This is a genomic window from Lacihabitans sp. CS3-21, from assembly GCF_024343675.1.
GTDB lineage: Bacteria > Bacteroidota > Bacteroidia > Cytophagales > Spirosomataceae > Leadbetterella.
Map to the genome: position 1 here is coordinate 115,344 of NZ_RJUD01000098.1, position 52,479 is coordinate 167,822.

The following is a 52,479-nucleotide window of genomic DNA, read 5'->3' on the forward strand; positions in this document are numbered from 1 at the left end:
TCTAAACTTTGTCCGGCACGCAGATATTTTGACAAGTAAAGCTTCTTTTTGGGGTTTGTAAGACACCCAACATTCAATGGAGGTGTTTACACCTTTACTACCTTTTTTGAGAAAACAAGTGTAAACACCCTCAGATGGCATTGGAATGGCGTAAACACTAGTGTATACAGTGGTGTAAACATACTGTATACAGGTGCTTAATTTTAGGTGTTTACAGTGTAAACAAGTAGTATTTTGAAACTGTAAACATTTTTGTAAACAACGAAAAGTGGCAGTATCACAAATTGTCGGACATTTTTTTTACGTAGACCTGAAAAAAAAAGAAAAAGGAGTTTTGATGGTTTCAATACTCCTTTTTCTTTGAGAATTTAACTAATAAAATTGTAAAAAAAGAGATGATACCCAACGAAAGTACCCAAGCCCAAGGGTTAGGTTTTGAAGAATCTTCTTGTGGAGTTGACACTTCATCTTTGACAACTATCTCTTTTTCCTTTTCGATAACTAGTGGAGCAAAATAGCCCTCTAAAACTTGTTCTAGAAACTTAGAAATAGAAATCTCTTTCTCCATGGAGTGGTTTAGGATTTTCTCTTTTAGGTCACTAGAAAGCCTAATACTGAGTTTCTCGTTTTTGTTAAGCATTTGTTTTGTGATCAATTATTATAAATTGAAAGTCATTGTTCTTAAGCCACTTCTAGTACAAGCTATGAAGAAACTATATAGATATTCCTTCATATCTATTGTTCCCATACTTGCAAATTCTTGATACCTGTTAGGATTTGGTAATAGTGAGGGTTCAATATCGAAGTAAATATTTCCATCAACGAAATATTTCATATGGCCGTTGTTCTCAACTACCCAAATACCTCCTAATAATTTTTGGTTTTCCATTTATGCTGCTTGATTATATAAACAATTGAAAATATGAGTGAAATACAACATGTACTGGCGATGTAGCTCAGGACTGTTATCCTGCAGTACCTTTGCATGCTTGACCACGGCTGGTTTACCGTTTGGTTTCTTGGGGTAGCCCATTTTTTCAGGTCTGAATGGTATTATTTTACCGTGCATTTTTTCAAAACTGGCTCCAACGTCTTTGCTGATACGGTCCACTTCTTCTTTTCCAACATAGTTGATTAATGTGTCTAGATATTTCACTGCCACGTGGTCTTCGTCCATGGCGTTGGATACAAATATGTTTGTCTTGCCTTCTTGCTCTGTTATGATTACTTCTCGGTAACTGACCACTTTGGTGAAGTATTTCATTACTGGAACAGCTATTTTCTCGGTTGATACTACAGTGGTATGCTCTTGGCCTTCTGCATCGGTTTCTTTGATAATTCTGCCAGTTATGTAGGTTCGGCCTATTTCGTCAGTTTCGGTTATTACATCATCGGCTGGTTTAAACCCACGTAGCTTATCAGAACAGCCCCAAATACGGCCATTTATCTTGCGTTCTTCAAATTCCATTTTGTAGCAAGCATCGGGGTTATTTTTCATTTCTTCAGCTGTAGGGGTGTAGTATTGCATATCTACTTCTACTTTTTCGGTTTCTCCAGTTAGTGGATTAAGTTTGGTTTCGAAGGTATAGACACACTCTCGGTTTAGGGTTTCGTTGAACTTTACTTCTTGATTGGGTTTTAGTGGCTTTTGTGTTGGTTTTTTTGCAACATATCCTATAACATATGCCGTTACGCTGTCCAAATGCTGAATAGCCCTGATTTCGGTAGATGGTGGATTAGTAAAACCACATGCTTTGGCTTTCTTGTATGTGGCCTCTTGCTTTTCGTGAGCTCCTTGTGCTAAAATGGCATCGTCTAATGGCTCTTTGAGTTTGAGAGCTATTTTTAAGTACTTTGCAAATGTTTCATTAAGGTCTTTGGGGATTTCGCCAGTGGCTAGGGCTGTTTCTGAAATAGACTTTAGCAGCTTCATATCTTCTGCAACTTTGTTTTGATCTACTACAAAGCCATCTTTAAATTTCTGTTTTTGAACCAATGCGTAACGACTCACATAACCTAGTCGATCGCAGAAGTGATTCCACTTTTCACGAATAGCTTCCCATGGAACATATTTATCAGCAATGATGTGAAAGTGTAGGTTTGTGTTTTTTTGGGGTTCGGCTCTCCAAAAATATATTGATACACCAAACCCCTTTTTTTGTCCCTTTTTGCGACCTTTTTTATATACTTCATTCGAATCGGAGGTAAGCCATGTAATAAATGGCGATAGTAACATTTCTTTGATCATGTTGTCAGAATGAACCTGGGCCGCTGGCAAAGTAAGCGTAACAAACGTTGGGAATACTTTCTCTATATTTACTTCTTTTTTACCTTTCTTGAGTTCGTTGTTTAGCTCTACGCTTGTAAGCCAAACCGAGATCATACGTTCCACATTCCTCCTAGTAGCTGGTGATAGGTAACCGTTGTATGCCGAATCGTTGCCGTTAAGATTGTTAAGGTTTTTTGCTGCATTTGGGTTTAGCGGAGCTGATTGTTCTCTACGGTAAATATCAACCATCACTACGCCACGGTTACGAAACGATGCTGTTGTCTCTATGGTGGCTATCTGCGTAGTGGTGCGTTCGGCCATTCCATTCATGATGGCGTTCTTCTTGGCCGCGTTGGCATCTTTGGCAGCCTGAATTTTATCGGCACGAGCTTGTAGCTCTTGTTTGCGGCTCAAAATAGGCTTTTTAGGCTCATAGAGAGGGTTTCCGAATATGTCAAAACTCATTTGGAGTGTTTTTTAAAAATGTAAGTGAAAAAAAAGTAGAATCGACGTTAAGATAAACGAACTATAAGGATGGCTTAAAAAAACCATTGAATGTGGTTAATTCAATGGCCTTAAAGCGTCAAGAAGCTCTGATTTTTTGTAGTAAACTCTTGTTCTAATTCCATATGCTGGAATTTTTTTATCTTTTGTCCAATCCCATAAGGTTGACAAATTGATGTGAAGAAATTCTGCTGCCTGTTTACGAGTAAGTAGCTCGGTAGGGTTGTTGCCAGAAGATTGAAGAGAATTTGATGAGTTCATTTGTAATTGGTTTTAATTTTTTACAAATGAAAGGCTGCTTTATTACATAAAAAAAAACTGATTTCGTTTAGAAAAAAAAACGATTTTCATCAATAGAATGAATCATAGGCATTTTTATATATACTATTTCTTCCGGCAGTCTTTATGTTTTTTATGTATTTTAATATACTAATTTTAAGTCCAAAATGAAAATTTACCCAATCTAGAAAACTAGAACTTTTCGGTGAAACGATTAGTCCTTCTTCTTTCATTTTTCTGTATACAAAACTTATATCACCACATTCTTTTAAAAACATTGAAGAACTAAAAAGACTCTCAAAAAAAACAAAAGCTGGATAGTCCTTAAAAATTAAAGGATATGGGTTTATTTGCTGAACAGTTAATAAAAGTGACCCATCGCTTGAAAAATAATTAGTAACTAAGTTTGAAATACATTTTATAACATTTATGAAATCCTCTAATATTATTGTAAAATGAAAATAGAGATCAGTATATGGATGAAACTCAGCTTCAAACTTTTTTAGGTCTTTAGAATCAAAGTACTTTTTTAGTAATTCAACATCAAATATTTTTTGAAAGTGTTGGACATAACATCGGAATTCATTTGGCCAATCTCTAATGACTTCATCTTTCCCTTCAACCTCAATATCAGTAAATGAAAGTGTTTTAACCATTATCCCAAGCAATTCTTTTCTTATTTCAATATCAAATTCCTTGATTTTCTTTAATATCTCCCAACAATTATCCAAAATCTTGTTAAATTCATCTCTGTTGGATTTAACGTAAATATTTTTTTGTATCACAACTAACCAATTATTTAATTTGATTGCATCGAAGCTTTCAATTAGCTTGTAAAATCCTTTACCTTCGTCTTTATTGAAGTAAAACTCTATTTCACTAAATAAAAATTCGATTTCTTCAAATACCTCATTTATTTCTTTGGTTTTCGAAATAATCTCATTTTCTCCTTCCCACCAAATTTTATCGTCCATGTAACAAGCTTATTAATTTTGTTTATTAAAGTTTATTATCCATTTATCTATACTTCACTTATTTGAATACAACATATCCAAAAACTGCGAAATAAAGTCTATACGCCCTTTTCCTATGTATTCTAGAAATGCTCTTTCTGTGGTATGGCCAGTCTGAGACATTAAAAAGGCGGTAGGGTACCTACCATAGTAATTTGTGGCAAAAGACCTTCTACCAACATGTGACGATATAAGCTGCCATTTTTCATACACACCATCTATATCCCTATTAGTTTCTTTGTCATAAAGAATACCTTCAATTTTTTCATTTAAGCCAGCGATTTTGCAAATATCTTTTATATGCTCATTATATCGCTGTGCAGAAATTGGTCTCGGAAACTCTCCGCCTCTTTTTTTTAATTCATGTTCTACCTCTGGAGTTATGGCTGCATATATAGCTTTTTCTGTTTTCTTTTGAGTTAGGTCGACAGAAAAGTGGTTTCCAGTCTTAACTATTTTATCCTTTGAACATCTCATAAGATCAGAAACTCTTTGGCCTAAAAAACAACTTATTACCAGCCAATCTCGAGCATTCGTCAATCCATCTGTTGTTAAATTTACCGACTTGATTTTTTCAATTTCATCCAACGATAAGTAAATCTTGCAAGTGTCGCTATCCTCGGTTTTTATTGAATCCAAGTTAGGATGAGTTCTCAATCCAGAATCTCTAGCATGCCTACAAACAGTTTTTATGAATTTTACAACTCTGAAAATATAGCTTTGTCGATAATTGTTTGAAGTCATGTAGTCAACAAACTCTTCGGTCATTTTTAAATCGAAATCAATAAGAAGTATTGTCCTCTTTCTTTGCTTTTCAAAATCGGCAACCAGTTTTTTGACAACATTAATTTTCGAAATCATTGACGATTTTGCCTTTTTTGATTTTTTAAAATCAAGGTAAATGTCAAAATATTCAAGTATTGTTTTATACTCTTCCTTGTTGTTTTTGGGATTAAGAGTTTCATAAATCCAAGTAGAATCTATTGTAGTGAAAGCATCCTTAGTATTTAAGCCTTTTAGGATAATCGAGTAGATTTCATCTAGATCTGACTTGATTTTTTTCCCCTCAGCATCTTTAATATTTTTGGGTTGCTTCTTGGCACTACTCCAATTATCTGGGTCTATCAACAAGTCTGTTTTTGCTTTGGCATCGAAGTTAGAATCTCGAACTCTAACATAAATTGAGGCAGGTTTTTTGGTAGATTGGAGTAAAAAAGATATACTTGCCATGTTTTGAAAATAATATTGGGGTTATCAGATAGGTTAGCCCGTATCTAGTCCGTAAATTTGCAATATTATCCAATTCATAACAATCTAGATAGAGTTAATGAATTGTTAAACGTTTGAAAATAAGTTGATTGAAGTTGGATACGATTGGACTGGGTTGTGGTAGTTGAGTCCCTCTCTCTCTGCAAAAAAACCCAGCCATAGGCTGGGTTTTTTTATGTCTTTTTTTTTGATAATTATGTAAAATATTGATTATTAGAATGTTGAAATGTTTATTAAATGTAAATATCTAATAATCAGCAATTGTAGTGTTTTAGGATATTTTCGACGCGTTGTGATACTTTTTGAGTTAATATACACCAACATTTGTGGTCAAAAGAAATTTTGAAAAACGTAATGTGTATAACTATTTGTAAATCAATAATTTGCAGATTTAGGCTTGTTTTTTAGAGTTATTAAATACTCTTTTGGAAAACTATTAGACCTTTTTTGTTTCAATTTTGTGTAAATTGTAACAATTAGTACAAGAACTAAGGTAATTAATAAGAAAATCATCGTATTATATTTTAATGGTTATATACATAATTATCTAATTTTTAGCTAATTAAGAAATTAACTAATACTTTTTTGCCATTTTTTTTTAAACACAAGCCATTTTAGGAATTATGTCTCTTGTTTTAGTGCCAACACCCATCGGTAATTTGAAGGATATCACACTCAGAGCATTAGATGAGCTGAAAAATGCTGATATAATTCTTGCTGAAGACACCCGTACATCAGGTGTTTTGCTCAAACATTTTGAAATATCTAAGCCTCTTCAGAGTTATCATATTTTTAACGAACATAAAACTGTTCAGAAAATAATAGATATTTTAAAATCAGGAAAAAGAATTGCTTTGATCTCCGATGCTGGAACACCAGGCATTTCTGACCCTGGCTTTCTTTTGGTGAGGGCCTGCGTTCAAAACGAGATAGAGGTTATTTGTTTGCCAGGAGCCACAGCCTTAATTCCTGCCCTGGTTGTATCTGGGTTCCCTACTGATAGTTTTGCTTTTGAAGGATTTTTACCAGTAAAAAAAGGAAGACAGACGAAATTGACTGAACTGAAAGATGAAAAAAGGACGATGATTTTTTATGAATCTCCCCACAGGTTAGTTAAAACACTCGAAAACTTTATTGAGTATTTCGGAGGAGAACGAACAGCTTCTGTCAGCAGAGAAATTTCTAAACTGCATGAGGAAACCGTCAGAGGTACTTTATCAGAAATTCTTGCTATTTTTGCAACTCGAACCGTAAAGGGCGAGATTGTAATGATTGTTGAAGGTAATAATTCAAAAAAAACTAAACATGAAAGTTGAAAACAAAACCGTTTTAATAACTGGAGCTTCGAGAGGTATTGGTAAATCTATCGCTGAAGAATTTGCAAAAAATGGAGCCAATGTGGCTTTTACTTATTTGTCATCTGTGGAGAAAGGTCAAGCCTTAGAGGTAGAATTGGCCCAGTATGGAACAAAAATTAAAGGATACCGTTCAGATGCTTCAGATTATGCCTCGGCTGAGCAATTGGTGACCGATGTAGTGGCTGATTTTGGCAATTTAGATATTTTGATAAATAATGCAGGGGTAACCCGCGATACTTTACTAATGCGTATGTCAGAAGAGCAATGGGACGATGTGTTAAGAATAAATTTGAAATCTGTTTTTAATCTTACCAAAGCGGCCACCAAGCCGATGATGAGAGCAAAAGCCGGTTCTATAATAAATATTACTTCAGTAGTAGGACTAATGGGCAACGCCGGTCAGGCAAATTATTCGGCCTCAAAGGCTGGTATTTTAGGTTTTACTAAATCTGTTGCAAAAGAATTAGGCTCGCGTAACATAAGAAGCAATGCCGTGGCTCCAGGTTTTATAGAAACAGAAATGACGGGTGAGTTGAATGAAGAACAATTAAAAGAATGGACGAAATCTATTCCACTTAAAAGAGCTGGACAAGCAAAAGATATCGCAAATGCTTGCCTATTTCTAGGGTCTGATGCTTCTTCATACATTACTGGACAAGTATTGGTGGTAGATGGTGGTATGTTAATGTAATTTTGACTCAAAATCCTCAAATAATAGAAAAGAGCTAAATAATGAAACCCGAAATTGTATCACAAACTCCATTATGGTATGTTTTTTTATGCCTAAGTTTGGGTTTGTTGTTCGCTCTTTTTACTTACTTTAGAATAAAAGGTTTTAATAAAAATCAAAAGCTGATTTTATCTGTTTTGAGAGGAGTTTTGACCTTTTTGGTCGCTTATCTTTTGCTAAATCCACTTATCAAAACCATTTCAAATAATGTAATCAAGCCTAAAGTTGTTCTTGTTTTGGATAATTCTAGGTCAATGACCAATGGAGGTAAAAAAGCCATTGATGTTATGTTTGAAGGGATTTTGGCTTTAAAAGAAAGCTTAACTAAAAAAGGCTTCGATTTAGAGTTGAAGTCGTTAGGTGATGATAAGATTGAAGACATAAAGTCAACGAAGTTCGATTTTAAAAAGTCAAATCTTTCAAGCGTTCTAAGCGATTTGAAAAACAATTTCGAAGGGCAGAATTTAAGTGATGTAATAATTGTTTCTGATGGAATCATAAATGACGGCGTTTCTCCAACGTTCCAAAAGTATCCCTTCAATATTCATACCGTCGGTTTTGGAGACACCACGGTCAAAAAAGACCTTTTGATTTCAGGTATTGCAGCTAATAAATTGGCATATTTAGGCAATAAGTTCACTGTAAATGTAGATATATCTGCTTATTTATTGCCTGGGAAACTTACTTCGGTTTCTATAAAAGACGGTACAGGTAAGATTCTTTCCCAAAAACAAATTAGTATTTCCAAAAAAGAAGATTTTCAAAGTTTGTCTTTTGAACTTTCGGCTGATAAGGTAGGTAAGCAAAGATACATTGTGGATGTTAAGGTTGTTGAAGGCGAGTATTCGATCAAAAATAACGTTAAGGATTTTGTAGTGGACGTTGTGAACGGAAAAGAAAAAATACTTTTCTTGGCATTTGCTCCGCATCCTGACATCAAGGCATTTAAAAACATCATCGAAAAAAATGACCTATTTGAATTACAAGTTCAAATTATACAATCAACCGATCCAAGTCAAATTGGCAAAGTTCCTTTTGATATTTTGATTTTGCACCAGGTACCTGATGTTTATGGTTCTTCAACGGGAATAGTAAGTACACTTTTAGCTAAGAAAAAGCCGACTTTTTTTGTGGTTGGAAGCAAAACCAATATTCAGGCTTTTAATGGCATGCAGAATGTGGTTGGAATAAATTCTCAGATAAACAGATTGGACAAAACGACTGGGCAGATTAATAATTTGTTTCAAAGATTCAATATTTCATCAAACACAGAGAATTTATTGGAAAAGTTGCCGCCAGTTTCTGTTCCATTTGGCGAATACAAGCCGTTTCCAGGTTCAGAGGTCCTACTTTATCAAAAAATTGGAAATATCAATACTGGCAGACCACTTCTTGCTTTGAATTTGAGTGGTGATGTAAACAATGCTGTATTTTTGGGAGAGGGAATCTGGCAATGGAGGTTGGAGGAGTTTTCGTTGAATGAGCGTCAGAATGAGATAGACGAGCTGATAATTAAGACTTTGCAATTGCTTTCTATTAAAGAGGATAAAAGCAAGTTGCGTGTTTACCCCACACTCGAGATTTTTAATATTGATCAAAAGATTGGTTTTGAAGCTGAGGCTTACAACAATATTTTTGAAAGGATTTACGACCTGAGCATCAACATGAAAATTAAAAGCGAAAAAGGTCAAGAAAAATCATATAGTTTTAAAATAACCAAAGAATCTTCTAGATTTGAACTATCTAATTTACCCGCAGGCTTATATACTTTTACAGCAGAGGCTGTTATTCTAGAAAAAAAAGAAGGCACTTCTGGTCAGTTTTTGGTTACCCAATCTGACCTAGAATTAGAAAACCTTGTAGCTGATCATAATATTCTAAAAACCCTATCTAATGAAAACAATGGTGATTTTGTCAATTACAAAAACATTATTGAACTTCGTAAAAGCTTAGAAAACAAAGGATTGGTCAATAAAGTTGTCAGCAATGAAGAACTTAAGGATTTTATAAACCTCCGTTGGATTCTAGCATTATTAATAGCCTTTGCTGCTGTCGAATGGGCTTTGAGAAAATACTTCGGAGGTTATTGATATTTCTTAAGACAGAATCAATTCTTTGGTAGACTTCTCTGTAAACCTACGTTTTACCTGCTCCCTGTCCATTTTACCCATTTTTTCAAGCTGTAGATAGATGTGGTTTACCATTTCGAGTAGATTATCTATATCTTTTAAAGTTATATACCTGGAAAGGGTTATTCTAATTCCTGTTTTGTTTTTAGGTACGCTTGGGAAAGTGCAAGGAGAAACAAAAAAACCGCTATCTAACAAAGCTTTTGCAGTATAAGCAGTATTTTCTGTATTTCCTGCTCCAATAAAAAATATTGGAGTAGCATAATTGCCGCTAAGGGGTAGACTTAATTGATTGGCTTTTTTCCAGAAATATTCAATTTTTCGTTTTAAATCCAACTGTAAATCAGCGAATTCAGGTCTCATGTGTATTTCTGCAGATTTAATGGCTGCCGCAGCAGCTGCAGGGTGAGGTGGGCCAGAAAAAATCATTGTTTTACCTAGATTTTTTACGAGTTCCTTTGATGCTTTATCGGGGTACACCATTAAGCCACCACCAGTGCCAAATCCCTTAGACATGGACATGCCAATAAACAGTTTTTCATGAAATGGTATCTCGTTTAAGACGTAACCGACACCCTTTTTTCCAGTCCAACTTGTGCCATGAGCGTCATCTGCATACACAAAAAACTGTTCATATTTGTTCATTAAAAACTCAAGTTCTTTCATAGGGGCTCCGTCTCCCATCATCGAATAAATCCCATCTATCATATACCAAATGTTGTTGTATTTGGCACTAAGGATTTTTATTCTATCTTCTAATAAATCCAGTCTGCTGTGTCTAAGTATCTCTACATGTTCTCCATTGTTTCTCATCATATTTACTGCAGTTTGCATACTGCTGTGTACATAATTGTCCAAAATGATGGCGTCATTTTTACCAATAAGAATCGGTAAATTTGAAATATGAGCAAATGTTGTTGAAGTAGTTACATTGACTGGTTTTTCGAACATTTCTTCTAGTTTTTCTTCCATCTGCTCGAAAAGTTCAAGCCCAACGAAAGTCCTGGAAGATGAAAAATACATACCAAACTTATCTATAGCATTTTTTGCGGCATCTTTTATTTCCTGGTTTTGATCAAGTCCCATGTAGCTGCAATTTCCCAAAAAAACAGTTTCTTTTCCGTCAAGGATTAAATTTCTGCCATCATATTCATCATTTTTGGCAACAGCTCTTACAATTCCTAAGCTTCTTCCGTATTCAAATGTGGTATTTATTTGTTCTAGTTCTTTGGTTATTAGTTTCATTAAATATTAGTTTCATTTAATGACTATCAAGACAATGACTATACCAAAAAAAAAGTATTTTATGGCAAATTGACGTATGTCAATTAGAATGTTTTATTATTTCTTTCTTTGTGTAATATTGTATTTTTTTGCGAACTATAATTTTAAACAATTAAATTAAAGTTTGTAAGTTAAATTATATGGTGATTTAAAACGTTTTGTATTTTTGCATTAAATAATAAGATTCAATTGAACAAAGTATTAAGTATTTGCCTGCTTCTGTGTTTTAAAAGTGTATTTTCTCAAACAAACCTTCCGCAGTCGTCCATTACAGAGAAACCTGTTGTTTTTGAGAAAAAACCATCAATTATCAGCATTCCAATCGACATTTCAATAGAAGATCTACAGAGCAAAATCAATTCAGGAATGCCCAACCTGATATACGAAGATAACAGCTTTGACGATAATCAAAATGACGAACTTAAAGCAAAAGTTTGGAGAAAAGGGAATTTGATTTTTACAAGTGTGGTAAATGATATCTTGACCTATGAAGTGCCATTGAAAGTTTGGGCACAGAAAAGAATTTCGGTTTTAGGTGTATCTCAGGCTCCCGCTACAGAGTTTGAACTTAAGCTAAAATTCTCCTCCAAATTTGGAATTACAACGGATTATAGTATCCAAACTATAACCAATGGCCTTAGTTATGAATGGATTACAAAACCAGTTTTGAAATATTCCTATGTAGAAATTCCGATTGGTCCTGTAATTGGTAAACTTATCAGCAATAATTTAGCCACCTTTGCTAAGCAAATTGACCAAACGATAAAAGATAATTACTCCTTGAAACCTTATGTTATTGAAGCCTGGAATACGGCTCAGAAACCTTTTTTGGCATCCGAAGAATACAATACTTGGGTAAAATTAGAGCCCTTGGATGTTTACTTTACTCCCTTAAAAGCTGTGGGTAAAAGTTTGAAATCTACTTTTGGTCTAAAAATATTTGTGGAAACTTTGGTTGGAACGCCCATCTATACACCAAAACAGATTCTTACCATTCCTAATTTAAAGACTGTATCTTCTATTTCAGATGTATTTGAAGTTCAGCTTTTTAATGTTATTTCATTTGAAGAAGCTACTAAAATAAGTAGGAATATGTTTTTAGGACAGGTTTATGATTTCAAAAATGGTAAATATAAAATCGAAGTCACAGATTTGGAAATAAAACCTGATGGAGAATATCTGTCATTGGTCACTACAACCAAAGGAAGTTTCAAAGGGCAAATATTCTTGAAAGGTATACCAGTTTATGACCCAGTGAAAAAATTGGTGGTTTTGACCAAAACAGAATTAGACATAAAAACCAAAAATGTGTTACATAAAGCAGGAGCTTGGCTTTTGGAAGGTACATTAGAAAAGAAAATTGAAAGCGAATTTGGACTTCCCGTGACGGATATAATTGAATTCGGCAAACAATCAGTTTTGCAAACCATAAATTCAGAGATTTCTAAGGGAATAAAAATGAAAGGAGAGATATTTTCCGTAGTTCCCGATCAAGTAAAAGTGGCTGAAAATGGAATTCTAGCCACAGTAATTGCGAAAGCAAAGGTAGAATTAGTTGTAAAAGGAATGTAAAAGTCTTAAATTGCACCCGAAATAAGCTGACCTATCGCCAGATTAGTTATAATTTGGAGGAAAGTCCGAACAACACAGAGCATCATGCTACCTAACGGGTAGGGGAGAATTCGTTCTCTACAGATAGTGCCACAGAAAATTACCGCCATATTTCGGTGTGGTAAGGGTGAAAAGGTGGTGTAAGAGACCACCGGTAGACTTGCAAAACGATACGCATAGGTAAACCTCATGAGTTGAAAGACCAAATAAACCGACGCTAAAGGGTAGCTCGCTCAAGTCGGAGGGTAGGTTGATAGAGGTTTTGAGCAATCAATTCCCTAGATAAATGATAGGATAGAACAGAATTCGGCTTATTAGCTTATTTCATTTTGTATTTTAAAAAATAATAACTAATTTTGCACTCCAAATTTAAAATAGGGACGGGTTCCCATTAATAAAATAACAAGCAAATGGCAGTTAAAATTAGATTAGCAAGAAGAGGTCGTAACAAAATGCCTATTTACGACATCGTTGTTGCAGATGCTCGTGCACCACGTGATGGTAGATTTATCGAGAAATTGGGTCAATACAACCCACATGCTACACCAGCAATCGTTACATTGAAAAATGATAGAGCATTGTACTGGTTACAAGTAGGAGCTCAGCCAACAGATACTACAAGAAAAATCTTGAGTGTTAATGGTGTGATGTTCAAAAAACACCTTCAGATTGGTGTTGATAAAGGAGCCATAACACAAGAGCAAGCAGATGCTAAATTTGAGACTTGGTCTAAAGCCAAAGAAGAAATTAGATCTCAAAAAATTGCAAAATTGAACTCTTCAAAAGAGGCAACTAGGTCAGCAGCGTTTGATGCAGAACGTAAGAAAAAAGAAGACAAAGTTGCAGCTATTGCGAAGGCAGAGGCTGATTTAATAGCGGCTTCAGCTCCAGTAGTGGAAGAAGAAGCGGTTGAAGAAGTTGTAACTGAGACACCTGCAGTTGAAGAAGCTTCAGTAGAAGAAGTTGCTCCTGAGGCATCTACAGAAGAAACTCCAGCAGCAGAATAATTGCCATAAAAGCATTCAATAATAATCCTCGCTAAAACGGCGGGGATTTTTTTTAGTTAAAATATGCAGAAATCAGAGTGTTTTTCTTTAGGTAAAATTACCAAACCTCATGGCTTGAAAGGAGAGGTTACCATATGGTTAGACGTGGACGTTCCAGAGAATTATGTTGGACTGGATGCTCTATTTTTAGAAATAAAAGGTCAGTTAGTGCCGTTTATTATTCAAGAATTGCAGGTTAGAGGTAAAAAATCAATTGTCAAGTTTGAAGACATCAATTCCATTGAGGCAACTGAAATGATCATAGATGCAGAAGCTTATTTACCTATAAAAAAGTTGCCAAAACTCAAGGGTAAACAGTTTTATTATCACGAGGTCATTGGGTATAAAATATTTGACAATACCACACAAAAAGATTTAGGAGAACTCAAGGCTATATATGAAAGCACTGGTCAGGACCTTTTTGCAGTAGATATTAACGAATCTGAGGTTTTGATTCCCATCGTCGATGATTTTTTGGATTCGGTAGATCATGACACTAAACAAATAAATGTATCTCTTCCTGATGGATTATTAGATATTTATTTAAATCAATAAGATTTATGAAAATCGATATTATATCTTGTCAGCCCGGTTTGATTGACGGTTTTTTTTCTCAATCAATCGTAAAAAATGCAATTCAGAGTAATTTAGTCGAAATAAAAACACATGATCTCAGGCCCTTTGGTAATGGCAATTATCGACAAATAGATGATTATCAGTATGGTGGAGGGGCGGGGATGGTCTTGATGATAGAGCCACTAGCAAAACTCATAAGACAACTTCAAGAAAAAACAACCTACGATCAAGTAATTTATCTAACCCCCGACGGAAAAACGCTCAACCAAAAGTCTGTCAATAAGTTATCATTATCCAAGAATCTATTGATGATATGTGGCCATTACAAGGGAATAGATGAAAGAGTCAGGGAATTGTTTGTAACGCAAGAAATCTCTATTGGCGATTATGTTCTATCGGGTGGAGAAATTGCCGCTGCGGTTCTGACAGATGCAATAGTTAGGTTGATTCCTGGTGTTATAAATGACGAAACATCGGCTCTCACAGATTCTTTTCAAGACGATTTGCTTGCACCGCCCGTTTATACCCGCCCTGCAGACTTTGAAGGGGCAAAAGTGCCCGAGATTTTGATGTCAGGCAATGAGAAGTTAATTAATGATTGGCGACTCGAAAAATCTATCGAAAGAACCACCCAAAGAAGGCCTGATTTATTGCCAAAATGATTGCATATTTTGAGAGAAATTTGTATTTTTGAAAGAAATTAATAGAATCTTAATTACTAAATATTTTTAGAATCCTTCACCCCAATTTATGGCAGAAGAAAGCGAAAATCAAGAGTTAGGTGCCGGAATCCACGGTACAATTATCCCAATCAATATAGAGGATGAAATGAGGGGAGCATACATTGATTATTCAATGTCAGTAATCGTTTCCCGTGCATTGCCAGACGTCAGAGATGGTTTCAAGCCTGTGCATAGAAGAGTCCTTTACGGAATGTCAGAATTAGGCGTTTTTCACAATAGACCTTATAAAAAATCAGCCCGTATTGTAGGAGAAGTTTTGGGTAAATATCACCCGCATGGCGACTCATCTGTATATGATACCATGGTAAGAATGGCTCAGTCGTGGTCTTTAAGGTATCCTTTGGTCGATGGTCAAGGTAACTTTGGTTCAGTAGATGGTGATTCACCAGCAGCCATGCGTTATACAGAAGCACGACTACGTAGAATAGCTGAAGAAATGTTGGCAGATATCAACAAAGAAACGGTAGATTTTCAACCCAACTTTGACGATTCACTCACTGAGCCTTCCGTACTTCCAGCTAGAATCCCAAACTTGCTGCTCAACGGTACGTCAGGTATTGCAGTAGGCATGGCCACAAACATGGCTCCTCATTGCCTCAATGAGGTGGTTGATGGTATTACGGCATATATTGAGAACCCAGAAATTGAGATTGAAGAATTGATGCATCACATCAAAGCCCCTGATTTCCCAACTGGTGGTATTATTTATGGTTATAGTGGTGTAAAATCTGCTTTCGAGACAGGAAGAGGAAGAATCGTTATCAGATCTGTTGCTAACTTTGAAGTTTCTAAAACAGGAAAAGAGCAAATCGTAGTGACAGAAATACCATATATGGTCAACAAGGCCAATATGATAGAGAAAACGGCACAACTCATAAACGAGAAAAAAATCGAAGGTATCTCAGACCTTAGAGATGAGTCCGATAGAGAAGGTTTAAGAATAGTTTATGACCTCAAACGTGACGCAGTACCTAATGTAGTACTCAACAATCTTTTCAAATATACCCAACTTCAGTCTTCATTTAGTATCAACAATGTGGCTCTTGTAAAAGGCAGGCCAGTGACATTAAATCTCAAAGATTTAATAAAATACTATGTCGAACACCGAATGGAAGTGATAACGCGTAAAACGCAGTTTGAACTTAAAGAAGCAGAGAAAAGAGCCCACATTTTAGAAGGTTTATTGATTGCTTTGGATCATTTAGACCAAGTAATTGCCCTTATCAGAGGTTCAAAAGACCCAGACGAAGCAAGAGCAGGATTGATGGCGAACTTTAGTTTGTCTGAGATTCAAGCCAGAGCAATTCTCGACATGAGATTGCAAAGATTGACAGGACTTGAGCGTGACAAAATCACAGAAGAGTACAAGCAAATCAAAGAATTGATAGACGAATTGAACGCTATTTTAGCTTCTGAAGAGAAGAAAAAAGAAATCATTAAGACAGATCTTCAAGACCTTAAAACCAAGTTTGGTGACCCACGTAGATCAAAAATCGAAATGGTAGGAGGGGAGTTCAATATCGAAGATATGATTCCTGACGATGAAATGTTGGTAACAGTTTCAAGCCAAGGATATATCAAAAGAACCAATCTTGCCGAGTATAAAACCCAAGGCAGGGGTGGTACTGGCTCTAGAGGTGTTAAAACCAAAGACGAAGACTATACCGAGCATTTGTTTATGGCCACAAACCACAATTATTTACTATTTTTCACAGAGAAAGGTAAGTTGTTCTGGCTAAGGGTATTTGAAACTCCTGAAGGCAACAAAACTTCAAAAGGTAGGGCAATTCAGAATCTTATCAACATTGAATCTGATGATAAAATCAAAGCAGTGCTCAATGTTAAAACATTGACAGACGAAGATTATATCAAAAACAACTATATCGTAATGTGTACCAAAAAAGGTACAGTTAAGAAAACCTTGTTAGAACTTTACTCTCGTCCACGTCAAAATGGTATCATTGCCATCAACATCAACGAAGGAGATACATTGATAGACGTAGCGTTGACAAACGGGAATGATTATATCATCATAGCTGCTAGTCAAGGTAAAGCTGTTCGTTTCCACGAAGCGGGTATTAGACCAATGGGACGCGGTGCAACTGGGGTAAGAGGTATTTCGCTAGCCGAAAACGATTATGCCATAGGTATGATATGTGTCGGAAGGGAAGATGCTCAGCTTTTGGTTGTTTCTGAAAACGGTTTTGGTAAACGTTCAGATATTGAAGATTACCGTATCACTTCAAGAGGTGCAAAAGGCGTTAAAACCCTAAATATTACGGATAAAGTGGGTAATTTGGTGGCAATAAAAGAAGTTACAGATGAAGATGATTTGATGATTATAACCAATAGGGGAATAGCTATCAGAATTCACGTGGCTGATCTTAGAATTATGGGAAGAAATACGCAAGGGGTAAAACTTATTAAACTAAGTGACAAAGACGGTATTGCTTCAGTAACAAGAATTGTTAGGGAAGAAGACGAAGAAGAAATTGTGGAAGGAGAAGCCATGGTAGTAGAAGAGGGTGTAAACCCAATTGTTTCAGAGTCAGAAGCACCAGAAAACAATGCGAATGAATCATCAGAAGAGGAATCTTCAGAAGAATCAGATAATTAATGAATTGTTAAATTAAAGAATAAAATAAACCTAGTAATATTTTTAAGTCTAATGATAAACAAAACTCGATATCAAAAAATGAAAAAACTTATTTTAGCGTCAATTGTAGGGTTAACTGCCCTCAATGCCTCTGCTCAAGCAGATCCTATGAAAGAACTTATGTGCAAAGGTTACACTGAAGCCATAGAAAAAGGAATAAAAAATACACAAAATCCAAAGCAGAATTTAAAAAGTGCTACTTGGGTAAAGTTGGGCGACGCCTATTTAGATCTTGGATTGAGCTGTGGAACGGATTCAACTGCAACTCAAAAAGCCTATGATAGTTATCTGAAAGCTTTAGAAGTAGAGAAAGCAGCGGGTGGTAAAAAAGCTAAAGAGATTGAAGACATCCTTAAGTCGAAAAGACTGGGTGATGGATTCTTACAACAAGGTGCTGCCTACTACAACTCTAAAAACTTGGTAATGGCAAGTAAGTACTTTGGACAAAGTTCTAAAATTAATGACAAAGACTCAACGGCGGCTTTATATGCGGGTATTGTTGACCAGTCATTGGGCAACAACACTGCTGCAATTCAAAGCTTCAAGACCTATTTTGCCAACGGTGGAAAAGATCCTGCTGTATTTTATAGCATGGCTCAAATTTACAAAATAGAGAAGAAGTTTCCTGAGGCAGTAGAAATACTGAAGAAAGGAGCAGAAATGCACCCTGGAGATAAAGATTTGAAAAATGAAATTATCAATACTTATTTGGCCTCTAACAACATTGAAAGTGCAATCGCTGACTTAGAAAAAATGGTGGTGATTGATCCAAAAAATTCTGTCAACCTTTCAAACTTAGGATTACTTTACGACAGCAAAGCTCAAGATATCAATAACGATATTCAAAAAATTAAAGAACAGTTAGCCAAATCAAATACATCTGATTTAGAGACCAAATTAGCTTCTGAAAAAGATAAGCTTTCTATTTATGAAGGTGAAATTGCAACATTAACTGCAAAATTGAAAAAAGAACCAAAAACAGCGGCTGCAACTAAGAAAAGAATAGCTGAAGTAACTAGCCAAAAAGTATCTATAGAAGAAGGTATAGCTAAAATATCGTCTGAAATAGCAGCTAAAAAAGCGAACCAAAGTGGAAACAGTGAAGTAGCGAAATTACCAGAACTAGAAGCGAAATTCAAATTGAACAAAGAGAAAGCATATTCTACCTACAAAAAAGCTTTGGAAGTTGATCCTAACAACTATGATGTTAATTTCAACATGGCAGTTATGTATTTTAATGAGGCTGTAGAAATCAAAAGAGCAGTAGATGCTATGGATATGAAAACATTCCAAGCTGAAGGAAAAGCTATTGAAACTAAAGCTTGTGAGCAATTCAAAACGTCGAAGCCATATTTTGATAAGTGTAAAAGCTTAAAACCTGATGATGATTTGGTATTAGAGAATTTGAAAAACTTGGAAAGAATATTAGAACAGTGTAAATAAGATCAAAATATGGCCGCTCCTAAAGGGCGGCTATATTTTTGAATTATCTATTTAACATAATATAAATTATATAACAAATAAACAAAAATACAAATTAAGAGCAATAATGAAGATTTCAGGAAAATTTGAAAATAATAAAAAATGCAAACATTTAGAAATGGCAGCGAAATCAATAAATACAAAGTAAACGAAAAGAACAAATAATTTCAGATTCACTATTTGAGAATACTATAAATTTCATTCTTGTTGAAAAAAATCATGATGGATCAAAAGTACTGAAAGTATTGTCAGAATAAAACACGACAATTTTTTGGATGCTTTTATTGGCATTTTTAAAGGCTTGAGAATTCAATATTTCTGACTCATGGTCGGGAGTTTTATTTTCATTCGATTCTCGTGAAGAATAAAAACCACTAAAAAGTGCGTTAAAGTCTTTATTTTTAACGATTTGAGCTACAATATCCATATCCAAATCTTCGTCATCTGAAATCCAATTAAAGCCCAATTCAGGAAACTTAGAAACAATCTTCTGAATTATCTCTAAACTAGCTTTATTTCTGCCAGAAAGTATGTGACTTATGATGGGCCGATTTACACCAATGTAATCTGCAAACCTTGTTGAAGTCAATCCCAATCCTATTATTAATGCCTCTATTTTATCTCTTAAGCTCATATTTACAAAAGTAAACTAAAAAATATATTACATTTCTAAACTAACTACACAAATGTAAACTAAAGAATTTACATTTGCAAATAATTCGTAATTCACATTTGTAATTTGTAACTTATTTATTATTAGTTAGATATAATTATTTCAAGAGTTTAGTTTTTTGAGAAATACTCGCAAAAAAATATTTGAAAAAAAATTTGGATTCTAATTAAGAAAGAATTTACATTTGTACAGACTTATATGCTTTCACTCATAAAAACGTGTTACATTAATCCGCTCAATGATTAACAAAAAAGGGCTATCAATCCAATGATGCCCTTTTTTTGTGCCTAAAATGTAGTTCTTATATTTTATACGGTAACGTTATTCTCTCTTAAAGCCTCATTTAGCGAAGTTTTAAGGTCTGTACTTTCCTTTCTTTTACCGATAATTAGTGCACATGGCACGCCATAATCGCCCGCAGGAAATGATTTAGTGATGGTTCCAGGTATAACAACAGAGTTTTCAGGAACAAATCCAATGTACTGAACTGGTTCAGGACCAGTTACATCTATTATTTTTGAACTGCCTGTAATGGTAACACCTGCACCTAGGACAGCTCTTTTCGATATATGAGCTCCTTCAACCACAATACACCTAGAACCGATAAAAGCACCGTCTTCAATGATTACAGGCGAGGCTTGAGCAGGTTCTAGCACGCCTCCTATGCCAACACCACCACTTAAATGCACATCTTTACCTATTTGAGCACAGCTACCCACTGTAGCCCAGGTATCCACCATAGTGCCGCTATCCACGTAGGCACCGATGTTTACATAGCTCGGCATCAAGATCACTCCTGGTGCTATGTATGATCCATAACGTGCAACAGCAGGTGGCACTACACGCACGCCCAATGCTTTGTAATTATTTTTTAATTGCATTTTATCGTGAAATTCAAAAATACCAACTTCTTGAACTTCCATCTGTCTCAGTGGAAAATATAAAATGATAGCCTTCTTAACCCATTCGTTAGTAATCCACTTGTCTTCACTATTTTTATTAGCAACCCTTAGTTCTCCGTCATTTACTAATTTTACTACTTCGTTTATTGCATTTACTACAGCAGCATCCTTTAATTGCTCGCGATTTTCCCAAGCCGCCAAAATGGTCTTTTCCAATTCTTTCATTTGTAAAAATTATAGAAATTAATTATTGATTAATACTCAGCCAAAAATGATATAAAACACTGATTTAGTTTCGTTAATGCCTTGAAAAGCAATTAAATACTGTATTCTTGAAATTATAGATTACTAAGCCAAATTTTATTCTGTTTTAGACTATCAGAATACAAATATAAAAAAAGAGCATTAGTAAATTACATTAGCATTTAAGTAATTTAAATGCTATTTTTATTAGCATCAACTCCCCTACTTAGCAATTGTACTTATTTATATTTTAATTGTAAAATTTTGCACTTCACTGAAGTCTTTATTTAATTTATTAGGTCTTAAATTGTTATTGGTATATATTATTTATAATTTTGCATATCTTTTTTTTACAAAAAAATTATAACGAATGAAGAACGTCAAAGTAGCAATTAATGGTTTTGGTCGCATTGGTAAACTAGTTTATCGTCAGATATACAACATGGAAGGTATCGATGTGGTAGCCATTAACGATTTAACTAGCCCTAAAACATTGGCTCATTTACTAAAATACGATACGGCTCAAGGGCGTTTCGAAGAGAAAGTTGAGGCAACTGACAGTGCAATAATAGTAAACGGTGAGACAATTAATATTTATGCACAAAGAGATCCTTCGTTGATTCCTTGGGGTGAGCATGATGTAGATGTAGTACTAGAATGTACAGGTTTCTTTACAAGTGTAGAGTCTGCTTCGGCACACTTAAAAGCTGGTGCTAAGAAAGTTGTGATTTCTGCTCCTGCAACAGGTGACTTGAAAACGATTGTTTTCAATGTAAACCATGATGTTTTGGATGGTTCTGAAACAATTATTAGTGGTGCTTCATGTACAACTAACTGCTTGGCACCTATGGCACAAGTTTTAGAAAAAGAGTTTGGTATCATAAATGGTTTGATGACAACGGTTCACGCCTACACAAATGACCAAAATACACAAGATTCTCCGCATGCAAAAGGCGATTTGAGAAGAGGTAGAGCTGCTGCACAAAATATTGTTCCTAACAGTACAGGTGCTGCAAAAGCGATTGGTTTAGTTTTGCCTAGCTTGAAAGGTAAATTGGATGGATCTGCTCAGAGAGTTCCTACACTTACGGGTTCATTGACAGAATTGACTGCTATTGTAGGTAAAAACACTACTGTTGCTGAAATCAATGCTGCGATGAAAGCTGCAGCCAACGAAAGTTTTGGATATACTGAAGATGAAATTGTAAGTAGCGACATCATTGGAATCAGCTATGGTTCATTGTTTGACGCAACACAAACTAAAGTTTCAGCGGTTGGTGATACACAATTGGTAAGAGTTGTTAGCTGGTATGACAATGAAATGTCTTATGTTTCGCAGTTGGTTCGTACAGTTAAATACTTTGCAGGTTTGATTAAATAATCATTCTCTCGAGAGAAAATATAGTTCATAAAAAAGCCTCTTACGAGGCTTTTTTTATGAGTTTTGCTTTCAGATAATGTATGGTAGCTCCCTTTTCGTTAAACAATTTTTCGTAATGTGTTACAATATCAAAGTGACCTTCCTTCAAATCGGAGTTATATAAATCATCGGTATAATCAAGCAATTCAAAATCTGGATCAGACTTAATGACTTCCAAAGAATAGTCAAAAAGAAACTCGCTGTCGGTCTTTAAATGGAAAATACCTTCGTTTTTTAGGTAGATTTTATATATATCTAAAAACTTTTGATTAGTAAGCCTTCTTTTTTCTTCTTTGTCTCTTGGCTGCGGATCAGGGTGAACCAACCATATTTCACCTATCTCTTCTGGTTCAAAAAACTCATCTAGGTACTGTATACCAGTTCTTAAAAAGGCCACATTGGACAAATTCAAATCCATTGCCTTTTTACTTCCTCTGGCTATTCTATCACCTTTAATATCTACTCCAATAAAATTCACATTTGGGAATTGTTTACTCAAACCCACTGTGTATTCTCCCTTTCCACAGGCCAATTCAACGGTAATGGGATTTGAATTCTTAAAAAAAACTTCATTCCATTTTCCTTTAATGGAAGTGTAAAGTTCTTTCCCTCTTTCTATGACATTATCTGCAACGATATTATGCTCAAATCGGTGTTGTTTCTTCCGTGACAATTCTATAAATTATTTAATTCTGCTACTAAATAGGTGCTTCCACCCACAAATATAATATCTTTTGGTTCTGCAATTGTTTTTACCTGCTCTAAGGCATCATTGACATCAGAATAAACTTTTGATGTCAAGCCATATTTAGCAGCCTCAGTTTGCAATTCTAGAGGTTTTAGGGCTCTAAAAGAGTCAAATGTTGTAAAATGGTATTCTGCATCCTTAGGAAACAAACTCAAAACTTTTTCAAGATCTTTGTCTTTAACGAATCCCAATATAAAGTGGATTTTCGTTTTTTTGAATTCTAATAGTTTTCTAATTGTAATCCTTAAAGCATGTTCATTGTGACCGGTATCACAAATTATCAATGGATTTTCATTTAAAATTTGCCATCTTCCTTTTAACTGAGTGTTTTTCACTACATTTTTTAGACCTTCAGAAATATTAGTAAAAGAGATATTTAATCCTAATTTAATTAGTAATTTACTTGTCTCTATAACTCCAAGAATATTTTGCTTTTGGTACTCTCCTACTAAGCCTGAAGTAATTTTATATTTTTCTTGCGTTTCGGAATCTAAAATTTCTAATTCTAAAGAAAGCAAAGTACTTTTCTCGGACGTTATTTGAAGCTTTTCATCAGCTAAATATAGTTGAGCATTCTTGGAAAGGGCTTCATCTCGGAATACGGGAAAGGTTTCATGATGATATTCTGAAATAACTACTGGTTTTTGGTCTTTTACAATACCTGCTTTTTCAAATGCTATTTTAGGTAAAGTATCCCCTAAAATATCCATGTGGTCATATCCTATATTAGTAATAAGAGATAAAAATATATTGCTAATTATGTTAGTAGAGTCATATCTACCTCCTAATCCAACCTCAACCACAGCTATATCTACTTTTTCAATACTAAAAAGTTTGAATGCCAGTGCTACTGAGAGTTCAAAAAATGAGGGATTAATTTTTTTTATTAATTCTAAGTGATTCTCAACGAAGTCAACTATAAAGCTTTCGTCGGCCATTTTGCCGTTAATTCTGAATCGCTCTCTGTAGTCCTTAAGATGCGGTGAGGTGTATAATCCAACCTTGTATCCACTTTCTATCAATATAGAGGCCAAAAAATGTGAACTGCTACCCTTGCCATTCGTTCCAGCAATGTGAATACTTTTGAAATCGTTTTGAGGATTTCCTAAGGCTTCTAGTAAACTTATTATATTGGTCAGTTTAGGCTTTAAAGCTTTTTTTCCAATTTTTTGAAATACTGGCAGTTGCGAATATAAGTAATCAATAGTTTCTGAATACGTCATGGTATGTTATGCACCTCTCGTAATATTAATGGTAATAGTACCATTAGAGTTTCCGTTTGGATTGCCCTCCGGAATCAGGTTTGCTTTAAGTTTTTTCTTTATCTGATCTTTGTAATAGTTTGTAATAGAAGGGCTTAAAGAACTCTCTAATACAGAAATTGCAATCACTTCACCTGTTTCGTCAATTACGACTTTAAACCGTATTCTACCTGTTTCGCTCGAATTGTCTTTTGGAATATTCAGAGGACCTTTATTTTTCCACCCAGAAATACTCACCGAAGCTCCGCTGCTACCTCCTCCTTTTCCCGGGTTACCATATAAACTTTTACCATCCAAAGTGCCTCTAGGATCACCTTTATCGCCTACTTCACCTGGTTTTCCATCTCCATTGTTATTGCCTCCAACGCCAGATTTTGTACCAACTGTTCCATTTGAGCCGCTTGTACCCGATGTTGGTTTTTTGAATAGCGAACCATTATCAACAGTTCTTTGCGGCTGAGGTGGCGTTGGATTTGCCGCAGGTTTAGTTGTTGTTTTTGTTGAATTATCTAAAGATGGTTTTGCACTTGGCTTTGCGGTTTCTGAAGGTTTTTTCACTGTTACTTTGGAGTCTTCTTCAGCCGTTAGAATTTTTGAAGGTGCAGATACGGCCTTTACGGGCGGTGTCACAGGTTTTGGTTCAACAGCTTTTGTAGGTTTGGGTTTACTGATTACCTTATTCTCTTCGGGCTTAACATCGTAATTATTTTTGGATGGATTCGCTTTGTTGGTAGTTTGAATGTCTCCAGAACCAACCAAATCTACGCCGTAGTTGAGGTCAACTCCCATAGCAATTGGCTCAGCAACTGGCTCATAGGCTATTTTTATTAAATAAAGTGAAAGTAAAATAAACGAATAAAGTACTACACTAATGCCAGCAGCTTTTGCCTGGTATTTATCCTTGTCAATATCTTGTAATGTTTCCACAATCAAATAGATTTAATTATTCTCATAAACGGCTTTTTCACCTGTTAATTGTTCTATTTTTCGAACGAATTCGATGGCTTGTTCTTCTGAGTTGGCCATAACAAACAGTTTATATCTGTCACCAGATTTTCTCACCCTAGCTGGAATTCCATTTTCGGCCAAATAAGCAGCTAGATTATCCACATTTTCTTTCACCTTAAAAATACCAATTCCAACAATATGACTATTACTCGAACTATCTCTAGGACTTTGATTTTTTATAGATGCTTTACGCTCACTACTATTTTCAGAGTTTCGTTTTTCAACCTTATCTACTTGTAAATTTGAATCATTGAATACTTCACTTTGAAGTTCGGTCAGAGAGTCAATTTCTTCAACCATGTTCTTTTTCTCCGACTTATTTTTAAGTGGTTTTATAAATATGGTGTAAGCTAAAGTTGAGGTAATAAGAAATACAGGAACTAAATACAGTAAAACCTTTAAGTAGCTTTTAGTTCTTGTGGGATTGGCCGAATCTTCATTTTCTAAAACCTCTACCGGCTTTGCAGAAATCGGTTTTATGGCCTTAATAAATACTTCTTCAGATTTAGTAGAATCTACCTTTTGGCTTTGCTTACTTTTTTCTTGGTAAAATTCAAGTTCGTGATTTTCATTTTTGAAAAAAAGACCTAAGTTTTCGATTTCAAATTTTTGATATAAAACAATATCAGATCTAAACTTATTCAAGAATTCGTTGTAATCAGTTTTTAAAAGTTCTTTGGGTAGATTTACTTTCAAAGAGATCAAACCTAGAAGTTTGTTATCTAAATCCCTATCAATAAGATGATTGAATGCTATTTTTTTTTCAGGAAGAACAATTTCACCATCTTTATCGAAGAATGGCTTGGAATATTCAGTCAAAAAAGCACCAATGCCAGGCAAAACTACAAAGTCTTGTTCTAGCACGATATTTACTATTTCTCGCTGAATATTGAACATTATTAGGAATTGTTATAAAGCTACGTTTATGCCAGCAACAAAGTTAAGCCCCAATTGCGGATAATTGTAATATCTCTGATAATTTTGACCTACAATATTATTCAATTTTACGAAAGCTGAAAACTGTTTGCTAAATAAATAGGTAAATTCAGCATTGACGTCTATGATATCTTTAAGTTTAACAGGTTGGCCAAGTTCTATATCTTTTGCATAAATGCCTGATATATAGTATAAATCTATAGAAGACACAATTTTATTGGTCAAGGTAAAAGTATTGCCCCAACGACTCGTAAAAGCTGGTCTGTGATAAGGTTTAGTAAACTTTACGGTTTCATAATAGTTGTAATCTAACTTCAGATTTGATTTCCAATTTTCAAAATTAGAATATCCAATTTCTGCAGACACATTTACAAAATCGGTAACGGCATCTTCATATTCAGCTTGAAATTTCGTGACATTAACAGGTTGTCCACTTGGTGAATCTGTGAGGCCATCATATTTATTGAAAAAATATAGGTTTTCATATTTTCCATAAGATATTTTGGTGTTAAAGCTTACACCAGTGTATAATTCACCTCTACTTCCAATATAGAAATCTTGATTTTTGTAGGTATTTTTCAAAACGGCTTGCTCTACCAAGAAAGGGTTCTCATTCAAAAACGAGTGCAATGTATTTCTGATAATATCTCCGTCAAAACCTATGAAAAAGTAAGTCAATGATGGTGTTTTGTATGAAATCGAGGCCGTTGGATACCCTTTCGTTACGTTTATTTTTTCTATTTGCTCAAACTCATTTACGGCTTTAAATCCAATTTTAGCTGAGATTCTACCAAAATCAAATCTGAATGCAGGTTCTACACGGTAAAGATTTCTTTTTCTTACTGGATTTATTTCATAACTATCCGAACGTTGTGTTAAATAAGCTTCCGCAGCCAATAAAGCAGTTATTTTATCTTCTTTTAGTGGAAAGTAAGCTTTAAATTGTGTTCCCCACTCTAATTCCGAAGCTTTGTAATAGTCTGATAGTGATTTTATTCCAGTTGTCAACGAATAGTCAACTTTCGGTTTTGGGTTCGTATTTTCAAACGTAGCCGAAAAATTATAAAGGTTAATTCTTTGTTTAATATCTGGTTGGGTGTAGTCCCTATGAACCAAGGTATCGTATCCATAGAAATAATAACCTCGATTTTCATAGCCCATTTCCATTTTTAGCTCATAATTGTTCTGATGGTATTTTCCATCCAAACCAATTTTACTGTTGGATATGGCAGAATTCTCGGCGGCTATTGGACCTCTTTTGGTAGAATTGTGAAATCCAGAAATTCCATAAACAAATTTCCTGTTTTGGTCTGAGTTGATATAAGTTTCTCCAAAGATCCTTCCGAAGTTTCCTAAGCCAACTTTGAAGTAATTTTTGTAACCTACCACATCTTCATTATTGTTTTTCTTTGTGACAGGACTTACCACATTTGGAACAAACTTCGTTTCTTCAACAGCGGTTGGTTTTCTATCAAAAAATGCATAAGTCATTTTTTTCTCCTTCTTATCGGTGGTTACCGGAGGAATTTTATCAATTATTCTATTAGCTTTCGGTAAAACCACTTCCCTATCCTTGGTTATATTTATTTCCTCATTGACTACTGTTTTTTGAGCAAATAAAGTACTACCTAACAAAGAGAAAAATATTATGGAACTTAAATTCTTTACTTTCATTATTTAATGGCTTTTAATTTTTGTTTGGCTGTCTCTATGGTCTCTTTGTTTTCAGAATTCTCAATTATAGAATTCAAAGTAGCTTTGGCCATAAAACTGTCATCCTTGGCCAAGTAATTGTCGGCAATCAGTAAGAAGGCTCTTTCGTACCAATATACAAAGTCGGAGAAATCGTTGGCCAATTCTTGAAGAGATTTGATAGATGCGTCATATTGTTTTTGTTTATTAAGCATATCACCCAAGAAATACTTTGCTTCGGCTCCTGACACATCTTTTGCCAAAGCTATTACAGATTCAAACTCTGTTTTTGCCTGGGCGTTCTCTTTCTTCTGCATATGTGCCTTGGCTTTGTATAGCATCGCTCTGTTTTTGGCTCCAAGCACTGTATTTCCACCTTCTTGAATCACTTTGGTACTAAACTCGATTACTTTGTCGTAGTTTCCTTTAAAATAATACGATTTTATTAAACCTTCATGAGCTAAAACAACCTCTCTTTGGTTTGAAGTAGATCCAGCTACTTGGAGGTAATTTTGGATGGCATCATCATAGTTTTGATTATCATAATTGATAGAGCCAGATCTCATTGCCGACTTTGTCAGAAATTCAACTTGATTGCTTACAATGATTTCGTTATAATATTTAAGAGCTTCTTTTTTATTTCCCAATAAATAGTAGGATTCGGCTAAAAGATAATTCGCTTCACTCGCTGAAGTACTTGTTGGATAGGCTTTTAAATAACTTTGAAAAGATTGAATCGCTTTATCGTATTTTTCCGCATAAAATAAATCTTTGGCAGAGTCAAATTGTAGATTTTGTACCGAATTTCCTCCTGGATTGCTTGTTTTGAACTGTTCTGCTATCTCAAAAAACTCCTCGCTCCTATTGGTTGCATTGAGTGACTCCCTGATTCCTAAAAGTGCCTCTTCCGCAAATTCGGTTTTACCAAATTTGTTGATAATCACTTTATAATCTGATATGGCTTTGTCATGATTTTGAATATTTGAAAAGGAAAGTGCCCTTTTTAGCAAAACTTGAGGAACCAACACACTGTTTGGCTTTTTTCTTAATAAATCTGTAAAAATAGACACCGCAGAAGCGTAATTACTCTTATCCATTTCCAAGACCGCATTTTGAAACAATGCATCGTCTATCAGTCTTGAAGAACTATATGTTTTTGTGAATTTCTCAAAAACCTCTTTTGATTCAGAATCTCTTCCTAAAAATTTCAAAGTAAGGCCTTTTTGATACATGGCATAGTCCTTATCTGTTTTATTGATTTGCAAAGCCGTATCATAACTTTTTAGAGCTTGAGCGTATTCTTTATTGGCTAAAAAACAATCTCCAAGTCTTACCAAGGCATCTTCGTAGTTTTGACTCAGTTGACTTTCATTTTTAGCCTTGGTTCTGAATTCTTCAAAATAGCCTTGTGCTTTCTTGTAGTCTTTCTGGTTGTAAAACAAATATCCGAGACTATATAAGCTTTTGAGTCTTAATATATTATCAGAAGAATTGAGAAGTTCGCGATATAATTCTTCAGTACCTGGCTTTTCAAGTTGATAATTTGACTCTGCTTTCCAAAACTTCGCCTGTAAAGCGAGTTTATTGTTAATCGGTTTTGTCAAAGATTTATTAAAATATCCAATGGCACTTTCAAATTTCTCTACATTAAAGTCTAGAACGCCTTGATTATATGTAAGCTTTTGATAGGCCTCGTCTATCTTAGGAGTTCTCCTTGCCAAACTTTCTATGTATGAAATAGCGGATACATAATTGCTGGTTTCAAACAATATTTCACTTAAAAGTTCATTTGTTTCGTCAATATACTTTCCAGTTGGGTAGGTTTTAATATAGGTTTGTAAATCTGCAGTTGCTTGTTGATTATTCCCCTTTTCTACCAACACTTTTATGTGGTTATAACTGGCCTCTTCTTGAATACTCTTATCAAAACTATTTTTCCTGGCTGCATCAAAAGCTGCCATGGCTGAATTCAAATCACCACCTCTTAATGAGGCTATTCCTAAATAATAAGCTGATTGTTGACCAAGTTCGTTATTTGCAGCAGCCAGATTTTTAAACAAAAGAGCGGATTTTTCGTAATTTTCTACTTTATAAAGGCTGTAGGCATGTCTGAAAGTAACTTGATCAGATATTGTACCTCGTCTAAAAGCTTTGAATTTTTCATAATATGCAGCAGCTTTTTCAAAATTATTCTCAAAAAAATGTACCTCTGCTGTTAATAAGCACAACTCATCTATTTTTCTACCATTCGGATTTGCTATGATTGGTTCTGTATAAGCCAATAATTCATCGTATTTCTTTTGACGATACAAAATTTGGGCAATCCAATTGGGTACTTCAGTTTTGTAAGGATTAACATTCTCGACTCTTTTTAAATCTATAATTGCTAAATCATAATTCTCATTTTGAAAGTTGATTACTGCAGAATAATAAGCCGCATTCAATGCATTTGGAGCTACGGTTCCTTTGACATAATCAAATTGCTTTAGTGCATTTTTAAAGTCTTTTAACTGATAATGAGCCAAAGCAAGCTGGTACCTTATTTCATAGGTATCCAGATTGTCTTGGCGATTTTCAAGTGCTTTCTCGAAATATTTTATAGCACCTGCATAATCACCTTTGTTGAAAAAGCTTTTGGCTAAATCATTGAATATAAGCTTAGCTTTGGGATGTTCGTGATTTTTTACGACAAATCTCTCCACTTCAATGTCTGCATCTTTGGCCTGAGAATACAAAGATGACAAAGCTGAATAATATTCTGCATTGGCAATATTGAATTTATTGGGATTGAGAGATTTTTCAGATAGCGATACATAAGTGTGTAATTCCTTCCTTGCTGCTGCATATGCTTTTTTCTCAAACAACTCTATACCATTGTTATAATGGGCCTCTAACTGGGTGTAGCTTAAGGTATTTTGAGCTGAAATTTGATGAGCTATTAATCCAAAGAATATTATCAGGAATTTGATTTTCATAAGGGATTTTTCTAGTAAAATTTGTCAAATTTAGGAAATTGTTGGCTTTTTTTATTAAAAAGCTACTCCTAAATGTCTCAAAAACATTTTTTTGGAACAAAACGTCTAAAAAAATTAAAAATTGTAGATTTGTATAAAATCAAAATTTTTCATCAATGAAAATCAAGAATCTCGCTTTTTTGCTCCTTTTATCCTTTTTTATCGGTGCAAATTCATTTGCCATTATAAAAAATCAACCTTTAAAAAAATATAGCATGACTTACGAACTGTCTATGCCCCAACCTCATACGCATTATTTTGAGGTTAAAATTGCTTTGGATTTGTCTGAAAAAAACAACGCTAAGGATTTTGTCGATTTTAAAATGGCCGCTTGGACTCCAGGGTCATATCTAATAAGAGAATATGCCAAAAACGTTGAGGGATTTGAGGCAAATTCATCAAAAAAGAATCTTAAATATCAAAAGACCTCCAAAAACACTTGGCGAGTATTTCTAGGAGATACAAAAAAGATAGAAGTTAAATATCGGGTTTATGCCAACGAATTGAGTGTAAGGAATGCTCATTTGGACGGTTCACATGGTTATGCCAATGGTGCGGCAGTATTTATGTTTGTTCCAGAACTGATGAAGGAAATGTCCATTTTGGAAGTTGTACCGCATAAATCATTTTTAAAAGTTTCAGTTGCTTTACCTCAAATTTCAAAAAATACTTTCGAAGTTCAGGACTTTGATACTTTGGTAGATAGCCCAATAGAAATTGGGAATCAGGACATAATTGAGTTTGAGAGTATGGGTGTAAAACATACGATAGCCAATTATTCTTTGGAACCGCTCAACTACGATAAAAACCAAGTTGCGGCTGATTATAAAAAAGTTGTCGAAGCTGCTTCAACAGTGATTGGAGGTCCTCATCCTTGCAAAAATTACTTGTTCATTATACATCATTTGCCTGGAATTGGGGGTGGACTAGAACATTTGAATTCAACTACTTGCCAGACCAGTCCAGAAGCTTATGAAAATAGAGATAAGTATATTGGTTTTTTAGGATTAATTGCTCATGAGTATTTTCATCTTTGGAATGTAAAAAGACTTAGGCCAGTCGCACTTGGGCCATTTGATTATGAAAACGAGAATTATACGAATATGCTTTGGGTGTCTGAAGGTTTTACTTCCTACTATCAGCACGATATTTTAAGAAGGGCAGGTTTGATAGACGAAAATAAAATGTTAAGCCAGGTGGCTTATGGAATTAATGCCATAGAGAGTACTTATGGGAATAAAGTACAGTCTGTCGCAGAAGCGTCGTGGGATGCTTGGATAAAATACTACAGACCTAATGAAAATTCGAATAATTCAACGGTGTCTTACTACACGAAAGGCGGTGTTATAGCCAATGTATTAAATATGCTTATCATAGGAGAAACCCATGCAGAAAAATCATTGGATGATGTATTACGGCTTCTTTATAAAGAAAAATATCTCGCTAAAAACGTCGGCTTTACAGATGATGAGTTTAAGAAAGCATGTGAAACAGTATCAGGCAAAGATTTGACCAAGTTTTTCGAAAACTGCATTTATGGAACTGAAACCATAGATTATACGAAGTTTTTTGAATATGTTGACATTAACGCAAATTTTTTTAAAACGCAAAAAGATAAGCCTTGGCTGGGGTTGACAATGAGAAATAGCACAGTGACAAGAATAGAAAGGGAATCTGGAGCTTATAAAAATGGGATATATGTAAATGACGAAATAATTCGTGTTGATAAAAAAGCGTTTACTTCGTTGGATGACGCCCTTAAAAATAAGAAAGTTGGCGAGAATATAAACATAGAAGTACTAAGGAGTGGGAATATTTTTGAATATGATATTCCTTTAATAGAAAATCCAACACAAGGAATTAGGCTTGTTTACAATAAAACACAAGAAGAACAAGCCAAAAAGAATTACAAAAAATGGCTTCACCTTTAAATTAAAATGGCCAGAATCAATTTCTGGCCATTTTTTTTATAAACTCAATAAGTCGTTCATTCCGTAAACCCCTTCTTTGTCTTTGAGCCACTCGGCAGCTACAACAGCCCCAAGTGCAAAGCCCAATCGGGTGTAAGCCACATGTTTTATTTCTAATTCGTCTATTTCAGAAATGTACTTTACAGTGTGCGTTCCAGGCACTTTGCCTTCTCTTGATGACCAAATGGCCAGTTCTTCTTTAGCTGCAATTTGATTATTGACCCAAGATTTTTTAGCTGAATTATTGTTTATAATTCCTTCTGCTAGGGTTATAGCGGTTCCACTAGGGGCATCAAGTTTTTCTGTATGGTGAATTTCACTAGTGAATATTTCATACTGCTCATGCGGTGCCATAAGCTTTGCTAGGAGTTCATTTATTTTAAAAAACAAGTTTACTCCGATGCTGTAGTTGCTGGCATAAAAAAATGCAGCCTTGTTTTCAACACATAGTTGCTCTATTTCTTTTCTGGACTCTAACCAGCCTGTTGTACCACATACAGTTTTGAGACCTTTCGACATACAAAACTCTAAATTGGCGTATGCAGAATGCGGTGAACTAAATTCTATGACCACATCGACACTGTCTTTATTAATAAGTTGTTTTTCTGCGGAATTGTTAAGATCAATTTTAAAAACTACTTCATGGCCTCTTTCCAAAGCCACTTTTTCGATAGCTTTTCCCATTTTTCCATACCCCAAAAGTGCAATTCTCATTATTATTTAAAGTTAAAGGCCATTTTAATGCCTAATGTTTGATTATTTTCTAAAATGCTTGGAGATATTTTCATAGAAATATCCCTTGAAACATCAAAAGTTTTTAGATGTGCGGAAACGTTGGCTTCAATGGCGAAAAGAAGCCATCCAAGCCCTAAACCAACAAAACTCAACTGTTTGTATCGTCTATATTGGTTGGCAGCTGTCGTAATTAACGTAATTGAATATGGTCCTGCCCCATCAATCACTCTTTCACTCAATCCAGCGGCCTTCATTTCTATTACATAACCTTTGTACTTTTGATAAAGCTGATTATTTCTTACAATAAAATAACCTCCAACCCCAGCGGCCCCATAAATTAGCGGCAGCTTTAGATAATTTTTATTAGTCATTTGTCCCCAACCAGGTAAAATCATTGATCTCACGAAAGCTATTTTAGGGACATCTTTGGCCGTCAAAGAGTCTATTCCAAAAGTCTTTCTAAAAGTATATTTACTATTTTTTCCAAAACTCCTCAGTTTTGCACCCCTACTTGTATCAAACGGAACTACTTTCTTGTTCAAACTGTCTATTTTGGCTATTGGTATAGGCGTTTTTCTAGTAAGACTGTCATTTTGTGCCACAGCATAGGTTGTTTTCAAAAAGAAAACACATAGGGTTAAAGCAAGAAATCGTATTATTTGCCTTATCAAAATCAGGATTATTTTTTTAGTTTAGCTAATATCTCTTCTAGTTCTTCTTTAGAGCCGAAAGGAATTTTGATTTCTCCTTTCGATTTAGAATCCGCCACTACAGCTACTTTTTTGCTAAAAAGTTGGGATAGTTTTATTTGTAAATCCTCTAAAACAATTTTTGAAGGTTTTTTGGAAGTTTCATTGGTAGTCTTTTTAACTTTTAGACCAGAATTAATTTCTCTTACCAAATCCTCAACTTTTCTTACAGAGAACTCTTTATTCAAAATTTCTTGATAGGTACTTAAAAGCAAATCTTCATTCTCTATCCCCAAAAGAGCCCTCGCGTGGCCCATGCTTAGTTTTTTTTCTGCAAGTCCTGTTTGTATAACTTTTGGGAGATTCAACAACCGCAAGTAATTATTAACAGTAGTCCTATCTTTACCTACTCTTGAACCGAGCTCATCTTGCTTAATATTACACTCTTTCAACAATCGTGAATAAGCCAATGCAACCTCCATTGGATTAAGATTCTCCCGCTGAATGTTCTCAATTAAGCCCATTTCAAGCATTTGTTGATCGGTAGCTTCTCTTATGTAGGCAGGTATTTTAGAAAGCCCCGCTAATCTTGAAGCCTGAAGTCTTCTCTCTCCAGAGATTAATTGGTAACCGTTGGCTATTTTACGAACTGTAATCGGTTGAATTATGCCTTGGACCTGAATAGACTCTTTAAGTTCAATCAGTGCATCTGAATCAAAATGCGTTCTAGGCTGGTAGGGGTTTGTTTCAATGCTATCAACACTTATTTCATAAGTTTCAATACTTTGAGCGTCATTTTCCTCCATCTCTTTTTCGGGTAACAAAGCACCTAAACCTCGCCCCAACCCCATTCTTTTCTTATTTATCATTTTGTATTTCGTTGGCTAGTTTTAGATAATCTGCAAAACCCACATTTGGAACATATTTATTTAGATTTTCAATCGTAAAATTGGGTAAACCCAAATAATAGTTTCTTGAAATGATCGTATTGTATATTAAATCCGAAAAATTCTCTTTTATAAACTTAATGTAGTTTGGCATTATCTGATTTTTCTCATCGTACTTTGTTAGCAGTATTCCGTCTATTTTTAAGTTCTCAATTTCTAAGATTTTTTCGATAGTAACGTTTAACTGATCTATTCCAAAAAACTCACATTCGATTGGAATAATTACTTTATTAAGAATTTTTAAGACTTCTGTATTACTTTCTGATTCAAAAGAAGGAAAATCGAAAATTATATAGTCATATTCGGTATCAAATTCCTTTATCTTATTTAAAAGCTTTTCCAAGTCTTGCCCTACTTTTAAATACTTCCAAGCTGATTGGCCAATCTTGACCTGTTGAATTTGATCTCTGTCTGAGACCTTTAATTCTAATCCTAAAAACTTAGAAAAATAATTCTTAGGGTCTAAATCTACGACCAAAACATTGGTACTCAAAGTTGCGAAACTTTCAGCTAAAAAGGCCACAGTGGTGGTTTTACCACAGTTTTTATCAATACTATATATCCCTATTTTATCAGCCATCATTAAAAATAATCACAAAGTTGGTTCAAATCTTTTCAAACAACAAATCTAACCTTGATGTTTTGCTAAAAAAAAGAGGCTCAAATTTGAACCTCTTAATTTTTTATCCTAAATATGCTTTTAGAGCTTTACTTCTTGAGGTTTGTCTAAGCCTTCGGATGGCCTTTTCTTTTATCTGTCTCACTCTTTCTCTTGTCAAGTTAAATTTCTCACCTATCTCTTCAAGAGTCATTGCTTGCTCACCATTTAGTCCAAAGTAGAACATAATTACTTCGGCTTCTCTTTGCGTTAGGGTAGAAAGTGCTCTAAGAACTTCTCTTCTTAAGGAGTCGTTCATCAATTCTTGGTCAGGTCTAATTTCGGTATCGTTTTCCAATACGTCCAAAAGGCTGTTTTCTTCACCTTGTACAAACGGAGCATCAACAGATACGTGTCTACCAGAAATTTTCATAGTGTCCACAACTTCGTTGGCTGATATTTCAAGAACCTCTGCCAATTCCTCTGGAGACGGTTCTCTTTCAAACTTTTGCTCCAATTCTGAGAAAGTCTTTGAGATTTTGTTCAATGAACCGACTCTGTTAAGAGGTAATCTTACAATTCTTGACTGTTCAGCCAAAGCTTGAAGAATACTTTGACGAATCCACCAAACCGCATATGAAATAAATTTAAAACCTCTCGTCTCGTCAAATCTTTGTGCGGCTTTGATAAGACCTAAGTTTCCTTCATTTATAAGGTCACCAAGTGAAAGACCCTGATTTTGATATTGTTTTGCTACCGAAACAACAAATCTTAGGTTAGCTTTTGTCAATCTTTCCAAAGACAATTGGTCTCCATCTCTGATTTTTTGAGCCAAAATAACTTCTTCGTCGGGAGTTAAAAGGTCCACTTTACCGATTTCCTGAAGGTATTTATCAAGAGATTGACTCTCTCTGTTGGTGATTTGTTTACTTATTTTGAGCTGTCTCATTTTATGAAATCAAGTTATTTTTTAATGAAAGTCTAAGTTTTAGACATTATTTCCCGACTGATTTAACAACAAACAAAAGTTTATTATTGTTCAGTCTGTGGTTTTTCTTCTCTCGGAGGTCTTGGCAATAAAATCTTCCTAGACAATCTGTACTTTCCAGTTTTCTTATCCACTTCAGTTAATTTAACTTGAAGTTGATCTCCTTCTTTCAAGACACCATCCATGCTTGGCAAACGCTCCCAACTGATTTCCGAAATATGAAGTAAGCCTTCTTTTCCTGGTAAAAACTCACAGAAAGCACCAAATGGCTGTATGGATTTAACTACTGATTCATAAACTTCTCCAACTTCTGGCATTTTTACAATGCCCTCAATTCTCTTACGAGCAGCATTCATACTGTCCCCATTTGTTGCAAAAATAGAGATATAACCTTTGTTGTCTTTTTCTTCTATGTTTACAGTTGCTCCAGACTCTCTTTGGATCTCCTGAACAACTTTACCTCCTGGCCCAATTACCGCACCAATCAATTCTCTTTCAATAATGATGGTGTGAGCACGAGGTGCATGAGGTTTTAAGTCATCATTTGGTTTGGCAATGACCTCTGTCATTTTACCCAATATATGCAAACGTCCAGCTTTGGCTTGGTTAAGAGCTTTTTCAATAATATCAAATGATAAACCTCCAATTTTAATGTCCATTTGACAAGCTACAATACCTTTAGAAGTACCCGTAACTTTAAAGTCCATGTCTCCCAAATGATCTTCGTCTCCTAATATATCAGACAAAACCGCCCATTTGCCACTTTCTTGATCTGTAATCAGTCCCATTGCGATACCCGAAACTGGTGCTTTGATTGGCACGCCTGCATCCATTAGTGATAAACAACCAGCACAAACCGTAGCCATTGACGAAGAACCGTTTGATTCTAATATATCACTAATTATTCTTATCGTGTATGGGTTTTGGTCATCAGGTGGCAATACTTTTTTCAAAGATCTCTGGGCCAAATTTCCATGACCTATTTCTCTTCTACCTACTCCTCTATTTGGTCTAACTTCTCCAGTTGAAAATCCTGGGAAATTATAGTGTAAATAGAATCTTGAATATCCTTTTACCATTGCTTGATCTACAATTTGCTCGTCAAGTTTGGTACCTAATGTTGTTGTTGACAATGATTGTGTTTCCCCTCTTGTAAACAAAGCTGAACCGTGTGCCGATGGCAAGTAGTCAACTTCACATGTAATAGGTCTGATTTCGTCAAGTTTACGTCCATCCAAACGTTTACCTTCATCCAAAACCATCTTTCTAGAAGCATCATAAGTGATGTCTCCAAAATATACTTTATGCAACGAATTACTTCTTTCTTCTTCCGGAAGGCTTTCTTTGAATTCTTTCAAAATGCTTGCAAATCCTTCACTTCTGTTGTTTTTGCCGCCGCCAATTGTACATACTGCATAAACTTTATCAAAAAGCTCATTGTACATTTTCTTTTTCAACTCTTCGTCGTGCGTTTCATGGCAATATTCACGTTTAGTTGTATTTCCTACTTTCGCTTCAAGTTCTTTTTGGGCAGTTACTTGTAGTTTAATAGCATCATGAGCGACTTTCATCGCTTCTACCATTTCGGTTTCAGAAATTTCGTTTCCTTCCCCTTCTACCATCAATATACTGTCTATTGTTCCGGCCACTATAAGGTCTAAATCAGCCTTTTCAATTTCAGAAACAGGTGGATTGACTCTGTACTCACCGTTTATTTTACATACTCTAACTTCAGATATTGGTCCGTTGAAAGGAATGTCGGAAACCATAATGGCTGCTGAAGCTGCCAAAGCTGCTAATGCATCTGGCTGAATACTAGCATCTGAAGAGTGTAATGTCACCATTACTTGAACCTCAGCATGAAAATCTTCAGGGAAGATAGGCCTAAGGGCACGGTCAATTAATCTGGAGATTAGAACCTCATTGTCAGACAATTTACCCTCTCTTCTTTGGAAACTACCAGGTATTTTACCTGCCGAAGCAAATTTTTCTTGATAATCTACAGATAATGGGAGGAAATCGGTACCTTCTTTGTGTTCTTTGTTGGCACAAACAGTAGCCAACATCATTAAATTACCACTTCGTAATACAACAGATCCGTCGGCTTGACGAGCCAACTTTCCGGTTTCTAGGGTAATGGTTTGTCCATCCGGCATTTGGATGGTTTGAGAAAAAACGTTGAACATTTAGTTAATTTTTGTGTTGTATTTCCGCTTTTGATACAACTATTTAATCCTTTATTCCGCGGGGATAATAATTCTTGTTTTAAAGAAAAAAAGGGGAATCTCGTGAAAGATTCCCTCATTTTTATTTACGAATGCCTAATTCAGCAATAATGGCTCTGTAGCGACCGATTTCTATCTTTTGTAGATAGTCAAGCAGTCTACGACGCTTACCAACTAATTTCAATAGTCCTGCACGAGTTGAATAGTCATGTTTGTGAACTTTCAAGTGCTCGGTAAGGTGAGCTATTCTAAATGTAAATAATGCAATCTGTGATTCAGCAGAACCAGTGTCAGATGCTTTTCTGATGAGACCTTTAGATTCGAAAATCTCTTCTTTCTTTTCCGGAGTTAAATACATTGATTTTAACCTAGATTAAATGATAAATAAATAAAAACAATTGCAAAGATAATACTTTATTGGAAATATTTAAGTATCAAACTACTAATTATTTTGTAGACTTTGTTGTGTTTTGCCTTTCTTTAATCGAAGAAAAATATTGGATACTTTGTTGAAAAAGGTGTAATAAGTATCATTTTCAAAAAGCCTTGCATCATTTGAAGCCTTCCGAATAAGTACCAATCCAATGATAAGTAATATAAAGTTGGGCATCCAAACACCTACAATAACTGGTATAAGACCTTCTTTGGCGTATTTGTCTCCTAACTGCATCAACACGTAATAAAAAATAAAGAAGCTTATTGAGATTAAAACAGGCATTCCAAAGCCACCTTTTTTGATAATAGAACCTAAAGAAGAGCCTACCAAGAAGAAAACCAAACAGGAAAAGGCCATGGTCAACTTATGCCAACGTTCCACATCAGATCTCCAAACATCTTTTTGTTTGGAAGTAAGTATATTTAAATCTGTTTCAATTTGTGATTTTAGGTTTTGAATGTGTGACAAAGCATACTCTTCAGTCTCCTTTGAGCGATAGCCAGATTTGAGTTCGTTTAGTTTTTTGTCTATCCATGGGCCTTCAGTAATTTTTACCAATTTCAAACTATCTTCCTGTCTAACTTTTTTGAAAAGAAAAGAATTTTGAGCTTTTAGTTGCTCTGTTTGATCGTCAATGCTTTTGTTTATCTCAATTCTAGTAGAATCTATTTTTTGGGTCAACTCACCGATGTTTTTCATGTATTCGTGGTACCTAAATTGGTCCTCATTCGTGCGTTTTATACCAAAGCTTTCTAAAGAGAAAACGATTTTATTTTTTCTGAAATTATTCTTAGTGAATTGGGTCTCATCATAAGTATTGAAGCTATTTTGATGCTCCATGTAGTTTCTACCATTAAAAAGCTCAAATATCAAATAGTTGTCGTTGTACATGGTGTACATCTTGCCAGAGTCTGCTATAGTGATGTTTTTATTGCCGTTGTTGCTGGTATGGTCGTAAACAATCACGTTTTTCATGGTTCTGCCATCAGGTAGTTTTTTCTGCACTTTTATCCTGTATCCTGGAATTTCCTTGTAAAATATGCCTTCTTGGATATTAAGCGTCATTTTGGTGGTTTTTACATCCCACAGCAATGAGTAACCTTTAAGGTTAGCCCAAGGGTTTACATAATTGTTGTAAAAAAACGATCCAATCGCAACTAAGAGAGACAAAACGAATGTGGGAACAATAAGTCTTGAAAGTGGAATACCAGCCGATTTCATGGCGGTGAGTTCTGTATGTTCGCCCAAATTGCCAAAACACATAAGCGTGGCCAGTAAAGTAGCCAGTGGTAAAGCTGTAGGAACTGTGATTAAAGAAAAGTACATGAAAAGCTTTCCGAATACGAGTAGTCCTAGGTCTTTGCCGATAAAATCATTGAAATACATCATCAAAAATCTCATCAAGAAAATAAAGACTACAATGGTGGTAGTCAATATAAACGGACCCAAGTAAGCTCTAACAAATAACTTGTCTATTTTTTTCATAGAAGCAGATTTCGATACAAAAATCGCTATCTTTTCCTCTAAATCAAAATAATTAAGTTTTATTAAGAAACATCACCCCCCTACTATTTCTTTAAGCTCAGCAATTAGGCCTTTCCACACGGTTTCCAAATCTGATGGATCATCGTTGTCAGAGCAGTCTGTTACTTTTAAAAAGATAGAGTTGTCGATTTCGCTTGTGACAAGTTTAAACTCCAAGAAATTTCCTTCGTCTGGTCCCACAAAATCGAAGCGGGTAGACTTGTTCAACCTTGTAGAGGTAAGTTCAGCCACGTGCACTTCGGTATCCCAAGTAAAATGAAACAAATGATTGCTGTCCATTGTAACTTTATCTGCAAACCACTGCTGTAAACCACCTGCTGTACTGATATAATTGTATAAAACCTTAGGAGAGGTTTTAAATGGGAACTCTTGGGTAAATTTGAATTTTGACATACAAATATCTTTTTGATTCGATTTAAAGTATTTGCTTTATTAATGCAAGAAAAAATAAGAAATAATTAATTTTTTGAAGAAGTTTTAAAAAAGGTTTTGGAAGTAATACAAAGTTTTATACTTTTGCACCTCGATTCAACGGCGGGGTAGCTCAGATGGTTAGAGCGTCGGATTCATAACCCGGAGGTCAGGGGTTCGATTCCCCTTCCCGCTACACATTCTTCTCTTTTTGTTTTTCCAAAAAAAAATATTAAATTCTTTTAAAGATGCGGCAATATCACATTGAAATTGCTGCCTTTTCCAAGTTCACTTTTGAGGATTATTCTGCCTCCATGAATATCCACAATACGCTTGCAGATGGAAAGCCCTATACCATGACCTTTGTAGTTTGAGGCATTTTTGGTTCTAAAAAATGGCTCAAATATTTTTTCGTGGTCGTCTGAAGATATTCCAATTCCAGTGTCAGCCACATTGATGATACAGTTGCTGTTGTTAAATCGAATATTGATAACCGCCATGTTATTTTCTGAGTATTTACAAGCATTATCAATCAGATTATTAAAAAGGGTTTTTAATAAAGATTTGTTTCCATTTACCGTAACGGTTTCGTCGTCATCGGGTATTTCTTCAAAATCAATAGAAATGCGATAGTTTTGGTGTTGATGCTGAAGTTCGTCTTGAACTTCAAAAAGTACCTCATCTATCCTAATTGGCACCATTTGTAAAGACTTGTCTCCTTTTTCAGATTTAGCCAATTGAAGAAGTCCATTTATCAATTGAATTAGGCGTTGGTTATCAATATTCAATGATTTTAAAATTTCTTTGTATTGTTGTGGAGTACGGTCTTTTTCCAATGCCACTTGAATCTCCGACTTTATGGCAGCCAGCGGTGTTCGAAGCTCATGAGAAGCGTTGCTTACAAAGCTTTTCTGAAGTTCAAAAGACTTTTCTATCCTAGAAAGCATCTCATTGAAATTTCTTGCCAATTGAGCTATTTCATCTTTATTATTGCCTGTACTGAGTTTTTTTGTTAAGTCTCGGGCCGTTATTTTGGAAACTTCTTGATTTATTCTGGAAATAGGCTTAAGTGATTGACCAGCAAATACAAACCCGAAAATAACGGTAAGTAATATAGAAGAAACCAAGCCGATGGTCATGGCATCTTTTATTCTTTCAAGTTTTTGTTCGCCATAAGTATCTTCGGCTTGGGCTAATATCAGGTAATCTTTTTTGAGTTCTTCATCTGTATACATTAAACCTACCACTTTTTTATTTTTGTAGTCGGCTTCATGGTATTTAAATTTCCTAATTTTTTCTAAAATTTCAGGGCTATACGGAAATTTGTTTACGGAGTCAATGTTGCTGTAGGTCACTAAATTTTCATCATTAAAAACTAAAACTTCCGCGGCATAAAGGCTTGAAAGTGTGTTTCTATCTATAACTTTGAGTAAACGTTTGTCTACGTTTTTTTCTTTTATAAGCAGTTTTGCTGTAGTTTGAGCACGATCTTTTAGATAATTATTGAACTCGTCTTTGGTATAGCCTTCTAATAAATAATACAATGAAAGAGAAAATACTACCAAAATGAGAGCAACGATCAAGGTAAATTGGAAAGCTATTTTTGTCCTGATTTTCATTTTTCTATCTCTTCTTTCAGAATATAACCCATACCTGTTTTGGTGTGTATCAGTTTGGGAGTAAAGTCTTTATCTATTTTTTTTCTAAGAAAATTAATATAAACCTCGATTACGTTTAAGCTTTGTTGGTTATTCTGTTCCCAGAGGTTTTCTGCAATATCAGCTTTTGAAACTACCCTACCCTTGTTTTTTATTAAATACTCTAAAAGAGAGAATTCTTTGGGTGTAAGCTCGATATTTTGCCCATCTCTCATTACAATTTTTGACTCCGAATCGAGTTCTAAATTGGCAATTTTTAAAGTATCAAAATGGTCGTTATCTGACTTGTGGTTTCTTTTTATAAAAACATTGATTCTAGCCAAAAGCTCTCTAAAATCGAATGGTTTAACGAGGTAATCGTCCGCACCTTTTTCAAAACCTTCTATTTTGTCTTCGGTTTCGCCCAATGCAGTAAGCATTATTATCGGTATAGAAGGCTTCTTTTTTCGAACTTCTGAGCATACCTCGTAGCCATTGAGACCAGGTAGGTTTAAGTCCAAAAGAATCAAGTCAAAATCATTGTGCAAGGCTAGTTTTAGGCCGATTTTACCATCAAATGCTATTTCAGTTTCAAAACCCTTTTCTTGAAGACCTTTGCTGATATTCTGAGCGATTCTTAGGTCGTCTTCTACAATTAGTATTTTTTTAGAACCGCTCATATTTAAATTTTAAGTTTTTGGAATGCCCAACTGAATCCAACTACCAACAAAACGCCAATTGGATTGAGCCATAAAAATGCTACAAGTTCGTATTTCCAAATCAAAATTACTAATATTTGGCCTAAAATAGCGGCCCAAAATATAGGTTTCGCTTTTATAGACTTGAGATAAAACGCTACAAGAAAAATCCCCAAGATGATACCGTAAAACCATGAACCTAAGATATTTACGAGTTCAATCATACTATTGCCAAGTTTTTGGGCAAAAGAAGCAACCAGGATACAAAAAATGCCCCAAAAAATTGTCAATGCCTTGGAATATTTTAACTCCAATTGTTCGCCTTTGGGCTTGTATTTGGTTTTGTAAATAACATCAACTAAACTCGTTGCGGCCAAAGAATGATACGCTGAGGCAACAGAGCCCATAGAAGCCGAAAATATTATAGCCACTAGCAGTCCAATAAATCCATGTGGCAAGAAATCCATGATAAATCTCAGAAATATATAATTCACATCGTTGGGATCACCAGATGGATTGTTTTTCTTAACAATTTCAGAAACTTCCGACTTTAGCTTCTTTTGTTCGTCAATTATTTTATTTAATTCACCGCTACTCACTGAAATTGCTACCTCATTTTCAGATTTTAGTGCATTTTTGAGTTCACCAACTACTTGCTTTTTTTCTTTAATTAAAGAATTGTTTTTAACTTCTATCTCTTTAAACTGTGCAGCGTATTGGCTATTTTCTATTTTGCCAACTTCTACCTTATTATAAAAAACAGGTGAATCATTGAATAAATAAAAAACAAAAACCAAAACACCAATCAAAAGGATACCGAATTGCATTGGTATTTTAATGAAACCATTCATTATCAAACCCATACGGCTTTCTTTGATAGATTTTCCTGTCAGATATCTTCCTACCTGTGATTGATCTGTTCCGAAATAAGACAATTGGAGAAAAAAACCACCAATCAAACCAGACCAAAGATTATATCTTTCTGTGGGGTTGAATTTCAAATCTATGATATTCATTCTACCAGTTTTGCCGGCAATTTGTATGGCATCTAGGGTACTCACATCGGCAGGCAAAAGCTTCGCCACACAATAACCTGCAAAAAACAATGCAAACGTCACAAAAAACATTTGTTGTAAATGGGTATATGAAATGGCCTTGGTACCTCCAATAACGGTGTAAACCAGTACTATACCACCCATAATGATATTGGTAACAGTTATGTCCCAACCGAAAATTGTAGACAAAATAATAGATGGGGCATAAATAGAAATTCCGGTGGCTAGGCCTCTACTAATTAGAAACAAAATGGCAGTAAATATTCTAACTCTCGCATCAAAGCGGTTTTCGAGGTACTCGTAAGCTGTGTAAACTTTTAATCTATGAAAAATAGGAACGAACGTAATACTTAGTACAATCATTGCCAGCGGTAGTCCAAAATAAAACTGAACAAATCGCATCCCATCTGTGAAGCCCTGGCCAGGAGCAGACAAAAACGTAATAGCACTCGCCTGAGTGGCCATCAAAGAAAAACCTACATGATACCAAGGTAATGACTGATTCCCTAGAAGATAGCCATCAATATTGCTATCTTTTCTATTTTTGTATATTCCGTAAAATATAATTGAAGATAAGGTAAGTACAAGTAATAGCCAATCAATGTTGGTCATGAAAAATATTTGGTTAGTAAAAAATACACAATAATCTGAGCCAACAAAAATCCTGCAAGTATATAATAAATCGTATTCCACGATTTAAAAAAAGGAGGTTTTTCAGTCATTTTTTCTTAGTTTAAAACTGCTAATAATTCTTTGGCTTTCAATATTAAGTCCGAACTTGGATAACTCCGCATAAAATCATTCAAAGAAACGATATATTGGTCTTTATTGCCTAGTTTTCTTAAAATCATGATTCGCAACATAGCCATTTTATCTTCTATTTGGCTTCCAACATATTCATTAAGTCCTTGATCTATAAGAGTAATGGCTTCACTAAAATGATTGCTTTCGTAAATTGCAAATGTTTTGGCATACAAAGTCAGAGCTTCTGTTTCTTTGTCTACACTCAACTTAATAGAGCCTTTTTTTAGTTGCCTGGAAAACGAAGATGCTGGGTAGTCCTTTAACAATCTAGCCGAAAAAGCGTTATTTTGAGCATCTTTTTCCATTATTGACAGATAATACAAAGCTTCGGGTTCATAAACGGACCTTGGGAAATTCAATATTAAATTATTGAAACTTGTCTTTGCTTTTTCTTCGTCGTTAAATTTCAATTTGTAGATTTTCCCAATTTGAAATAAGGCCTCTTCTTGTTTTCTTTTTGAGGCCATCTTTTGAATGTTACTGATAGGTATCTTTTTGAGAAGTTCCTTCTTTTCTTCATCAATTTCTTTTTTGGCGAGTAGCTCTTTCATTTCAATCTCAGAACTGGCCATGGTTTTTACACCAGTTTTTTCAGTAGCGAGTGTTTGTTTCTCAATTTTTATACTAAATGAACCCATCGTTTTTTCGGAACGTCTCCAGTTGTCTTCCAATGGCCTATTGCCCCAGTTTCTTACAAAATCGTTTTTAGCTTTGATAGACTCAACAGGATCATACAACAACCATCTTTTAAAATCTTTGGGCATAGTGCTTGTTGTTGCAGTTTTAAGCACCGAGTTTGTGATCGAACTTTCTTCTGCTTTTTTCTTGGCATCTTTTCTCTCAATAACCATTTGCTCAAGTTTGTAGTCGAGCTCTTTGGGATTCATGGCGGCCAACCTTTGCAAACTATCCTCTAGGTCATAAGCTTTCTTATATTTAATAAAATCATTCAAAAACATAGCTTTCTGACCTATTTGAGAATTATTCTGTTCGTTTTTTGGCAAAGTAATCAATGTGCTATCATAATAAACTCCAGCCATTTCGTAGTCCAGCATTTTTTCGAAATACATATCGCCAAGTGCTTTATAGGCTGAAGCTTTTTCAATTGGATTGTTTAATGATTCAGAAATAGCCTTATTGAAGTGCAAAATAGCGGATTCGAAATTATTCTTTTTGGCCTCTGTTTCCCCCATTTTAAAAAATATCTTACTCCTCAAATCTTGATTTTTCCTGTCCTCAAGCATTTTCTCAAACGTTATGTTTGTATTCTTGGCTAGAGACTGACTCGAAATAAGTCCCAAATTGGCATGAAATTCTAAGTCGTAACTGGGTTTATTTTTGAGTACTTGGTTGTAGTTTTTTCTTGAAAGGACAAGCTGGTTCAACGCTGCGTATAACTGAGCAGCAATAAAATGCAAACGAGCTTTTTCATTACCTTTTTTCATGGTTTTTAAGGCTTCGTCCAAGAAAACTACAGCAAGTGCAGGCTCATTTTGAAGTTGATGGTAGTATGCTTTTGTGGCCAGGAATTGGGATTTGTTTTTGCCATTCAATTTTTGACTTTTCAACAAATCTGAAACCTGATTAGCACTTACCAAATCTTCATTTTCAATATAAGACCTCATCAGCCATATCAAAGCTTCGGTTTTGGCAGAAGCCGATTTGGAGGTGGTATTTACATATTTGAAGGTTTCGAGGGCATTAAAAATTTCTTGTTTTTCTAATCTAGCTTTTCCGAGCAATAAATATGCTTCATCTAGGTGTCTGCTATTTGAATGTCTCTCAGCTATTATCGATGATTTTTTTATGGCATCTGTCAAGTACAGTTTTGCAGAATCGAGTCTTGTGGAGTCTATTTTTCTAAATATCGGAAGCGTTTCCTCGTAAGTTTCTTTGTTGTTGGTCAGAATAATTTCAATTGCAATTTTGTAGTCTTCCCGGGCAATTAAAAGTGCGTTATATTTAGCATTCGTATTGTGCCATGTTTTGCTAAGCGGTCCATTTTTATATTGACTGCAGGATAAGGAGAAGATTACAAAAAAAAACAATAAATATATTTTCCTCACTTTTTGAATAGGTTCTTTAGAAAGTCTTAACGAACATTTTTACTAATAATTATCCAATTTAATGCCAAAATAAGTACCGAATACGATTTTTGAGCATTTTAAGTTTTATAAAAACATTTCTGCCGATTTTTGTAATTGTTCAATGGCGGTATTATAACCCAAATCAAACATTACCTTGGCATGTTTTAGACTTAAACCATTAAAGTGTACAATATTTTTGGGTTCAATCAAAATATCAAATTTATGGTTTTTTCTCGCACTTTGTTCGCCGATAGACATTAGAAGCGATTTCATTATGATATCCTTTGCCGAACTTACAGGCATTTTTCTTTCTATCGGCATTACATTAATTCCAATTTTTAAATCTACTTCGTTTTCTATGGGTTCAATGGGCATATTGTTAAGGACACCCCCATCAATATATGATTTACCTGCTATTATTACTGGTGAAAATATGCCAGGAATTGCACATGAAGCCGTTACTACTTTTGCTAAGTCATTACCAGATCTGAAATAAACTATCTCCCCTCGGCGTATCTCTGTTGCAGCTATAACCAAAGGAATCTTAAGTGATTCAAATCTGTTTTCTGGCAAATATTCTTTTACTAACTTTTCCACTTTTTCAAGCGAAAAAATTCCCATCTTATTGAAAGCTAGCTTGATATTACCAAAAATGCCCTTTTTAAGAATTATTTTTGATATTTCATCGGGGGCGTATCCGTATGCATAAAATGCTCCAATTAAGCTACCTACACTTGCTCCGGAAATAATAGTAGGCTTAATTTTTAGTTCATCAATGGCTTTTAATACACCTAAATGTCCAAATCCTCTTGATCCACCTCCAGATAATACTAAGCCTATTTTCATGTTGTTAGATTTTATTTTTTTCAAATAAACTCATAGAGTTTTCCTAGGTTTTTGGCTTTAAATCCTCGGTCTGTTATTTCAATTTCAGCCACTTCGTTTACAACATCATGATCAAATAATAAAAGTATGTTTTCTTTAACAATCCTATCAAGAATCAATGACTTTTCGTTCATGGTTTGCAATGGTCGCACATCATAAGACATACAATATGGCACATGTATATGGGCAAAGGATGGAATGGTGTCCGCCGCAAAAATAATTTTCTGATCGGTGTAGTTTATGATTGGCATAATCATTTTCTCTGTATGGCCATCTGCATAAATGAACTCAAATTTGTCGCCAAGTGGATTTTGAATCTGTTCAATAAAATTCAATTGACCGCTTTCAATAATTGTTTGGAGATTTTCTGTTAAAAAAGTGGCTTTTTCTCTCGGATTTGGTTTCATCGCCGATTCCCAATGCAGGCTATGCGTCCAATATTTTGCATTGGGGAATGTAAGTCTATATGCGTCTTTTGAAGAATTCCAACAAACTGCTCCACCGCAATGATCAAAATGTAAATGGGACAACAAAACATCCGTCACTTCATTTTCATGATATCCGGCATCTCGAATAGATTTTATTATTTCTCCATCTCCATGTCTAAAGTAGAAATTTTGCCATTTTTGTGCTTGTTTGTCACCCATTCCTGTGTCAATCAGCACCAATCGGTCCTTTTCTTCTACCATTAGGCACCTCATTTTCCAACTGCAGAGATTATTTTCGTCTGCAGGGACCATCTTTTGCCAAATTGTTTTGGGAACAACGCCAAACATAGCTCCTCCATCCAACTTAAAATTGCCAGCATCGATTATAGAAATCTTCATTTTAAGAGTATAATTTCCTAAAATTAAGACTTTAAAACTAAACTCGCTACATTTTCTACATGGAAAGTATGCGGAAACATATCAACAGGGTTGATTTTTTCAACTTCATATTTCGCAGATAATATTTCAATATCTCTGGCTTGTGTGGCTGGATTACAGCTTACATAGACTATTCTTTTTGGAGAAATTCTTAAAAGAAGTTCGCAAACTGGACGATCCATACCTGCACGAGGCGGATCTACAATAACAATATCTGGCTTGCCATTTTGTGCAATGAAATCATCTGTGAATATTTTGGCCATATCCCCAGCAAAGAAACGCGTATTGTCTATGGCGTTAATTTTAGAATTGACGATTGCATCTTCTACTGCTGCGTCTATGTATTCAATTCCAATAACTTTCTTTGCTTTCTTGGCAACAAAATTGGCTATGGTTCCAGTACCAGTATATAGATCATAAACCAAATCATTCTTAGAGATTTGAGCGAAGTCTCTAACTATTTTATATAAATTATAAGCCTGGTCAGAATTGGTCTGGTAGAATGACTTTACTCCTATTCTAAAACTCAAACCTTCCATTTGTTCGGTAATATAAGGTAGGCCATAAAAGTTAACAGGTTCTAGGTCAAAATAAGAATCGTTTCGCTTTTTATTAATGAAATAGTTTAAAGAAGTAGTTTTTGGAAACTTTTCAATAAATTCATTCAAAACTTTTTCTATTTTTTCAACAGAATCATCGGCAATTTGTAAAACTACCATCACTTCGCCTGTGGAAGTAGTTCGGATCATGACATTCCTAAAAAAACCTTTGTGAACGACGTGGTCATAAAAAGGCAAACCGCTTTTGTGGGCATAATCTGTGAAGAAATCTCTTATGGCATTTGATGGATCACCTTGCAAATAGCATTTTTTGATAGGTAAAACCTTCTCAAATCTCTTTGGAATATGGAACCCTAGAGCATCCTTTGATATTTCTTCTCCTGAAGCCACCTCATCGTTGGTTAGCCATCTAGAATTAGAAAATGTGTATTCGAGTTTGTTTCTATAAAATTGAGTGTTTGAGGAGCCTAAAATGGGCGTAAATTGAGGAAGTTTAACTTTTCCAATTCTTGTTAATTGATCGTATACTTGTTTTTGTTTTTGTTCAATTTGCTTTTCATAGGGAATATGTTGCCATTTGCAGCCACCGCAAACGCCAAAGTGCTCACAAAATGGCTGAATACGATCAGTCGATAATTTATTAATTGCCAAAATCCTTCCTTCAGAGAAATTCTTTTTGGTTTTAGAAACCAAGAGCTTTACTTCGTCTCCTGGACAAACATTACTTCCTTCTACGAAAATAACCTCGCCATCGTCTTTTACGATACATTTTCCTTCAGCCGCAAAATCCAAGATTTGGATATTCTCAATTACTCTTTTCTTACTTTTTTTCATTTAAAGTTTATTTAGAATTTCTCTTTTCGAAATGGGATTCATCAAAATTTTATTAATAATAATATCCGAATTCAAACTATTTCTAATTATCAAATAATTAATTTTGCTTGTCAGTATCTTAAATTAATCGGATGAATAACAAATTGAGTTTTGGAGAAATAAAAAAAGCGATGAATTTTTCATCGCTTTGTGATCCCGCTGGGATTCGAACCCAGGACCCATACATTAAAAGTGTATTGCTCTACCAGCTGAGCTACGGAATCGAAAATGATTCTAAAAATATTTCTGAAAACTTAAGTGATCCCGCTGGGATTCGAACCCAGGACCCATACATTAAAAGTGTATTGCTCTACCAGCTGAGCTACGGAATCAAGACCTTGTCTCAAATGAGGATGCAAAATTATGAAATTAACCCAACAATGCCAAGACTCTTTTTAAAATTATTATTATTCTTTTTGCTATTTTTCTTTCAAATCGCTGATTCTAAGGCACAAAATGATGTTGCTAAAAAAGCAGATTCTTTATTTAGTGCAAAAAAATATTCGGAAGCTGCAAATATTTATGAACTCATTTTTAAAGATAATCAAGTAAACAAGCCAAATATTTCTCTTAAGCTGGCATATATTTACGAAAGTTTGGGAGATTTTCCGAAAGCTATCTACTATTTGAACAACTATTATAATCTAAATCCGGACGATGAGGTGTTTGAAAAAATGAATAAAATGGCTTTGGAGAACAAGTTTACCGGTTTTGAAAGAAGTGACTTGAATTTTATTTTGGTTTTATACCAGCAGTTTTACATTTTTATTCTTTATTCAGTTATTCTGATTGGAATATTTATTCTTATTATCCTATTCCGAAAAAAAATATACAATAAAAAAATTCTACGGAGACATCTTATTTTGGTGGGTTTGTTTATCGTGTTTCTGTTGGTCTTTATTAATGTACCAAATACTTACCAATCGGCCATTATAAATAAGAGTACCTATTTTAGAGAATATCCATCTTCTGGATCACCGATAATAGGTTCCATAGAAAAAGGAAACAAAATCAATATTTTTGGACAAGAAGATATATGGCTTAAAGTCTTGTGGAATAGAAAGATAGTGTATATCCATAAAAATGATACGTGGATTTTGAATGGATAGGCTCATTAAAAAGTTTATTTTTTTTATGTTTGTAGTTTTTTAATTAAGCATTAATACATATTTTTGCGGCTGTATTGGCGAGGTGGTGGAATTGGTAGACACGCTACTTTGAGGTGGTAGTGAGCGAAAGCTTGTGAGAGTTCGAATCTCTTCTTCGTCACTTTAACATATTGATAGGCAGATAATTGAGAAATTGTCTGCTATTTTTTTATCGTCTTCTGAATTTCTTCTTCCGATAGGATTGCGGGTTTGCCACCACAAAACACTTTAATGGACTACCGGGAAGACTGTGATAAATAGGAATAAAAGCCCCTGCGTAAACCGAAACACCGCGAGGATTGAAGGTATTCAACCAACCCGTAATATTATCTGAGCCAAAATAAAATCCATAATACCGGAAAGCGGCTCCAATATTCAAGTTCTTATAATTGTTTTCAATACCAATAGGAACTGCTATTTCTAAGCTTTTTTTCTCGTATCGTGGTGTTATGGATACTCCGGAATAATTGATAAC

Annotated in this window: 43 protein-coding genes, 4 tRNA genes, 1 other RNA gene and 1 pseudogene; 16 read left to right on the top strand and 33 right to left on the bottom strand. The window is 34.8% G+C overall.

The annotated features are described in order from the left end of the window. Positions 1-48: 48 nt before the first annotated feature. On the top strand, positions 49-201 hold the full coding sequence (locus EGI24_RS16730; RefSeq protein WP_255049684.1) for a hypothetical protein: 153 nt from the start codon (positions 49-51) through the stop codon (positions 199-201). Positions 202-343: 142 nt separating this feature from the next. Here EGI24_RS16730 and EGI24_RS16735 read toward each other — a convergent pair whose 3' ends face one another. The 5 genes from EGI24_RS16735 to EGI24_RS16755 form a co-directional block, all read right to left on the bottom strand. Beyond that, a complete protein-coding gene (locus EGI24_RS16735; RefSeq protein WP_255049685.1) occupies positions 344-640 on the bottom strand; it encodes a hypothetical protein in 297 nt (98 codons plus the stop codon). A 249-nt stretch (positions 641-889) separates the two neighbouring features. Continuing rightward, positions 890-2,734 (bottom strand): hypothetical protein, encoded by a 1,845-nt coding sequence (locus EGI24_RS16740; RefSeq protein ID WP_255049686.1) that lies wholly within the window; start codon positions 2,732-2,734, stop codon positions 890-892. Positions 2,735-2,830: 96 nt separating this feature from the next. Continuing rightward, positions 2,831-3,034 (bottom strand): helix-turn-helix domain-containing protein, encoded by a 204-nt coding sequence (locus tag EGI24_RS16745; RefSeq protein ID WP_255049687.1) that lies wholly within the window; start codon positions 3,032-3,034, stop codon positions 2,831-2,833. Positions 3,035-3,123: 89 nt separating this feature from the next. Next, positions 3,124-4,026, bottom strand: coding sequence for a hypothetical protein (locus EGI24_RS16750; protein WP_255049688.1), 903 nt, complete (start codon positions 4,024-4,026; stop codon positions 3,124-3,126). Between the two features lie 54 nt (positions 4,027-4,080). After that, positions 4,081-5,295 carry a phage integrase SAM-like domain-containing protein gene (locus EGI24_RS16755; RefSeq protein ID WP_255049689.1) on the bottom strand — a complete coding sequence of 405 codons (1,215 nt, stop codon included), beginning with the start codon at positions 5,293-5,295 and terminating at the stop codon, positions 4,081-4,083. Positions 5,296-5,957: 662 nt separating this feature from the next. Between EGI24_RS16755 and rsmI the strand changes: the two genes are divergently transcribed. Genes rsmI through EGI24_RS16770 form a run of 3 tightly spaced genes read left to right on the top strand, consistent with a single transcriptional unit; the run spans position 5,958 to position 9,512 of the window. Continuing rightward, positions 5,958-6,650, top strand: coding sequence for a 16S rRNA (cytidine(1402)-2'-O)-methyltransferase (gene rsmI, locus EGI24_RS16760; RefSeq protein ID WP_255049690.1), 693 nt, complete (start codon positions 5,958-5,960; stop codon positions 6,648-6,650). Continuing rightward, on the top strand, positions 6,640-7,383 hold the full coding sequence (gene fabG / locus EGI24_RS16765) for a 3-oxoacyl-[acyl-carrier-protein] reductase (RefSeq protein WP_255049692.1): 744 nt from the start codon (positions 6,640-6,642) through the stop codon (positions 7,381-7,383). The genes rsmI and fabG overlap by 11 nt, the downstream gene beginning before the upstream one ends. Positions 7,384-7,424: 41 nt before the next feature. Next, entirely contained in the window at positions 7,425-9,512 is a 2,088-nt protein-coding gene (locus tag EGI24_RS16770) for a VWA domain-containing protein (protein ID WP_255049693.1), read from the top strand. 6 nt (positions 9,513-9,518) lie between these two features. Here the strand turns inward: EGI24_RS16770 and EGI24_RS16775 are convergent, their stop codons facing one another. Next, positions 9,519-10,796, bottom strand: coding sequence for an aminotransferase class I/II-fold pyridoxal phosphate-dependent enzyme (locus EGI24_RS16775; RefSeq protein WP_255049694.1), 1,278 nt, complete (start codon positions 10,794-10,796; stop codon positions 9,519-9,521). A 228-nt stretch (positions 10,797-11,024) separates the two neighbouring features. On the opposite strand from EGI24_RS16775, the gene EGI24_RS16780 reads away from it, so the two are divergent. The 7 genes from EGI24_RS16780 (at position 11,025) to EGI24_RS16810 (ending at position 18,910) form a co-directional block, all read left to right on the top strand. Further along, positions 11,025-12,407: a DUF4403 family protein gene (locus EGI24_RS16780; RefSeq protein ID WP_255049695.1), complete on the top strand. Its 1,383-nt coding sequence runs from the start codon at positions 11,025-11,027 to the stop codon at positions 12,405-12,407. A gap of 18 nt (positions 12,408-12,425) precedes the next feature. Then, positions 12,426-12,776, top strand: an RNA gene (gene rnpB / locus EGI24_RS16785) — RNase P RNA component class A. Positions 12,777-12,856: 80 nt separating this feature from the next. Further along, positions 12,857-13,453 (top strand): 30S ribosomal protein S16, encoded by a 597-nt coding sequence (locus EGI24_RS16790; RefSeq protein WP_255049696.1) that lies wholly within the window; start codon positions 12,857-12,859, stop codon positions 13,451-13,453. Positions 13,454-13,516: 63 nt separating this feature from the next. Next, the gene (gene rimM / locus EGI24_RS16795) at positions 13,517-14,047 is read left to right on the top strand and encodes a ribosome maturation factor RimM (protein ID WP_255049697.1); all 531 of its coding nucleotides are present in this window, start codon (positions 13,517-13,519) and stop codon (positions 14,045-14,047) included. A gap of 5 nt (positions 14,048-14,052) precedes the next feature. Then, entirely contained in the window at positions 14,053-14,730 is a 678-nt protein-coding gene (trmD, locus tag EGI24_RS16800) for a tRNA (guanosine(37)-N1)-methyltransferase TrmD (protein ID WP_255049698.1), read from the top strand. Between the two features lie 88 nt (positions 14,731-14,818). Then, positions 14,819-17,428 (top strand): DNA gyrase subunit A, encoded by a 2,610-nt coding sequence (gene gyrA, locus EGI24_RS16805; protein ID WP_255049699.1) that lies wholly within the window; start codon positions 14,819-14,821, stop codon positions 17,426-17,428. Positions 17,429-17,506: 78 nt separating this feature from the next. Next, positions 17,507-18,910, top strand: a complete 1,404-nt coding sequence (locus EGI24_RS16810) for a lipopolysaccharide assembly protein LapB (protein ID WP_255049700.1) — start codon at positions 17,507-17,509, stop codon at positions 18,908-18,910. Positions 18,911-19,166: 256 nt separating this feature from the next. On the opposite strand, the gene EGI24_RS16815 is transcribed toward EGI24_RS16810, so the two are convergent. Both EGI24_RS16815 and EGI24_RS16820 read right to left on the bottom strand, forming a co-directional pair. Continuing rightward, positions 19,167-19,583, bottom strand: coding sequence for a helix-turn-helix transcriptional regulator (locus EGI24_RS16815; RefSeq protein WP_255049701.1), 417 nt, complete (start codon positions 19,581-19,583; stop codon positions 19,167-19,169). Positions 19,584-19,930: 347 nt separating this feature from the next. Further along, positions 19,931-20,749, bottom strand: a complete 819-nt coding sequence (locus EGI24_RS16820; protein WP_255049702.1) for a 2,3,4,5-tetrahydropyridine-2,6-dicarboxylate N-succinyltransferase — start codon at positions 20,747-20,749, stop codon at positions 19,931-19,933. Positions 20,750-21,137: 388 nt separating this feature from the next. Here EGI24_RS16820 and gap point away from each other — a divergent pair, with 388 nt between their 5' ends. Beyond that, positions 21,138-22,148, top strand: coding sequence for a type I glyceraldehyde-3-phosphate dehydrogenase (gene gap / locus EGI24_RS16825; RefSeq protein ID WP_255049704.1), 1,011 nt, complete (start codon positions 21,138-21,140; stop codon positions 22,146-22,148). Between the two features lie 40 nt (positions 22,149-22,188). Here the strand turns inward: gap and trmB are convergent, their stop codons facing one another. Genes trmB through EGI24_RS16855 form a run of 6 tightly spaced genes read right to left on the bottom strand, consistent with a single transcriptional unit; the run spans position 22,189 to position 30,808 of the window. Further along, complete coding sequence (gene trmB / locus EGI24_RS16830; protein WP_255049705.1) at positions 22,189-22,860, bottom strand: tRNA (guanosine(46)-N7)-methyltransferase TrmB; 672 nt, start codon at positions 22,858-22,860, stop codon at positions 22,189-22,191. A gap of 2 nt (positions 22,861-22,862) precedes the next feature. Then, a complete protein-coding gene (locus EGI24_RS16835) occupies positions 22,863-24,158 on the bottom strand; it encodes a folylpolyglutamate synthase/dihydrofolate synthase family protein (protein ID WP_255049706.1) in 1,296 nt (431 codons plus the stop codon). A 6-nt stretch (positions 24,159-24,164) separates the two neighbouring features. Beyond that, a complete protein-coding gene (locus tag EGI24_RS16840) occupies positions 24,165-25,124 on the bottom strand; it encodes a hypothetical protein (protein ID WP_255049707.1) in 960 nt (319 codons plus the stop codon). A gap of 12 nt (positions 25,125-25,136) precedes the next feature. Then, positions 25,137-26,102: an SPOR domain-containing protein gene (locus EGI24_RS16845; RefSeq protein ID WP_255049708.1), complete on the bottom strand. Its 966-nt coding sequence runs from the start codon at positions 26,100-26,102 to the stop codon at positions 25,137-25,139. Positions 26,103-26,114: 12 nt separating this feature from the next. Beyond that, positions 26,115-27,815, bottom strand: coding sequence for a hypothetical protein (locus EGI24_RS16850; RefSeq protein ID WP_255049709.1), 1,701 nt, complete (start codon positions 27,813-27,815; stop codon positions 26,115-26,117). Then, positions 27,815-30,808, bottom strand: a complete 2,994-nt coding sequence (locus EGI24_RS16855) for a tetratricopeptide repeat protein (RefSeq protein WP_255049711.1) — start codon at positions 30,806-30,808, stop codon at positions 27,815-27,817. Before EGI24_RS16855 ends, EGI24_RS16850 begins: the two co-directional genes overlap by 1 nt. 254 nt (positions 30,809-31,062) lie before the next feature. Here EGI24_RS16855 and EGI24_RS16860 point away from each other — a divergent pair, with 254 nt between their 5' ends. Further along, a complete protein-coding gene (locus EGI24_RS16860) occupies positions 31,063-32,778 on the top strand; it encodes a M61 family metallopeptidase (RefSeq protein ID WP_255049713.1) in 1,716 nt (571 codons plus the stop codon). Between the two features lie 36 nt (positions 32,779-32,814). Here EGI24_RS16860 and dapB read toward each other — a convergent pair whose 3' ends face one another. The 9 genes from dapB to EGI24_RS16905 all read right to left on the bottom strand — a co-directional run bounded on the left by dapB (position 32,815) and on the right by EGI24_RS16905 (position 41,373). Beyond that, positions 32,815-33,531, bottom strand: coding sequence for a 4-hydroxy-tetrahydrodipicolinate reductase (gene dapB, locus EGI24_RS16865; RefSeq protein WP_255049714.1), 717 nt, complete (start codon positions 33,529-33,531; stop codon positions 32,815-32,817). Between the two features lie 2 nt (positions 33,532-33,533). Further along, positions 33,534-34,172, bottom strand: coding sequence for a DUF5683 domain-containing protein (locus tag EGI24_RS16870; RefSeq protein ID WP_255049715.1), 639 nt, complete (start codon positions 34,170-34,172; stop codon positions 33,534-33,536). A gap of 59 nt (positions 34,173-34,231) precedes the next feature. Further along, positions 34,232-35,110, bottom strand: coding sequence for a ParB/RepB/Spo0J family partition protein (locus EGI24_RS16875; RefSeq protein ID WP_255049716.1), 879 nt, complete (start codon positions 35,108-35,110; stop codon positions 34,232-34,234). Next, positions 35,100-35,768 (bottom strand): ParA family protein, encoded by a 669-nt coding sequence (locus EGI24_RS16880; protein WP_255049717.1) that lies wholly within the window; start codon positions 35,766-35,768, stop codon positions 35,100-35,102. Before EGI24_RS16880 ends, EGI24_RS16875 begins: the two co-directional genes overlap by 11 nt. 103 nt (positions 35,769-35,871) lie before the next feature. Then, entirely contained in the window at positions 35,872-36,735 is an 864-nt protein-coding gene (locus EGI24_RS16885) for an RNA polymerase sigma factor RpoD/SigA (protein WP_255037687.1), read from the bottom strand. A gap of 83 nt (positions 36,736-36,818) precedes the next feature. Beyond that, the gene (gene pnp, locus EGI24_RS16890) at positions 36,819-38,960 is read right to left on the bottom strand and encodes a polyribonucleotide nucleotidyltransferase (RefSeq protein WP_255049718.1); all 2,142 of its coding nucleotides are present in this window, start codon (positions 38,958-38,960) and stop codon (positions 36,819-36,821) included. Positions 38,961-39,081: 121 nt separating this feature from the next. Next, a complete protein-coding gene (gene rpsO / locus EGI24_RS16895; RefSeq protein WP_255049719.1) occupies positions 39,082-39,357 on the bottom strand; it encodes a 30S ribosomal protein S15 in 276 nt (91 codons plus the stop codon). 84 nt (positions 39,358-39,441) lie between these two features. Next, on the bottom strand, positions 39,442-40,920 hold the full coding sequence (locus tag EGI24_RS16900; protein WP_255049720.1) for an LptF/LptG family permease: 1,479 nt from the start codon (positions 40,918-40,920) through the stop codon (positions 39,442-39,444). 72 nt (positions 40,921-40,992) lie between these two features. Further along, complete coding sequence (locus EGI24_RS16905) at positions 40,993-41,373, bottom strand: START-like domain-containing protein (RefSeq protein ID WP_255049721.1); 381 nt, start codon at positions 41,371-41,373, stop codon at positions 40,993-40,995. 140 nt (positions 41,374-41,513) lie between these two features. Here EGI24_RS16905 and EGI24_RS16910 point away from each other — a divergent pair. Beyond that, positions 41,514-41,587 (top strand) — tRNA-Met (locus EGI24_RS16910). Positions 41,588-41,633: 46 nt separating this feature from the next. On the opposite strand, the gene EGI24_RS16915 is transcribed toward EGI24_RS16910, so the two are convergent. The 9 genes from EGI24_RS16915 to EGI24_RS16955 all read right to left on the bottom strand — a co-directional run bounded on the left by EGI24_RS16915 (position 41,634) and on the right by EGI24_RS16955 (position 51,188). Beyond that, complete coding sequence (locus EGI24_RS16915; RefSeq protein ID WP_255049722.1) at positions 41,634-43,010, bottom strand: HAMP domain-containing sensor histidine kinase; 1,377 nt, start codon at positions 43,008-43,010, stop codon at positions 41,634-41,636. After that, on the bottom strand, positions 43,007-43,708 hold the full coding sequence (locus EGI24_RS16920) for a response regulator transcription factor (RefSeq protein WP_255049723.1): 702 nt from the start codon (positions 43,706-43,708) through the stop codon (positions 43,007-43,009). Before EGI24_RS16920 ends, EGI24_RS16915 begins: the two co-directional genes overlap by 4 nt. A gap of 2 nt (positions 43,709-43,710) precedes the next feature. After that, complete coding sequence (locus EGI24_RS16925) at positions 43,711-45,393, bottom strand: sodium:solute symporter (RefSeq protein ID WP_255049724.1); 1,683 nt, start codon at positions 45,391-45,393, stop codon at positions 43,711-43,713. A 116-nt stretch (positions 45,394-45,509) separates the two neighbouring features. Next, on the bottom strand, positions 45,510-47,651 hold the full coding sequence (locus tag EGI24_RS21930; protein WP_255049725.1) for a tetratricopeptide repeat protein: 2,142 nt from the start codon (positions 47,649-47,651) through the stop codon (positions 45,510-45,512). Between the two features lie 105 nt (positions 47,652-47,756). Continuing rightward, the gene (locus tag EGI24_RS16935) at positions 47,757-48,518 is read right to left on the bottom strand and encodes a patatin-like phospholipase family protein (RefSeq protein WP_255049727.1); all 762 of its coding nucleotides are present in this window, start codon (positions 48,516-48,518) and stop codon (positions 47,757-47,759) included. 20 nt (positions 48,519-48,538) lie between these two features. Continuing rightward, a complete protein-coding gene (locus EGI24_RS16940) occupies positions 48,539-49,384 on the bottom strand; it encodes an MBL fold metallo-hydrolase (RefSeq protein ID WP_255049728.1) in 846 nt (281 codons plus the stop codon). Positions 49,385-49,407: 23 nt separating this feature from the next. Beyond that, positions 49,408-50,817 carry a 23S rRNA (uracil(1939)-C(5))-methyltransferase RlmD gene (rlmD, locus tag EGI24_RS16945; RefSeq protein WP_255049729.1) on the bottom strand — a complete coding sequence of 470 codons (1,410 nt, stop codon included), beginning with the start codon at positions 50,815-50,817 and terminating at the stop codon, positions 49,408-49,410. A gap of 190 nt (positions 50,818-51,007) precedes the next feature. After that, a tRNA-Lys gene (locus EGI24_RS16950) sits at positions 51,008-51,080 on the bottom strand. 35 nt (positions 51,081-51,115) lie between these two features. Further along, a tRNA-Lys gene (locus EGI24_RS16955) sits at positions 51,116-51,188 on the bottom strand. Between the two features lie 48 nt (positions 51,189-51,236). Here EGI24_RS16955 and EGI24_RS16960 point away from each other — a divergent pair. Then, on the top strand, positions 51,237-51,965 hold the full coding sequence (locus EGI24_RS16960) for an SH3 domain-containing protein (RefSeq protein ID WP_255049730.1): 729 nt from the start codon (positions 51,237-51,239) through the stop codon (positions 51,963-51,965). Positions 51,966-52,041: 76 nt separating this feature from the next. After that, positions 52,042-52,125: transfer RNA gene (locus tag EGI24_RS16965), tRNA-Leu, on the top strand. A 48-nt stretch (positions 52,126-52,173) separates the two neighbouring features. On the opposite strand, the pseudogene EGI24_RS16970 reads toward EGI24_RS16965, so the two are convergent. Then, positions 52,174-52,479: pseudogene (locus EGI24_RS16970) on the bottom strand (hypothetical protein); the annotation flags it as partial.

Excerpts from the sequence above, each read along its gene's own strand:
- EGI24_RS16810 (WP_255049700.1), top strand. The coding sequence starts at position 17,507 with ATGAAAAAACTTATTTTAGCGTCAATTGTAGGGTTAACTGCCCTCAAT.
- EGI24_RS16905 (WP_255049721.1), bottom strand. The coding sequence starts at position 41,373 with ATGTCAAAATTCAAATTTACCCAAGAGTTCCCATTTAAAACCTCTCCT.
- gyrA (WP_255049699.1), top strand. The coding sequence starts at position 14,819 with ATGGCAGAAGAAAGCGAAAATCAAGAGTTAGGTGCCGGAATCCACGGT.
- EGI24_RS16925 (WP_255049724.1), bottom strand. The coding sequence starts at position 45,393 with ATGACCAACATTGATTGGCTATTACTTGTACTTACCTTATCTTCAATT.
- EGI24_RS16740 (WP_255049686.1), bottom strand. The coding sequence starts at position 2,734 with ATGAGTTTTGACATATTCGGAAACCCTCTCTATGAGCCTAAAAAGCCT.
- EGI24_RS16820 (WP_255049702.1), bottom strand. The coding sequence starts at position 20,749 with ATGAAAGAATTGGAAAAGACCATTTTGGCGGCTTGGGAAAATCGCGAG.
- EGI24_RS16750 (WP_255049688.1), bottom strand. The coding sequence starts at position 4,026 with ATGGACGATAAAATTTGGTGGGAAGGAGAAAATGAGATTATTTCGAAA.
- EGI24_RS16860 (WP_255049713.1), top strand. The coding sequence starts at position 31,063 with ATGACTTACGAACTGTCTATGCCCCAACCTCATACGCATTATTTTGAG.
- EGI24_RS16940 (WP_255049728.1), bottom strand. The coding sequence starts at position 49,384 with ATGAAGATTTCTATAATCGATGCTGGCAATTTTAAGTTGGATGGAGGA.
- EGI24_RS16835 (WP_255049706.1), bottom strand. The coding sequence starts at position 24,158 with ATGACGTATTCAGAAACTATTGATTACTTATATTCGCAACTGCCAGTA.
- rlmD (WP_255049729.1), bottom strand. The coding sequence starts at position 50,817 with ATGAAAAAAAGTAAGAAAAGAGTAATTGAGAATATCCAAATCTTGGAT.
- EGI24_RS16815 (WP_255049701.1), bottom strand. The coding sequence starts at position 19,583 with ATGAGCTTAAGAGATAAAATAGAGGCATTAATAATAGGATTGGGATTG.
- EGI24_RS16885 (WP_255037687.1), bottom strand. The coding sequence starts at position 36,735 with ATGAGACAGCTCAAAATAAGTAAACAAATCACCAACAGAGAGAGTCAA.
- EGI24_RS16745 (WP_255049687.1), bottom strand. The coding sequence starts at position 3,034 with ATGAACTCATCAAATTCTCTTCAATCTTCTGGCAACAACCCTACCGAG.
- EGI24_RS16875 (WP_255049716.1), bottom strand. The coding sequence starts at position 35,110 with ATGATAAATAAGAAAAGAATGGGGTTGGGGCGAGGTTTAGGTGCTTTG.
- EGI24_RS16880 (WP_255049717.1), bottom strand. The coding sequence starts at position 35,768 with ATGGCTGATAAAATAGGGATATATAGTATTGATAAAAACTGTGGTAAA.
- EGI24_RS16960 (WP_255049730.1), top strand. The coding sequence starts at position 51,237 with ATGCCAAGACTCTTTTTAAAATTATTATTATTCTTTTTGCTATTTTTC.
- EGI24_RS16855 (WP_255049711.1), bottom strand. The coding sequence starts at position 30,808 with ATGAAAATCAAATTCCTGATAATATTCTTTGGATTAATAGCTCATCAA.
- dapB (WP_255049714.1), bottom strand. The coding sequence starts at position 33,531 with ATGAGAATTGCACTTTTGGGGTATGGAAAAATGGGAAAAGCTATCGAA.
- EGI24_RS16755 (WP_255049689.1), bottom strand. The coding sequence starts at position 5,295 with ATGGCAAGTATATCTTTTTTACTCCAATCTACCAAAAAACCTGCCTCA.
- gap (WP_255049704.1), top strand. The coding sequence starts at position 21,138 with ATGAAGAACGTCAAAGTAGCAATTAATGGTTTTGGTCGCATTGGTAAA.
- EGI24_RS16845 (WP_255049708.1), bottom strand. The coding sequence starts at position 26,102 with ATGTTCAATATTCAGCGAGAAATAGTAAATATCGTGCTAGAACAAGAC.
- EGI24_RS16935 (WP_255049727.1), bottom strand. The coding sequence starts at position 48,518 with ATGAAAATAGGCTTAGTATTATCTGGAGGTGGATCAAGAGGATTTGGA.
- EGI24_RS16775 (WP_255049694.1), bottom strand. The coding sequence starts at position 10,796 with ATGAAACTAATAACCAAAGAACTAGAACAAATAAATACCACATTTGAA.
- EGI24_RS16735 (WP_255049685.1), bottom strand. The coding sequence starts at position 640 with ATGCTTAACAAAAACGAGAAACTCAGTATTAGGCTTTCTAGTGACCTA.
- EGI24_RS16915 (WP_255049722.1), bottom strand. The coding sequence starts at position 43,010 with ATGAAAATCAGGACAAAAATAGCTTTCCAATTTACCTTGATCGTTGCT.
- rsmI (WP_255049690.1), top strand. The coding sequence starts at position 5,958 with ATGTCTCTTGTTTTAGTGCCAACACCCATCGGTAATTTGAAGGATATC.
- fabG (WP_255049692.1), top strand. The coding sequence starts at position 6,640 with ATGAAAGTTGAAAACAAAACCGTTTTAATAACTGGAGCTTCGAGAGGT.
- rimM (WP_255049697.1), top strand. The coding sequence starts at position 13,517 with ATGCAGAAATCAGAGTGTTTTTCTTTAGGTAAAATTACCAAACCTCAT.
- trmD (WP_255049698.1), top strand. The coding sequence starts at position 14,053 with ATGAAAATCGATATTATATCTTGTCAGCCCGGTTTGATTGACGGTTTT.
- EGI24_RS16900 (WP_255049720.1), bottom strand. The coding sequence starts at position 40,920 with ATGAAAAAAATAGACAAGTTATTTGTTAGAGCTTACTTGGGTCCGTTT.
- pnp (WP_255049718.1), bottom strand. The coding sequence starts at position 38,960 with ATGTTCAACGTTTTTTCTCAAACCATCCAAATGCCGGATGGACAAACC.
- rpsO (WP_255049719.1), bottom strand. The coding sequence starts at position 39,357 with ATGTATTTAACTCCGGAAAAGAAAGAAGAGATTTTCGAATCTAAAGGT.
- EGI24_RS16770 (WP_255049693.1), top strand. The coding sequence starts at position 7,425 with ATGAAACCCGAAATTGTATCACAAACTCCATTATGGTATGTTTTTTTA.
- EGI24_RS16790 (WP_255049696.1), top strand. The coding sequence starts at position 12,857 with ATGGCAGTTAAAATTAGATTAGCAAGAAGAGGTCGTAACAAAATGCCT.
- EGI24_RS16920 (WP_255049723.1), bottom strand. The coding sequence starts at position 43,708 with ATGAGCGGTTCTAAAAAAATACTAATTGTAGAAGACGACCTAAGAATC.
- EGI24_RS16850 (WP_255049709.1), bottom strand. The coding sequence starts at position 27,815 with ATGAAAGTAAAGAATTTAAGTTCCATAATATTTTTCTCTTTGTTAGGT.